Below are 57671 nucleotides of genomic sequence, written 5' to 3'. Positions count from 1 at the left end.
TGCACCTGCTAATTGACGAAAACTATTAATGACCAGTGCAGATGAACCATTATAGGTGCTGTTAAAATCTTCTTTAGAGAGAAAGTCTGTTATTAATTCAAAGTAGGGCTTGTTCGAAACTTCCTTCGTAATTCGTTGTGAGTAAATATCTTCTTTTCCATAACTAAAAAACAACTTAAAGTTATAGTTATGCTTCGTTGAATATTTTTCAATTATATTTAGAATATCTAGATGATTATTATACTTTGATCGGCTATTTCCCACAATAATTCTCGGTTTATTTTGAGCATTTTTTTCCTCATAATTAATAGCTTCAACTTCCTTTGAATAACTTACAGGTGGCGCCTTAATAAAAGCAGGAATCGTTGGCCAAACACTTTTCAGATAACCATACTCTTCTTTGCTAATAACTAAAATAAAATTAATGCGTTCAATCGCTTTAAAGAACAATCTATATGGATTTTCTTTTCTATTAATAAGACTATTAAAGCTTTGAAGAAAACGATATTCTTTCAACTTACTTTTTACCTTTTGTTTGAAAGTATGCCCCTTTAGGAAGCCTTCTTTGCTAATGTAGCTGAGGTATTTTAGACTATACAATTCCGTTCCAAAAAACCTCCAAATAATTTTAATATCAGTTGAAATTTTTAAAGCTATTTTACTTTTGACTACGTCAAGATTGTACAACACAACCACATCAAATTGATTACACAGCTTAACTATTTCGTCTAAATCAAATTTGCTAAAAATCTGAATATTCGGTAACTCTAACGTGTTGTTTTCGCTAATAATTATTGACTTATTGCTAAAGTTATCTCCTTCAAAATTAAGATAAGCACCAACAAATTTTTTATCTGTGTGTATATGTAGAACTTTTAATTTATCCATTAATAACTGATATTGAATTTGCCCTCCATTTAAAGTGCTTTAATTTTACTGGTAAAAGGCTTGGCTGGGTTGCCGTAAACCTTAACATTATCAGGAATCGATTTTATAACATTTGAGGCCATACCCACAAAACAATTGTCCCCAATATTCAGATAATTATTAAACGTAGAATTAAGTCCTAAAAAATTAGCCCTTCCTATATTATTATTGCTACCAATTACATTATGAGCCGCTACGAAATTGTAATTACCCATTTTGGTATCATGACCTATTAATGAATTGGAGTGAATTGTACAATGATTACCAATAACCACATTAGAATTAACAACGCTATTGGCCATTATAGCCACTCCAACACCAATTTTCGCGCTTGGAGAAACCACACATGATGGGTGAATAAATGTATAAAATCTATCCTCAGGTATGTGATAACTTTTTAACAGGTCAATTCTTTCATTCATTAAATCAGGTCTATACAGCTGAAAAATAAACTTGACATCTTCATCATCCTTAAATTTCGAATACACCTCTTTCGTTTTTGCTACAATCGGAAAACCATTAATTTCAGTACCAAAACTTTCATCATCAAAAGCATAACCTAAAAACTCTACATTAGCACCTTTCATTTGAGCATCATAAATCTGTTCTCCAACAACTACAGCCCCTCCTTTTCCTCCTATAACGATTACTTTCGTTTTCATATCATTTGTTTTATAATTTGTAGAATAATCTATTTTTCCTTTGACAATACCCGAGTTCTATGGGATCGAATAAAAGACGTTTCACGCGAAGAAGTCTCTATTGACCTTATCAAACGCCCTTACCTCTGTTTATTAATGATTCTTTAATAAGCGTTTTTTTAGCTGCTTTAATCATTGGAGGACCAATAAATTTTCCGTTTATTATTGCTACTCCTTCACCTTCTTTCTTAGCTTGGTCAGCCATAGAAAGCATAGCTTTAGCATCCTCAACTTCTTGTTTCGTTGGAGAATAATATTGATGAACCAGTGGGATTTCTTTAGGGTTTAAGACCAACATTCCTTCAAAGCCCAAGTTTTTTGAAATTTTTAGATTTTTCTCCAAATCTTCCAAATCATGCACCCTAACGTGAACAGTATCTATAGGAATTACACCAGCCGCTCTTGCACCCATGGCAATCATAGCCCTTGGTGTGAATAAACTTTGGTGTTCTAAATCATGAATCCCTTCTAAATCTGTAACAAAATCCTCTGATCCATATGCAATTGCTATAACTCTTGGAGAAGCCGTACAAATTTCTTGAACATTCATTACAGCCGATGCTGTTTCTATTAATGGAATTATTTTAAAAGTACCTACCGGAATTCCTTTTTCATATTCAATGGTTTCAAGTAGTTTATCGAAGAAATAGATGTCTTCTCCTCGTTTAGCTTTAGGATACATAAACCCGTTGATTCCATCAACCGTCAATTGAAATACATCTTTTAATAATTCTCCACTTTCCCTATCGTTAACCCTAGGAAATATTCTCTTATTCTTAAAAGTATTGGCTTGGATGTATTTTAAAATAGTATCTCTAGCGATTTGTTTATTGTTAAATGGTTGCACAGAATCTTCTACGTCAAGTAGCAAAACATCTGCATTTGACTTAGCAGCGCTATCCATTAATTTTTCATTGTGACTCGGCACAAACATTAAACTTCTCAGTAGTAAATCATTCACCTCCATTATTTCTTAGAAATTAAAACTTTACGTCTAAATGATAAAACATCAACACCATGTTGATTCTTTGCAAATGTCTCTACATAAACCACCCCTCTGTCTCCTTTTGAGGTCTCCCATTTATCCAAAACTTTTGTTCTAACATATAACGTATCATTGATATGTACTGGGTTGAGATGCTGCACAGATTCATATTCTAAATTGGCCACTGCTTTACCACTAATATCCATCACTGTAATTCCAACAGCAACACTAAAGACTAAAGTACCAACTACTAATATTTTTCCGTGTTGTTTTTGTTCTGCATAGTCCGAGTTAAGGTGGACTGGGTGATGATTCATTGTTAACAATGAAAAAAGATTGTTGTCTGACTCAAAGATAGTTTTTGTTTGACTGTGTTGTATAACTTCACCGACAACAAAGTCTTCAAAATAGTTTCCCATTTCATTTGCTTCCATATCATTTATTTTTTTGGGTCTAGCTTAGACATTATTTTTTTGATTCTTAAAAGGTGTGGTTTCTCATACACCTTTCCATTTATTTTATAAACTTCAATGGAATCAGAAGGAATTGATTTTATATGCTCATATACTTCCTTGATCTCCATCATTTCATCCTTTGTAAAATATTCTATTTCTTTAAGTTTATCGAGTTGCATTGGATGGATTAAAAACTTACCCTCCATCCCCATTTCAAAAGCAGAAACACACTCTTTTCTGAATTGAGAGAAATTACTTAAATCCAAATTTACACCGTCTATAAATTTCACATTATATGCTTTGGTGTACAACACAAGATCTCTTTTGTATGTATTGATATTTTCCTCAGTAGGTTTAATTCCTGTTAAGGAACAAAAGTCATGACTCCCAAATGTAACACCGTGTATGTCCGTTGAGAACTGATCAAAAATTTCCTTAATATTAATTAGACACCTCGGTGTTTCAACCAGAATAATCATCTTCAACTTTAAATCAGGCGCTAAAGTTTTTATTCTATAAATCTCATCAACATCATTTACTTTTGGAACTGCAATCCTTCCCTCATAATGGAGGATGAGCTTTTTTAATTCTTCATCTGTATATCTGTTTTCAAAAAATGGAATTCTAATGTAGTAGTTATCTTTAATCGCTACTTTCAAAGCTAACTCCTGCGCCAAACCTTTAGATTTTACAGGTACCGAATCCTCCAAATCGACAACAAGAAAATCAGATGGAATGCTTTCTATTTTATCAATATACTTTTTTTTATCTCCGGGAATAAAGAAATATGAGTCTAACATAAATTATGCACTTGTAATTCTACCTTTTTCTAGACCTAGTAAATCTACGATAAGCAAAAGATCTTTTTCATTATACCTTTGATCTATAGGTATAAAAAGCACGTTCTCTGTAAATTCATATTCTAAAGTTCCTGAAGACGTCCAATCCTTAACATTCTCCCAATATGTAGATGTAAACACTTTATTATTTATTAAAACTTTTTTCAATTCAGATCCGTTTGAAATCCAAAATGGATACACCATGGGAACCGAGGTATTTTCTAGATTAAATGTTAAATTATTAAACTCTTTTAAAATATTATGTATCGTCTTAAAGTTAGTTCGCCGTTTATAAGCTACATCATCATAGTCAATACTTTTTAACATCCTTTTTGTTAACTCGGACATTCTTTTTATAGGCTGATTCTTTAATTTATTGTCATTTTCCTGAAAGAACTTATAATACTCTTCAGCCCCTTTCTCTATCCTCCCTAAAAGATGTTGAACTCTGTGCATGGATATATCTTGTTTGATATTCAGATTTAGCTTCTTATCAGTAAAAAGATAAGCACCATCTGCCAACCCGAAAAATTTTCGAGGAGAGTAAAAAGTATCTATATTTGGTAAAGGGATAGAATAAAACGCTTGTGAATTGTCCACTATTAGATTATCAACCTCTTTACTTAACTTTAAAACTTGTTTATCACAAATTCCGAAATAATTTGTATAGACAAAGACATCTGTTTTTCCTAGCTGAGTAAAATCAAATATTGGTGTAAACTTTTCATTTATAGAATAAAACTCAATTTCTATGTTTAATTTCTCAATTGGTTCTAGCATTACCTCGCATGTATAATACGGTAAATAGACTTTTTTATATTCCTTTGCTCTAAGGATATATTCAAAAGCATTTCGCCCAGAATTAAGACAAATCGCATTACTATGATACTCTTTATTATTTGAAAGTTCTAATTCAAAATATCCACCTATAGCTTTCATTTTACTCGATTAATTAACCACTACTTCAATATAATTTGTATAATCAGAAACTATCGATTCCAATGTAATAGGATTATCAAACTTTAAAACCAAAGTTCCAATAGCCTCGTTTGCACCGGTAAAAGCATTTACGACCTCACCTTTTTTAATCCACAAATCCAATTCAACAACATTCTCCTGTATGCGCTTATCAATAATAACTTCATGAAACAATCCTGCTTTATTACTATACAAAATTATTTCAGCCCAATTACCATTATATTTTGGCTGCTCAATAACCGATATAGGTTCCCCTAAAGCTGCCTGGATCGAACAAGTAATCAAATCTACCCCCGTAGCATACTCTATCATTTCAGCCAATCTATTCCCTCCACCTCTAGGTGAAATTTCCATTATGTAAGCCTTGTTATTTGTGGTCTCTCTAACTTCAACATTATATATAGAAGTCCTCATTTTCAACAAACTTACTAATCGTTGAAGTTCTCTTTTGAGTTCCTCTTGATTTTTAGAAGAAATAGATGAAGGCCAACTATATGCCGAAGGGGTGTATGGGTTTGGCGAATTTTTATCAAACCTTTGGTTTGAAAAAGATATAAACCTAAACTCACCATCTATGGAGAAACAATCAGTATCCGATGAATATGACTTACATTCTAAAAAATCTTCTATTATAAATGTATTAGAAGGTGAGTTTGAAAGCGCATGTTCGATTGCCTCATCCAATTCCTCTTTTCTTTCTACCTTTGAAACACCTTTGCTACCTGCAGAGTCTACTGGTTTGACAATAACAGGCAAATCAAATTCGTCAAATGATACTAATGCTTCATCCTTTATTTTATAACTTCTTGATTTAGGTACGTTAAAGCCATGTTTCTCTAGGAATTCTCTAAACAACCCTTTATTTTGAAGAATCCTTATTGACTCATACGGCCCTGAACTTGGTAAATTCAATTTTTCACAAACGTAGGCTGCAGTAGTTACTCCGGGATCAACAGCAAAAGACAAAATCCCATCAATTTTAAGTGAACTAGCTAATTGCAATACAGCTTCTTTATCTGTAACACTCACGTTATGGTACTCATCCGAGTACTTATGTGCAATATTACTTGGCAAATAGTCACAAGTAATAACATAATACCCTAAGGCTTTCGCTTTTTGTATTACCGGTACTAAATATCTAAGACCTCCTAGTAGTAACAATTTTTTCATTTTCTAAAAAAGATTTTAAAGGAAACCTAACCCTAATTAATCAGTACATTTTAACATTAAACTACATATCATATCTATCTCTGCAATAGTTAAATCTACATACAAAGGAAGACATAAAACTCGTTTAGAAACATCATCGGTAATATTTAGCGACTTATTCGGAAGGTATGGAAGAGAAGTTGCTAGTGAAGGGTAAAAGTATCGCCTAACAAATATTTCTCTTTTTTTGAGAAAATCAGAGCACTTTAAAAGCAAGGCTTCTGATTCTAAAACAATAGGATAATATGCATAATTTTGCAAAGTTTGATGATACCATTGAGGCTTCCTCGACTTAAACTCGGCTAAATTAGCATCATATCTTGCTGATAATTCTCCTCTTTTTTGAATAATACCTTCTATATAAGGCAAATTTGCGAGCCCCATTGCCGCATGAAACTCCGAGTTCTTCCCATTTATACCCAACTCACTGAAAGATTCAGGTCCGGCAAAACCAAAATTTCGCATAGACTTGAGTTTTGAATATAATTTTTGATCTTTGGTGATGATTAATCCACCCTCTGTGGAGTGATAAAGTTTTGTAGCGTGTAGGCTACAAATACTAATATCCCCATATTCAAAAATCGATCTATCATTTATCTCCACCCCAAATGCGTGGGCACCATCATATATCACCTTTAACTTGTGCTTTTTTGCAATTTCTTCAATCGCTACTACATCGCAAGGATTACCATAGACATGGGTTGCTAATATGGCCGTTGTTTTTTCAGTAATGGCTTCTTCTATTTTCTTAGGATCGATGTTTAAAGAATTTTCATCAATATCAACAAAAACAGGAGTACAACCTTCCCAAACAATACTACTGGTGGTAGCTATGAATGAAAATGGTGTAGTAATAATCTCACCACCTAAATTCAAGGCTTTAATCGCCATTTGTAAGGCAATTGTTCCATTGGTTACATAGAGTAAGTTTTCTAACTTTAAAAAATTAGAAAGCTTATCCTCTAGTTGAACAGACAACGGACCCATATTGGTGAGCCATTGTGTATCCCAAACTGTTGAAATATACTCTAGGTATTCCTCTTTCGGAGGTAAAAAGGGCTTAGTAACAGGAATCATTGGTTTCTTGTTTTGTAAAGTGACACAGCTTCATGTAATGGACTTTTTTTATTTACATAGTTGATACAAATATAAAGTAACGCACCGAAGATAGATGCTAAAACAACTTGTAATTCCAGTTGTTCTTTAGGTAAAAGAACTGTTAAGCTATACATCGCTAACGCTGTTAAAATAGTGGTTATAAATATTTGACCAAGATCTTTTAACTGTACGAATACAGGGTAGTTTATTAATCGACTTGAATAAAACATATTAATGCCTAATGAGGCAAATGATGTAAATACACTTGACCACACTAATCCTAAAACTCCAAATTGAAATGCGACTATTATAGAGACTGTTATAATACTTTTTTTGATAATCTCTAATTTTAAAAACAAATCACTTCTACCATAAACTTTCAATATATTAAGGTTAAATGCATGGATGGGATAAAGCATCATCGCTAAACTAAGTATCTGGAAAAACACAACTGCAGGCAACCATTCTTGTCCTAAAACCAATAAAAAGAGTGGCTTAGCAACTGCCGCAGTTCCTAACATTAAAGGCGCAATTACGAAAAATGAAACTCTAATCAGCTTTTTGTAAGAAGTCTCAAGCCGTTTTGAATCATCTTGAATTTTTGAAAGCATAGGATAACTTACTTTACTAAGCACATTCGTCAACGTGGAAGATGGATATTCTCCAAATTGTTTTGCTCGCTCGTAAAACCCCAAAGTTTGGGCAGAGAAATACTTCCCAATTAATATGTTGTAACTATTTTTAAAGATAGTATCTATCAAAGCAGACAGAAGTAATTTGTAACCAAAATTGTAGTGGTAAATAAACTTTTCTTTTGAAAAAAGAAGCTTTGGTTTCCAACTAGAAAATAACCAAAGTAACGCCGCTTTTACAAGTTGAGTACTAAGATACATCCAAACTATACTCCAAACCCCATAACCATTGTATCCCAAATACAGACCAATAGACACACCGATTATTGTACTTGGTGTATTGACCTTGGTTATTGTTTTAAATTCCATATCTCTTGTAAAAATTGCCAATTGAACAGCTGAAAAAGCGAGCACAATAAAAAGTAAGGAATAAACTCTAATAATATCGATAAGAACTTTCTGATCAAAAAAATGTGCAATTCCAGGTGCTGAAAAGTATATAATGGTATAGACTGAGCAACTCATCACAATATTCACATAAAACACCGTTGAATAATCACCTTGATCAGGATCCTTTGTTCTAATTAGAGAGTTAGTTAAACCGCTATCAGTCAATGTAGTTCCAATTGCAATAAAAACTGCGATCATTCCTACTAAACCAAAATCCTTTGGTCCTAACCATCTCGCCAACAAAACCATTGCTAAGAATGTTAATCCACGTACTAGAAACGTATCAACGAAAGTCCAGAATACACCTGAGAATGTTTGTTTTTTTAGCGACATTTATTTAAGCGTAATTTTTTTTATGTAGTCAAAGTAGTCACCCTTCATTCCTTTTAGGTTTTCTTCTACGCTTTCTTTAGTTATCCATTTGTAATTTAATGCTATCTCTTCTAAACAAGCAATTTTTAACCCTGTTCGTTTCTCTACTGCTTTTACAAACTCCGTGGCCTCTGTTAAAGCTTCATGAGTTCCAGTATCCAACCATGCGAATCCTCTACTTAAAATTTGCATTTTTAAATTTTCTTGGTGAAGATAGCTTTGGTTTACAGTCGTAATTTCTAATTCTCCTCGATCTGATGGTTTTACATCTTTTGCTATTTCTATTACAGAGTTTGGATAAAAATACAAACCTACAACAGCGTAGTTTGATTTTGGCTGCTTTGGTTTCTCTTCTAAACTGATTACATTTCTGTTCTCATCAAATTCTGCAACGCCATATCTTTCAGGATCATTTACATAATTACCAAAAACAACTGCTTTTTGTTCTTGTTTTACAGTTTGAACAGAGTCACTAAGTAATTTTTGTAAACCAGCACCATAGAAAATATTGTCACCTAAAACGAGACAAACATCTTCCTGTCCAATAAACTCTTCTCCTAGAATAAAAGCTTGTGCTAAACCATCAGGACTCGGTTGAACTTTGTAACTTAATTGAACCCCAAATTGACTACCATCACCTAATAATTTTTCAAAATTCGGAAGGTCATGTGGTGTCGAAATAATTAATATTTCCCTAATTCCTGCCAACATTAATACTGATAGCGGATAATAGATCATCGGCTTATCATAAATGGGTAAAAGCTGTTTACTTACAGCCATTGTTAAGGGGTGTAGCCTTGTACCTGATCCTCCCGCTAATATAATTCCTTTCATGCTTTTAGGTTTTATAGTTACAACTCAACTTTTCTCTTTCTTAAAGAAGCTAACCAATCCTCATTCTTCATATACCAATCCAAGGTTTTAGCCAAGCCTTCTTCAAAGGTAACTGATGGTTTCCAACCAAAATCCTTATTAATTTTAGAGGCATCAATGGCATAGCGTAAATCATGACCGGGTCTGTCTTTCACAAAAGTGATTAACTTCTCACTCTCACCAGGTGTACGCTCTAAACACTTATCCATTTGCTTGCACAATTCCTTTATAAGATCAATATTCTGCCATTCATTGAACCCACCGATATTATAAGTCTCCCCATTCGTGGCTTTATCAAACAATAATGATATTGCCCTTGCATGATCAATTACATACAACCAATCCCTCGTGTATTTTCCATCACCATAAACAGGCAGAGACTTATTCTCGATGATATTATTGATGAAAAGAGGGATTAACTTTTCTGGATACTGATTAGGTCCATAATTATTAGAGCAATTACTTATAACATAAGGCAAGCCATAAGTCTCACCGTAGGCCCTTACAAAATGATCAGAACTCGCTTTACTTGCAGAATAGGGTGAATTGGGATCATAAGGAGTAGATTCTGTAAACAAACCTGTTTCTCCTAAAGTTCCATACACTTCATCTGTACTAATGTGATAGAATCTTTTTCCTTCCCAATCATTCTTCCATAAATTCTTAAAGGCATTCAAAAGAACCATTGTACCCATAATATTCGTTCGCGCAAAAGCTAATGGTTCTTTTATTGATCGATCAACATGTGACTCTGCCGCCAAATGAACTACACCTGTAAACTGAAATTTGGCAAACAAATTATTTACAAGTTCTTCATCAGCTATATCTCCTTGAACAAAATGATAATTTGGATGATTTATTACATCGGATAAATTTTCCAAATTACCGGCATAAGTGAGTAAATCTAAATTAACAATATTTGCCTCTGGGTAATCTGTTAGAAATTGACGCACAACGTGACTTCCAATAAATCCAGCCCCTCCAGTAATAAGTATATTTTGCATTTTTTTACTTCTTAATTCAATAACAATTCTATTCTCCTGGGCTCCTCTAACATACCCTCATCCATTTTTGTTGGTTATTTCTTAACTCCACAAAAATCAAGAACAACCTTATCTTCAGAGATATCCATTCCTTTAAATTCATCATGTGCCACCAATAAAGCGATGATGTCTGCTTTTTCCACAGCAGTTTTGTAATCCGTTAATTTGAAAACGTTGTGGTCCTCAATATTTGGCTCTACTACAAAGTACTCCTCATCTTGCGCATCTTGCAAAATCTTTTGCGCGATGTATTTTGCAGGAGACTCTCTTAAATCGTCAATATTTGGTTTGAATGCAAGTCCCATAATCGCAACACTTGGGCGTCTTCCATGTTTTAATTGGAATTCTAACTTGGCCGTTTTCACCTTTTCAGCACACCAGAAAGACTTGTAATTATTTACCTCTCTTGCCGTACCAATAATTTTTGATTCTAAAGGATACTCCGCAGTGATAAAATAAGGATCAACTGCAATACAATGTCCCCCAACACCACATCCAGGTTGTAAGATGTTTACTCTTGGGTGCTTATTGGCTAATTCTATTAATTCCCAAACATTGATACCGGCTTTATCGCAAATCAAAGAAAGTTCATTCGCAAATGCAATTTGCACATCACGTGATGAGTTTTCTGTTAGTTTACACATCTCAGCTGTACGCGCATTGGTTGGATGTAACTCCCCTTTCACGAATTGACTGTAAAAAGCAATGGCCTTCTGTGTTGATTTTTCATCCACTCCACCAATTACTCTATCGTTATATACGAGTTCATGCATCACATTCCCTGGCAATACACGTTCTGGACAATAAGCTATGTTTAACTTATTCTTTAATTCTGGTCTTGACGTATAAATCAAGTCCATCATTTTCTCTGTAGTACCGATAGGCGAGGTAGATTCTATGATGTATAAATCATCCTCTTTCAAGAAAGGAAGAATATTCTTGGTCGCAGCTTCTACAAAGGAAATATCAGGTTCGTGATTTCCTTTAAATGGAGTGGGGACTACGATCAAATAGGTATTTGCTTCAACAGGTTTTGTGTCCGCTTTTAAATATCCTTTCTCAACGGCTGAAGCAACTGCCTCATCCAAACTAGGTTCTACTATATGAATTTTTCCGGCATTGATAGTATCCACCACCTTTTGATTGATATCAACACCGTGAACAGAAATTCCATTTTGGGCTATCAATGCAGAGGTCGGAAGACCTATGTATCCTAAACCTATCGTTACAACTTGACTCATTTCTATATTTTTAAAAACCTTTTTACTTATCTTTAAGTATGAACTCAACAATTCTTTTACACGCCTTTCCGTCTCCATAAGGGTTGTGTAGTGCACTCATTGAATTATACTTTTCCTTATTCTGCAGTAATGCCTCTGCTTCACTGACAATTTTATCTGTATTCGTACCAACTAAAATAACCGTTCCTGCTTCAACAGCTTCTGGTCTTTCCGTTGTATCACGCATAACTAAAACAGGCTTTCCTAAACTTGGTGCCTCTTCTTGTACACCTCCGCTATCGGTAATGATCATGTAGGACTTGTTCATCATCCAAACAAAACTGGGGTATGAAAGTGGAGCCACCAAATGTATATTCTTTACCTCTCCTAATAATGCATTAACCGGCTTAAGAACATTGGGATTTAAGTGAACTGGATAAACAATTTCTACATCTTGATTATTTACAGCTATCTCCTTTAAAGCAGCACATATATTGATAAAACCTTGACCATGATTTTCTCTTCTATGTCCCGTAACCAAAATAATTCGCTTAGAAAAATCGACATCCTTTTTTAGTGCTTTTACTTCATCATTCTCTAAGGTTTCCACACGCTTGGAAGATTCAAACAAAGCATCGATTACCGTATTTCCCGTTACCAAAATTTTTGCTTCTGGAACGTTTTCTTGAATCAAATTTGACTTTGACTTATCTGTTGGTGCAAAATGAAAGGTACTTACCCTTCCTGCGACTTGTCGATTCATTTCTTCTGGAAACGGCGACATCATATTGTGCGTTCTCAATCCTGCCTCTACATGACAGACTTTAGCCCCTGAATAAAAGCCAGCTATGCCCGCTGCCATAGTCGTAGTAGTATCTCCATGTACAAAAACATAGTCAGGTTGAAATTCTTCCAAAATGGGTTTCATCCCACCAATAACTTCACCGGTTAAGTTGTACAAGTTTTGGTTAGGTTTCATCAAGCTTAAGTCATAGTCGGGAGTAATTTCAAAAAAAGCTAATACTTGATCCAACATTTCTTTATGTTGACCAGTAACAGCGACCCTAGTTACTATTTCCTTCGATTTTTGAAACTCCTTAACTAAAGGAGCCATTTTTATTGCCTCTGGTCTCGTACCAAATACAATCAGTGCTTTCTTCGTAGTTTTCAATTTATTGTTTCTCACTTTTGATTTTCCTTGTAAAGTTCCTTACCTAATTCTACGCCCCATTGATCAAAGCAATTCACTTGTTGGAATTGGCTTAAAGCGAACACGACATGCTCATAAAACGCCATTAACTGTCCAAGCGTAAAGGGAGTCAATTCTTCCATACTCAACTTAACATTTGGTCTACCTCCATAGAATTGCCTACACAAAGGTTTTCCTTCTTGTAAACGGCCTTCAAACAATGCTTTTCTCTGTGCTGATAAGTTTTTATTTAACACACCTTGCAAGTTATACTTATCTCTTTTTTTATTTTTCACTTCAATGAAAGTGACAGGAATTACTTGCTTACCTTGATGTAACAATTGGAAGTAACTATGTTGATCATTTGTCCCCACACCTCCAAATATAAGTGGACATGTATACTGAAGTATCTGTTCACCTTCTGATGTATATGCCTTACCAAGGCTTTCCATATAGAGCTGTTGCAAATAATCACTCAATTTACTCAATGACGAATCATAAGCAACGATGGCTTCAGCCTTTGAATCGAAAACTTTCAAATTTACATACTGCCTGTAAGCATATTGAAACACCGAGTTTTCTATGGATAAATTTTCAATAACTTCCTTATCCAATTTCGCAGCACCTTTTCTTAATTCAAGATGAGTTTCTGAACCAAAAATTAAATCCAAAGGCATACCTATTGCTGACCAAATACTAAATCGTCCAGAAATAGAATCCCAAAACCTAAATACTCGCTTTTTTTCCAACCCAAAATCTTGTGCTAAACTTTCATTTGCTGTAATCGCAATGAAATTACTTTGCCATGTGCTTTTACTTCCCTTTAATGTAATTAACTCATCCTTAAAAACCCGAGCCATTGTCATGGTTTCAAGTGTTGTAAATGTTTTCGATGAAATCACAAACAGACATTTGGACAAATCGTAGTCTTTCCTTACTTTGTTTACAAAAAAACTATCCACATTATCAACAACCAAGTAGTCAACACTTGTATCAAAATTTACCTCAAGTGCTTGAGCTACCAAACTAATACCTAAAGTACTCCCACCAACTCCTAAAATAATAACAGCTTCGAATAAACCACTATCGACGTCATTATGAAACTGTTTGATAAAGTCACTTTGTTTGACTTCTACAGCTTTAACTTCTTCAGCAATTGAAAACTTATAATTTTCTTCTAAATCTCTTAAAGCAATATGATCCTCTGATCGATTTTCGCTTAAATTCAACTTGTTGTCTCCAAAAAGGGACTTTATTCCTGTAATAAATTTCTCATCTAATAAAAACTCCTCCAAACTTCTGTCTACTTTTCCATCATTCAATTTTGACAAAGAAAAATCTAACTCAATATCAGCTATACTAACATTTCTATGTTCCGATATAATTTCAGATTTATTAGGCATAGATAAATTCATTAAGTAGGAATGTGATTATAATTTAGCATCAGCAACATCTCCCAATACACTTTTCACGTCGTATACAATGGACACTGCCTTTTTATTTATGGTTAAATCTGTGGATAGAAATTTTTTGTGCGATACTCCTAACACCAAAGCATCATACTTACTATCGGGTTGTTCATTGTAAATCTCCAATCCGTATTCCGCCATCACTTCTTCTTTTTCTGCCCATGGATCAAAGATATCCACTGTTATTCCGTAAGATTCTAATGATTTAATGACATCCACAATTTTTGTATTACGAACATCTGGACAGTTCTCCTTAAAAGTTACTCCCATCATTAAAAGGGTAGAATCTAAAATAGAAATCCCCTTTTTAATCATTTGTTTCACAATTTGAGAGGCTACGTATTCTCCCATGCCATCGTTCATTCTACGTCCTGCTAAAATAATTTCTGGATGGTATCCTTTCTCTTGGGCTTTTTGAGCCAAATAGTAAGGGTCTACGCCTATACAATGTCCGCCAACTAATCCTGGCTTGAAGGGCAGGAAGTTCCATTTTGTAGAAGCTGCGTCTAACACTGCTTGGGTATCTATCTCTAACAGATTAAATATTTTCGCCAATTCATTTACAAAAGCAATGTTGATATCTCGTTGTGAGTTTTCTATCACTTTTGAAGCCTCCGCCACTTTAATGGTAGGTGCTAAATGCGTTCCTGCAATTATTACACTTCTATACAAAGCATCTACTCTTTGTCCTATTTCGGGCGTTGATCCAGAAGTCACTTTTAAGATTTTCTCAACGGTATGTTCTTTATCCCCTGGGTTGATACGCTCTGGTGAGTATCCCGCATAAAAATCTTCATTGAACTTCAAGCCACTTACACGCTCTAATACCGGAACACATTCTTCTTCTGTCACACCCGGGTACACGGTAGATTCATAGATCACTATGTCTCCCTTCGTTAACACCTTACCAACTGTTTCCGATGCTCTATACAAAGGTGTTAAGTCTGGTTTATTGTGTCTATCCACGGGAGTAGGTACGGTAACTATATAAATATTTGCATCCGCAATATCTTCCAATGCAGCGGAATTATACAAACCTATCTCGTTGTTCGGAGCTGATTTCAAAACAGCTTTTAACACGTCGTCCTCTACCTCAAGGGTAAAATCATGTCCGCTGTTTAACTCATCAACTCTATCTTTATTAATATCAAATCCGACAACCGGGTATTTCGTAGCTAGTAACCTCGCCAAAGGAAGACCAACATACCCTAAACCTATTATTGCTATCTTATCTTTACTCATTCTATTATTATAATTCTCCAACCAATTCTCTTATACCATCCCTAATTTTCGTCACGGGTTTATATCCTAAAATTTGATATGCTTTTTCTATACTTGCCTGAGAATGTTTAACATCTCCTAAACGCTCTGTCTCAAATTTCAATTCAAGCTTATCAAAGCCAGCATCTTTGGTCAAAAGTTGTTCTTTGATCATCTCAAACAACTCCAAGAGACTCGTGTTTTGCCCACAAGCCGTATTAAAAACCGTATTCAACACCCTTTCATCTTCCGAAAACAGTGCAAGCTCATTCATCAAAAGAACATTACTCACATGTGTAAAGTCCCGTGATTGTGTTCCATCACCATATACCGTCGGAGAAACACCCTTCTTCATCATCTCGATAAATTTCGGTATTACAGCAGCATACGCACCATTCGGATCTTGGTTCTTTCCAAATACATTAAAGTACCGCAAGCCTACGAGTTGCATTCCATAATTTAATGCGAATACATGGGCATACAATTCATTCACATATTTTGAAACCGCGTAAGGAGACAAGGGCATCCCTATTCTGTCTTCCACTTTTGGCATTTCAGCCAAATCTCCATATGTAGATGAACTCGCAGCGTAGACCATACGTTTCACCTTCTCGTCCCTAGCAGCCACTAAAACGTTTAAAAAGCCATTGACATTGTTGTCATTTGTTCGCAAAGGATTGTCAATAGAACGTGGAACAGAACCAATCGCTGCTTGATGTAAAACATAGGCACAACCCTGTACCGCCTTTTTACATGTTCCTATATCTCTAACATCCCCTTCAACAAACAAAAAACCATCCTGACCTCTTTATTCTTCTATATTAGACAAGCGACCTGTTGACAGGTTATCCAAACAAACAACATCAAAACCCTTACTTAGAAAATATTCACAAAGATTCGAGCCTATAAAACCAGCTCCACCAGTAATTAGTATTTTTTCGTGCATTGAGTTGATTGTTTTTCTCTATAAACGTCGCAAAAATAGTATAATAATTGTCAAATCCATGACTTCATATTCGTTAAGCTTGAGTTAATAATTGAATAGCACCTACCTCGGCGGTCATTAATACTCAATCTGGTGTACTTCGACACTTTTCAGGGGGGGGGTCTCTCTTAAACTAGTTAGGGAAAAACCTAAATTTTACAACTACAATAATCGTCGAATTCCGCTCAAACTTCTGGCACCATACTCAATAACCAAACACAATTATCTCACTATTCCCTTAGTAGAGTTGAAATTTATTTTTATTTTGACTGTAACTAATTTGACAATCACGTCGTAACAGCTAACATAACAGCCCATTGGTAACATTAAATTAATTTCTCTTTTTAGAAGCTGATTTATCAGAAAAGTTATCTTTGTGGCGTTTGAAAAACAATAACTATGAAAAAAATTCTAACTTTTGTAAGCATCCTAAGCTTTGGATCCTTATTCGGCCAACAAATTGACATGAACAAGTGGTCTCTCGGTTTAGAGTACGGATCGCACTTTCCTAATGTAATTCAAGAAAGTCATGGAGGACAAATTTTCCATCACATGGGAGGAAATGTTCGTTACATGTTTAACTCTAAAGTAGGTTTAATGGCCAATCTTGCTTTTGAAACTTATGAGAACACCAACTTAATGCACTCAAGCATACAAGGAGTATTTAATTTAACTGATATCCTAAACCTTGAAACTTTTACAAATCACCTTGGTTTAACCTACCATTTTGGTGGAGGTTGGGGAGCTTCATGGGAAAGAGGAAACTTTGGTTTTGATGATAAATTTCCTAACTTTACCATGGGTCTATCCCCGAGAGTGAAGTTAGGTGAAAGAGTGTCTATGTACTTAGATCTTTCTGCAGTAATGTTTATGTCGAAGCAAACAAATTTCGATTTTGAACCAGGTTATGACAGAAATGGATTCGATGGATACTTCTGGACACAGTCTGTAGGATTAAACGTTTACTTAGGTAAAAAAGATTCTCACGCTGATTGGACACCAACTGGAAATAGAAATGCTGAGTACGAAGCTCGTTTGGACGCGATAGAGCAAGGTATGAAGGATGATGACAACGATGGTGTTGCAAACTACTTAGACCAAGACAACAATACTCCAGAAGGAGCTACAGTTAATACTAAAGGTGAAGAAATCGAAGTAATGGTTGACACTGACGGTGATGGTGTTGCTGATGAGTTTGATGCGTGTCCTGAAACTGCAGGTTTATTCTCTGCTAACGGATGTCCTGATGCTGATGGTGATGGTGTTGCTGATGATAAAGACAACTGTCCAAACGAAGCAGGTGTTGCTTCAGAAGGTGGATGTCCATCTAAAGGCGGTGACTTCGGAGGAATCATGCCAAACATGATGGTTAACTTTGACTTAAACAAAGCTATCTTGAAAGAAGGTGATAAATTGATCTTGAAAAACGTTGCGAAAGTGATGAAAGACAACCCATCTTACAAATTAGTAGTTGACGGTCACACAGATAACTCTGGATCTGAAAAATACAATCAAAACTTATCTAAGCAGAGAGCTGCAGCAGTAATGAACTTCTTAACTACACAAGGTGTTGAGTCAAGCAGAATTACTATGAACGAATACGGTGAAACGCAACCAATCGCTTCTAATGCAACTGCTGAAGGTAGAGCTATTAACAGAAGAGCTGAATTCTCTTTTGCGAAATAATTAATAATAACTTTCAAACAAAAAGAGGCTACCTGATTGGGTTAGCCTCTTTTTTTTATTCAAAAATTCAAGTATTTGATGATTTGAAAGATTTGAGGGGTTGATTTAAAAATTTAAGTGCAAACTTTTGGTTTACTATTTAAAGATTTAAGGACAGTGATGAGCGTGAGAAAAAGCAGCATACAGTGTGAGAAAAAACAGCATACAGTGTGAGTATTGAGCAAGAAGTTTAGGCGTGGTTTAAATTACAAATTCTTCAAATCGCTCAAATTGTTGAATCTACCCTGGCCTTGAAAACATTTTTTATTAAAACAAGAATAAGCGACGGGAAGTGAACCCAGCAAAAACAGCAAAGAGTTTGAGTAGTGAGTATAGAAGAAATTGTGTGATAAAACCTGTTAAAATAAATCATCAAATTCCTCAAATCCATCAAATTTAAATCCTTGAATTATTGAATTGTTGAATCTTTGAATCGTCCAAGTTGGTTCGTTTCTTTTCATCGATGGAAAAGAAATGAACAGAACCCTAGCACGTAGTCAAAAGCAAAAAGCCCCGCGGATTAAACGAGGCTTTATTTTTACATTGGTTAGGTTAGATAGGTTTTAGGTCTGGGCTAGGTTAGGTTGATTAGCTTGTTTCAAAGTTAAGTCATGAAGGAACACTTGTCAACTGTGGATTCTCGCAAGTGGGTGCTTTTGTTTGATGGTTTGACTGTTCGATAGTTAGAGGTTGGAAACAAGGAGATTTAAAAATTTAAGTCTTCACTGCGTGAATTTTTTAAAGATTTAAAAAAAGGAAATACAGTATTAGGATGGAGTATTGGGCAGGAAGTATGAACGAAATAATAATGTTCCTACAAAATGAAGCGGTAGTATTCTATGAAAGTCGTCGTATCTTAAGAGATAGTGGTCTGACTTGCGGAGATGCGTTCCGATGTTAATCGGAAAAGAGCACGTAGCGTAGTCTGAGCCACGGTTTTCAACTTTGATAAAAGTTGGAAAATCTCCTAAGATTCGACTAGATTTTTCTTTGGTTCGTTTCTTTTCATCGATGGAAAAGAAATGAACAGAACCCTAGCACGTAGTCAAAAGCAAAAAGCCCCGCGGATTAAACGAGGCTTTACTTTTACATTGGTTAGGTTAGATAGGTTTTTAGGTCGGGGCTAGGTTAGGTTGATTAGCTTGTTTCAAAGATAGGACATGAAGGAACACTTGTCAACTGTGGATTCTCGCAAGTGGGTGCTGTTGTTTGATGGTTTGAGAGTTTGGGATTAGAACCAGGGAGATTTAAAAATTTAAGTCTTCACTGCGTGAATTTTTTAAGGATTTAAAGAATAACAATGAGCAGAGACAGTTCATAGTGTGAGTATAGAGCAAGAAGTTTAGGCGTGGTTTAAATTACAAATTAATCAAATTTGAATCCTTGAATTGTTGAATTGTTGAATTTAAGTAAGGTGATTAAAATTAAATCCCCACTAGGAACAGTGAGGATTTAGGGGTCGAAATTTATAAGCTAATTTACTTACTTGCTTAAAAGTATTGGAATTTTGACAAAATGCAAAATATTTAACACCTATTACATTATGCAATCCTTGTGTTGTTGCTTTAACTTAAAAATTAAAAGCGTATTTAGAGAACGCTTCACTGGTTACAAATTGAGTCACACTCGATCATTCATATTTCAACCTAAACAAAGTTTAATGAATTAAAAGACGCTCTAGATTCTAATCCACCCCAGTAATTCTTTCTTCTTAATTCTTAATTCTCAATTAAGCTTCCTATTTTTGCAGCACTAAATAGAATGAAATGTATAGATCACATACTTGCGGTGAATTAAGAATAGATAACGTTGGTCAAGAAGTAACCTTAAGTGGTTGGGTTCAACGTTCACGAGAATTGGGTGGATTAACATTTATAGATGTTAGAGACCGTTACGGAATTACACAAATCACATTGAACAGTGATGATAATGCAGATTTGGCTACTCAAGCTCGAAAAATAGGACGTGAGTTCGTCATTCAAGTTAAAGGAACCGTTAAGGAAAGATCTAGCAAGAACACAAATATTCCAACTGGAGAGATAGAAATTATCGCTTCTGAAATCAATATTTTAAACGCCTCTAAAACGCCTCCTTTCACTATAGAGGATGATACAGATGGTGGTGAAGAGCTTAGAGCAAAATACCGTTACTTGGATTTACGTAGAAATGTAGTGAAAGAAAAACTTGCATTGCGTAATAAAGTAGCTTTAGAAACGCGTAAGTTCTTAGACTCTGAAGCTTTCATAGATGTTGAAACTCCTTACTTGATTAAATCTACACCTGAAGGTGCACGTGATTTCGTTGTTCCAAGTAGAATGAATGAAGGTGAGTTTTACGCTTTGCCACAATCTCCACAGACTTTCAAACAATTATTGATGGTTTCTGGTTACGACCGTTACTACCAAATTGTGAAGTGTTTTAGAGATGAGGATTTAAGAGCCGACCGTCAGCCAGAGTTTACACAGATAGACTGTGAGATGTCCTTTGTTGAGCAGGAAGACATTTTGAACACTTTCGAAAAAATGGTACAACACCTGTTCAGAACGTGTAGAAATGTGGAATTGGATGAGACTTTCCCACGTATGACCTACGCTGAAGCGATGGAGAAGTATGGTTCTGATAAACCAGACATACGTTTTGGTATGGAGTTCGTCAACTTAAACGATGTTGCTCAAAACAAAGGGTTCAAAGTTTTTGATGATGCAGAAGTTGTATTAGCAATTAATGCTGAGCAATGTTCAGTTTACACCAGAAAACAATTAGACGCTTTAACAAAGTGGGTACAACGTCCGCAAATTGGTGCGAAAGGATTGGTTTACGTGAAGTGTAACGAAGATGGATCTTTCAAATCTTCTGTAGACAAGTTCTACTCACAAGAAGATTTACAAGCGTGGGCTGATAAAGCCAATGCAAAACCAGGTGACTTATTATTGGTATTATCTGGTGATTTAAATACAACACGCAATCAAATGAATGAATTGCGTTTACATATGGGAGATGAATTGGGATTAAGAAATCCAAATGTATTCAAACCGCTATGGGTTGTAGATTTCCCTCTTTTGGAATGGGATGAGGAAAGCGGTCGTTACCACGCAATGCACCACCCTTTCACTTCACCAAAACAAGAGGATATTGCCTTGATACAAACAGAACCAGGTAAGGTAAGAGCAAATGCTTACGATTTGGCCATGAATGGTGTTGAATTAGGTGGAGGATCTATACGTATTCACGATAGAGAATTACAGGCGAAGATGTTCGATTTACTAGGATTCACAAAAGAAGAAGCTGAAGAACAATTTGGTTTCCTAATGAGTGCCTTCGAATACGGAGCGCCCCCACACGGAGGATTGGCTTTCGGATTGGATAGATTGGTCGCTACCATGGGTGGATCTGCTTCTATTAGAGATTACATTGCCTTCCCTAAAAACAACAGCGGTAGAGACGTAATGATAGATGCACCTGCTGCCTTGAACGACGAACAATTAACTGAATTGAGCTTGGCTTTGAACATTCAAAGTGCTGAGTAAGTTTACTTGAATAAATGATTGAAAAGGTCAACTTTAGGGTTGACCTTTTTTTATTTGAGGGATTTGAATGATTCGAAGCATTCGAGGGATTGATTTAAAAATTTAAGTGCAAACTTGCAGTTTGCTATTTAAAGATTTAAAAACAGTACTGAGTGTGAGTAGTGTGTATTGACTAAATATAGAAAGACAAATCTTTCAAATCCCTCAAATTTGAATCGTTTAATCATTGAATCGTTTAATCGTTCAATTACCGATTCCCGAGCTGAGCTTCATGCTGAGCGATAACTGGGAGACGATTTCTTGAATCTTTGAATTCTCAAATCTTTGAATCACGCATCTTCCAAATAATCCATAACTTTGGGGCCATGAGTATACAAGCAATTAAAGCCCTGCACATCATCTTTGTGATTTCTTGGTTTGCCGGACTCTTTTACATCGTCCGTCTCTTTATTTATCATGCTGAAGCGCAATTAAAAGCTTCCCCTGAAAAGGAAATTATTTCAGACCAACTTAAGTTTATGCAGCGTAAACTTTGGTACATCATTACCCTACCTGCAATGCTCTTAACCATTTGTTTCGGAGTTTGGCTTTTTATAGAACAGCCTTTCCTTCTCAAAGCAGGATGGATGCATGTAAAACTTAATTTGTTGGTGCTTTTGGTTGTCTACAATCTTGTTTGTCATCGCATATTTAAAAAATTCCAGAGCGACGAAATCAAATGGAGCTCAACTCAATTGAGGTTTTGGAATGAACTCGCAACTTTATTTATGGTCGCAATTGTATTTGTAGTCATGCAAAAAGACGCTACAAATTGGGTCTTGGCCACGCTCGGGTTCTTTGGTGTTGGCGTTGGACTCATGATCGCCATTAAATTGTATAAAAAATTCAGAAAATCTTAAGATGTACATAGATACACACACCCATTTATTTTCAGAAAAATTCGAAGGAGAATACGACGCTGTTATTCAACGTGCATTAGATGCCGGAGTGCATAAATTACTCCTTCCTAACATAGATCTAGATACGGTCGAAGCGATGAATGCTTTGGAAGAAAAGTACCCTGAGAATTGTTTCAGTATGATGGGACTACATCCTTCTAACGTTAGCGAAGATGTTGACCAGCAATTAGCACAGGTTAGGGCAGAATTGTTTGCTAGACCCTATGTTGCGGTTGGAGAAATAGGGATAGATTTGTACTGGGACAAAACACTTTTAGCACAACAACAAAAAGCCTTTGAACAACAATTGCTTTGGGCCAAAGAGCTAAAACTTCCTATCGTTATACATGCCCGAGAATCTTTTGATGAAATCTTTGAGATTGTTAACCAACACAACGATGAAAACTTAACGGGTGTTTTCCATTGTTTTACAGGAACCGTAGAACAAGCCCAGAAAATCATCAACTATGGAGGGTTTAAAATGGGAATAGGTGGTGTTGTTACCTTTAAAAAGGCAGGACTTGATAAAGTTGTGAAGGAAATTCCTTTAGAACATCTTGTTCTTGAAACAGACTCGCCTTACTTAGCGCCTTCACCCAACAGAGGAAAAAGAAATGAAAGCGCATACATTCCTTTTATTGCCGATAAATTATCCGATATTTATGAGATTCCTGTAGAGGAAATAGCAAGGATTACTACACAAAATGCGGAGGAGCTTTTTCCCAAAATACAAAATGCTTAAACCCAGAATCTAGGAAATGGAAAACGCAAAAGTTTTATTGATATATACAGGTGGAACCATAGGAATGATGAAAGACAACATCACGGGTGAATTACGTGCCTTTGATTTTGAACATCTTAATGCCCAGGTCCCAGAATTGGACAGACTCAACGTAGACTTATCTTCCATCTCTTTTGACGACCCTATAGATTCTTCGGACATGCACCCCAAAGATTGGGCACGTATTGCGCAACAAATTGAATTAAACTACAACGATTACGACGGATTTGTGGTTTTACACGGCTCAGACACCATGGCTTTTACAGCTTCTGGTTTGAGTTTCATGTTGCAAGGATTAAGAAAACCTGTGATATTGACTGGTTCTCAACTTCCCATAGGTACCATAAGAACGGATGGGAAAGAAAATTTAATCACCTCTATAGAGATCGCGGCAAGTAAGGATGAAAAAGGTATGCCTTTAATTCAAGAGGTTGCCATATACTTTGAATATTCCCTGTACAGAGGAAACAGAACTACAAAAGTATCCGCAAAACATTTTGAAGCGTTTCAATCACCCAACTATCAAGAATTAGCCATTGCCGGGGTAGACATAAATTATCACTTCCAAAATCTTTACCGTACTTCTATACAAGACTTAACCTTGTTTACCGACTTTGAAGAAGACATCGCCTTGTTAAAATTATATCCTGGTATCAACATGAAGATGTATGCCGGATTATTTGACATTGCACACACCAAAGCCATCGTTTTGGAAACATTTGGAGCAGGAAATGCACCACACAATAAACAGTTACAAGACTTAATCACAAAATTCACTACCTCGGGCGGAATAATACTTAATATTACACAATGTGCGTCTGGTTCTGTACAACAAGGTTTGTATGAAAGCAGTTCCTTTTTCAATAAAGCAGGTGTAGTAAACGGAAAAGATTTAACAACTGAGTCTGCGCTAGCTAAATTGATGTATGTATTAGGAAGATACAGCTCTAAGGATGAGTGTATTGCCGCACTAAAGCGAGATATAGTAGGGGAAATGCAGCCATAGTGTTAACCTTTTGGTAATCTAGGCACTTAATGCTTGTTGCATTTTTTTTGTACATTAGCGCTCTAATTTTGACAAGAAATTGAGGAGAGGTGCAGGAGTGGCTGAACTGGCTCGCCTGGAAAGCGAGTGTTCCGATTGCATCGGAACCGAGGGTTCGAATCCCTCTCTCTCCGCAGTGAACTGTCAGAATTTTATTAATTTAGGCATAATTATAAACTAGGAATACGATTAAAATTAATCTTTGAGAACATGAAAAAAGTAATAAGTTCTTTGATGATCGCCGGAATGATGACGTTCGGTTTTGTTAACGGAGTATTAGCAGAAGAAGGTGATTCTACAACAACTCAGGCAGTTGAAACAACAGCAATGACTGAAGCAGATTCTTCAGAAACAGCAAGTCCGGTTGCAGAAGCAACTGAAACAGAAACAGCTCCAGCAGAAGCTGCAACAGCTGAAGAAAAAGCACCTTTAAACTTTACAGGTACTTTAAAGCAAAAGTTCATCGAAGGTGATCCATTCTGGATGTCTTTCGTATTGATCTGTTTAGTAATTGGTATGGCTTTATGTATTGAGCGTATCGTTTACTTAAACTTAGCATCAATCAACACAAACAAATTCTTAGAAGATGTTGAAGCAGCCTTAGCGAAAGGTGGAGTTGCTGAAGCTAAAGAATTGTGTAGAAACACAAGAGGACCAATCGCATCTATCTTCTACCAAGGTTTAGATAGAGCTGACGAGGGAATCGAAATGGTTGAGAAATCAGTTGTTTCTTACGGTGGTGTTCAAATGGGACAATTAGAAAAAGGAGTTTCTTGGATTTCTTTATTCATCGCATTGGCACCAATGTTAGGGTTCATGGGTACAGTAATTGGTATGATCTTCGCCTTCGATAAAATCGTTGAGGATGGTCAGGTATCTCCAACTACAGTAGCAGCAGGTATTAAAGTAGCCTTATTGACTACAGTATTCGGTTTGATCGCTGCGATCTTCTTACAAATTTTCTACAACTACATCGTATCTAAAATTGACGGTTTAGTGAATGAAATGGAAAATGCATCTATCTCTTTAGTAGATATGATGTTGAAGTACAAAATTACTTCTAAGTAAGCAGAGCACGAGTTACGAACTTTTAAATCCATACTATAATGGAAAATAAAACAACGAACATAATAGGGATGGCAATTAAGTTGGCCATTATTGTCCCTATATTGATCTTAGGACTATCGGTTATGTTCTCAGGCGTTCACGTTGAGAACAGTGCACCAGAGGTAGTTGAAGAATTTAGAGAAGGAGGTTTATTAACGTCAACAACTATGTTTAGCTTCGTTGCTATCGGGTTATGTGCGTTTTTAGTATTGGCTTTCTTCGTAATCTTATTGATTACACAGCCTAAAAAAGCAATCAAGTCTATCTTGGGAATCATTTTAGTAGGTATCCTTTACGTTATACTTAACGCTATCGGTACTGCTGATACAAATGAAACCTTAAGATTAGCTGAAGATGTACAAGTTGAACAAAGTGTTATCGACTCATCTACAGCTGGAATTTGGACAGCAGCAATCACATTAATTGTTGGTATTGCAGCTATCTTATTAGGGCCAGTTATCAATTTAGTAAGAAAAAATTAAGAATATGTCTAAGCGAGAAATACCGGAAATAAATGCTGGATCGATGGCAGATATCGCGTTCTTGCTTTTGATTTTCTTCTTGGTTACCACTACAATGGATAAAGACGCGGGTTACTTGAGACAGATCCCGAAGAAATTAGACATTGAAATGGAAAAACCACCAAAAGTTGAAGAGAAAAACATCTACGAGATTAAGATTAACGACAGACAAGAAATGTTTGTTCGTGACTCTATCTTACCTGTAGAAGAAATCGACAACTTACACAGACGTATTAAGCACTTCTTCCTTGCTAACAGAGGAAAGTCGGCTGGTGAGCGTAAATTAAATTACCCTTACTACGCAAACATTACGCGTCAAGTGATTGATGGTGGTTTAGCACAAGTGAACGCAGAGATAGAGCGTATTGAAGCAGAAATGGAAAGAGATCCTTCAGATTACTGGGGACAATACTACGAGCTTCAAATGAACAAGCTTTCTGAGTGGGAGAAAAAGCAAAGAGCTTTTGATTTATACAGCGAAAGTGGAGCGACTATCATGCCTGAGATTGCAAGAGAAGCACACATTAGAATTGTACCTCAAATAGCTACAGACTACAGTGCCTTTATTGCGATACAATCAGAAATTCAACGTGCGATTACAGAGATGAGAGATGAGGAAAGTATGAAGCTTTTCAACATCAAATACTCTACAATGGAGAAATTCTACGAGCAGAACAAGAATGAAGACATGCCAACGATTCTTCCTTTATACAAAGAAAGACTTGAATTGTTGAAAATTCTTTTCCCAGAGAAAATCATTGAAGTTGCACCAAAAAATTAAACGATATGTCAAAGTTTAAAAAGAACGAAGGTAAGTCAGCACCAGCAATTAATACTTCATCATTACCTGATATTGTATTTATGTTGTTGTTCTTCTTCATGGTAGCAACCACTACTAAGGATATAGATCCTATGGTACGTATAAACAATGCTACTGGAGTTGGACTTACAGATTTAACACCCTACAAACAAAGAAGTGAAGTTGATTTCGTTTACTTAGGTAAACCTATCGTTGGTGACGCTTCTAAGTTTGACAAAGGAGTTGCTGTACAGTACGATGGTATTTTGGGTAATATTGACAAGATTGACGAATGGAAATCTGACAAATACACGCAAAAGCCAAAAGGATTTGCTACTCCAAAAGAGAAAGTAGTTACTTGTTTTAAAGTAGATGAGCAAGTTCCTGTAGGTATCTTATTTGATGCTAAAAAGGAATTGCAAAATGCAGACTTTAACACAATTGCTTATCACGCAGCAGAAAGAGGAAACAACAAGGGTTATTCTATCGATAACAACTAGTTTACTCTCTAAAATAATTGAAAAGAGGTAGCCTTAAGGTTGCCTCTTTTTTTTGTGAATGAATCAAGGATTCAAAGATTCAATAATTCAAGGATTCAACGATTCAAGGATTGAATGATTCAAAGATTTAAGAAATCGAAAGGGTAAGGTCAACATGACCAAAATGCCTGGACAGAACAATTACTTCAGGGATAGATAAAAACAAGAAGGTGGTTGCATTAGGTGTCCATGACTTATACTTCCGCAAGAACTGTTAGTTCACTTATAAGTTGATTTACTTCAAGCGTAGGGCTTTTCTTTTCAAAAGGATGAGTGAGAGCAGTAATACTAAACCTAAGGCTGAAATGAATACATTTTGCTCATCCATAAACTCCGGAAAAGAATCTGTATACATCCAATAAATATTTACAGTATTATTTAAGGCATGTAATGCCGCGCTAATGACTAAGGAGTTGGTAAACTCATAAATCAAGGCTAATGCTATCCCAAAACTTAAAAGCGGAAGGATTTGTACATAATTAAAATGAAGCACTCCAAAGAACGCAGCGCTCACTAATATTGCCAACCACTTATTTCCTGAATTCTTTGCCAAATGATCGTACACAAAACCTCTAAAAAAGAATTCTTCTGCAGTACCTGTAATTATTCCAATCACCAGAACTGTCATAACAAAAACCATGGGACTTTGATCCATCACCAAATTCTGAATCACGCCATCACTATTTTCCTTTATAGTTAACGCATTTTCATAAGCGCCAAAGGCCTTGAGTAATCCAGCATTGATGTCAGTTAAAAAAGGTAGTAATAACATAACACTGGCAAAAAGTAAAATAGCCCAGATCACATCCTTTCTTCGTGTTTTTGACTTTGTTCTTTCAAAGCTTCTATAGATCAATGCCGGCAATAAAAACATCCCTACTTGAAAAGGTACTTGATTGACCAACAAAAAAGCAATAGGTTGATCCTTTGCCATGGTATACGGATGCTCCAATAAATTCATACTTACAACACCACTGTAAAAACTAACAGCTATAGCTCCAAGTACTACACTAAACACTAATCCTAAGCAAATTAAGATTAGTACTTGTAGAAAAGGACTCCTATCCTCTATTTGCTTCATCCACTTCATCCTTAAAACAATACTTCTTTACGTTGTGCATCTAATTTGAGCAAGATAAAAATCATCACCGTAAAAGAAATCATAGAACTTCCACCATAACTAAAAAAGGGTAAGGGAATACCTATTACCGGTGCAACTCCTAGGTTCATTCCAATATTAATGGCAAAGTGATAAAAGATAATCATAGCCACCGAATAGGCATATACTCGAGAATATGTGCTTCGCTGACGTTCAGCAATCGTAACGATCTTGATCAATAGCGCTGTAAAGAGAATTACTACAATGAAAGATCCTACAAAACCCCATTCTTCGGCAAACACACAGAAGATAAAATCGGTTTCACTTTCCGGTACGTGCCCACTTTCTGGTGAAGCTAAATGTGCGTTTCTATATCCATTTCCTAGGAGTCCGCCAGAACCAACAGCCGCCATACCGCGGTTACGGTTATAATCCTTACCGTCCTTCTCATCTTCAGAATTAATTTTCCCCAACACTAAATCTATACGCGTACGCTGGTGGGACTGAAAGACTTTTAGATATCCTACTGCTATTAAACCATTCAATACTGAAAAACTGATGTAACCGATGATTACAATAAGGGTTAGTCTTTTCTTATTACGTGTTGTTGCAAACCTGCTGATTAAAAATATAGCCAAGAGTGCTCCTATCAATAAAACAATTAATACATAGGCCCAACCAGGTATATTGAGTACAAAAGACCCCAGGGTAAAGGATTGATCAGAATCTGCGAAAATTAATGCAATCACACTAAAGAAAACCACTACGAACAATACAGGAATAAAGTGAACACCTACCCACGTATGTTTCAAACGCAAGCCCAAAATATTGTTTGTAAGTAACAGTACGTAAGGATCAAAGGTTATTCCTTCCCTATACATCACAAACAAAAATGCCGTGAATACCAAAAAAGTTCCGGTATCATTTTGGGCTAAAATTAAGGCCATTGTTACCAATAATACCGCTATGATTCCGGTAACCGTTTTTATGTTTACCACCTTAGATTTGATACCTGAAATTTGATAAGCCAACATCATGGCCATACCCAATTTGGCAAACTCAGAAGGTTGTATACCGAAAGAACCAAAGCCCAACCAAGAACGAGCACCATTAATAGGAGTTGTAAAAAGTACTGCAACTAAAAGAGAAACGGTAAAAAGGTAAATTGGAATGGTAAGTTTTCTAAGATGCCGCGCATCAATTAAACTTATTACAAAGCCAGCAAAACACGCGAAACCAAACCACATGATTTGTTTACCATACAAGGTTTTAAGATTCAATAAAAAGGGTCTATCCTCATTGTAAGCAGCCGAATAGAGATTAATTATACCCATAATAATAATGGCTACAACAATAAAAATTAAGGACCAATCTAAATTTTTGGCGTATGTATTCTTTCTCTCCATTTACTCTAATAAGTTCGCCTCTAGAATTCTTTCTTCCTTATGTGCGTTTGTAATTTCACCACGCAAATATTTTTCTATCATCAAACTCGCAATAGGGGCCGCCCATGTTCCACCAAAACCAGCATTCTCTACGAAAACTGCAATGGCAATTTTTGGATTATCTATGGGTGCAAAAGCAATAAACACAGAGTGGTCTTTACCATGTGGGTTTTGAGCCGTTCCCGTTTTACCCGCCATCGTAATTCCGTCGATAAAGGCTCCACGTGCGGTACCACCTGCTTCTTCAATTACACGACGCATTCCTTCGATTACCGGTTCAAAATGTTTGGCCTCTACCATGGTGTTGTGGCGTTCTAAATACTCTTCTTTCGGACCATCATCACCTATAGACTTAACAAAGTGCGGGGTGTAATAATACCCTCTATTGGCTATTATCGCAGCGAGATTCGCCATTTGTAGAGGGGTTACTTTCACCTCTCCTTGACCAATACTATTCGAACGAATGGTACTAAAAGCCCATCTATACTCTCCATACCAACGGTTGTAAAATGCTCTGTTTGGAATAACTCCGCTGCGTATTCCATAAATATCTGTACCCAGTTTTATCCCTAGACCAAAGCTATTCATGTACTTCTCCCAAAGGTCTAATCCCTGTGCTGCATCCTTAAAAATACTCTTGTCTTTTCCTTGTTGAATAATACGTTTTACTTCGTAATAGAAATAAGGATTACAACTCATTTTAACCGCATCTTGAATGTTCTGTGCATTGGGGTGATTGTGACACCCCACCATAGATTTAGTACACGGAAAACCAGTATGTTCGGTAATTACACCTTCTTGCAAACCAACCAAGGCTTGAACCAACTTAAAAATAGAACCAGGAGGATATTCCGCTTGTAGTGGTCGCGCAAACAAAGGCTTTAAACTATCATTTACAAGCTTCTTATAATTCTCTTTGATCTTTCTTGACCCCACCATGATGTTCGGATCATAACTCGGTGCGGATACCAGACTTAAAATTTCACCCGTAGAAGGTTCTATGGCCACTATACATCCCTTCTTATTCACCATTAATTTTTCTCCGTAAGCCTGTAAGTCTATGTCCAAACCTAAGGTCAACGGCGGACCTTGCTCTGCTGCCGTATCCAAAGCTCCACCGGCATAGGTTTCAACGATACCACCACGAGCCGATTTAATGATGTAATGTACACCTTTCCTACCCCTTAATTCCTTTTCATAATAATTTTCTAAACCTGTTCTTCCTACATAATCTCCTTGGTTATAAAAGACGGGATCTGCCTTTAATTCTTTGTAGCGAATTTCATTTAAGTAACCAAAAATATTTCCTCCATACGGATAGGGATAATTACGCATGGATATAGATTGTTCGTAAAAGCCTTTAAAGCGACTCAAACGTGGAGCTATGCGCGAAATTTCATCTTGGGTTAACTGCGTTAGAAAGGCATAAGAACTATAGCCTCTGTAATCGTTCACAACGGTATCATTACCCGTAATTTTACTGCGGGTTCTTCTGTCTAGTTTACGTCGTATTTCGTTGAAACGATAAGGTATAAAACTATCCGGTACATTTAATAACTGTGCGAAAGCATGCGTATCCAAATCTTCGATGTTGTTTTCAATAAACATCAAGTTATAGAAGGTTTGGTTAGAGACTACTTTCTTGTGATTTCTATCGAAGATAATACCACGGGGTGGCTTAATTTCTAGTTTCTTTTGTGATACTTCAGCGGCTCTTTCTTTCCACTTATCATCTACCACCTGCATATAGAAAAGACGCATAGAATAGATCAATCCTATGGCAACAAAAAGTCCGTAAAAAACCAGTCTTCTAGCTTCTAAATTCATTTCTTTTTCCCCTTCTTAAAGAATAGCACTTGTATGATGATTGCTAAAAATAGGGTTATTGCTGCACTTAAAATAGTTTTTTGAAATACAAAAAGTATTTCTTTGAAACTCAAGTACTCAACAATGAAAAAGTAAAGGTGGTGTACCAGTGTAAAAATACCAAACACAGGAATGAACCAACGCCATCCCATTTGGTAAATATTCCCTTCCTCAAAACCTTCGTAACCATCTCTTGGAGAGAAAAGGGAAAACAATTCTGGTCGTAAGTAGGCAATTAAAACAGCTGAACTCGCATGGAGTCCGAAAGTATTCATAAAGAAATCTATGCTCATTCCGCAGAAAAAAGCAATAATCATCACGCCTATCAACCCCATTTCAAAAGGTAAAAGCAGGATGAACAAAGGATATATCATAGGATGTATACCTAGAGGGAAAGGTATTTGACCTATAATTAATGCCTGTACCAAGACAAACACGATAAAACGTAACGTATGTTTAACTACAGGATTCATCTAATTAATAAATTCATCTATGAAAAGTGACTCTAAAGAATCCTTTTCTAGTTTCATAATATTCTCCACCACAAAAACAGATTGCAGCCTTCTTAAATCGTTACCTAATTTCACGGTAATTTTCCATTCTGGCTTACCTTCTATTTCTTCTATCGCATCTATGGTACCTACGGGGTGATTTTTAGGGAAGAGTCCGGATTGACTATTGGTAACAACTTCCCAACCCAATTCTACAGGAATATCATTAGAAATACCCGTTAAGGTAATGGTTCTTGGATCTTTATCTGTTCCCTCCCACTTCAACAATCCACCAGCGTGTACATTTACAATTTCCGCTGGGATATTGATGTTTTCTGTAAGCACAGATTTAACCACGGCATAGTGACGAGAAACATCGTAAACAATTCCTACTACACCGTTAGAGGATATAACCCCCATATCTCTAGCGATACCCGAAGAAGCACCTTTATTCAGAGTGAAATAATTATTCTTGTAGGTATACGTAGAGTTTACAATAACAGCGGGAATGTAATCGAACTGTAATTCTAAAATGGTATCTGCTATCTTGATTCTATCTTCGGAAAGGGCAATATAATTCTCTAATTGCTTTCCTTTCAACTCCTCAATTTCTGCTTGCAAACGAATATTCTCTTCTTCTAAAGAGAAATGTTTGGTCACATCTTGCTGGGCATCCAACAAAGTTGCTGCAACGCCATTACTGGAATTAAAAAAACGTGTTCTAGGATATTGCACCCAAGAAAAATAAGACGTTAACGCAAGAATTTGCAGGATTAGGAAGACCAGAAAGATTCTAAATCTTCTAAAAAAAGCAATTAAATTACGCATTTCACCCTATCCTTTATTAGTCTCTAATCAAGAATTGGAATCTGTCGATGTTTTTCAAGGCTATACTCGTACCTCTCGCTACTGCTCTAAGCGGATCTTCTGCGATGTGTACAGGTAATTTTGTTTTGATGGCAATACGCTTATCCAAACCTCTCAACATAGATCCTCCACCTGCTAAGTAGATACCTGTTTTGTAGATATCTGCAGAAAGTTCTGGTGGCGTCATCTCCAAGGCACTTAAAATCGCCTCTTCAATTTTAGAGATCGTTTTGTCTAATGCGTGTGCTATTTCTGAGTAAGTAACAACAATCTCCTTTGGAATACCTGTCATCAAATCTCGACCACGAACGGCGAAATCTGCTGGTGGGTTGTCCAATTCAGTCATGGCTGCACCTACTTCAATTTTAATTTGTTCTGCCGTACGTTCACCTACTAAGATGTTGTGTTGACGACGCATGTATTCTTCGATATCTGCTGTGAAATCATCACCCGCAACACGGATAGATTTATCACAAACGATACCACCTAACGCAATAACGGCAATTTCTGAAGTACCTCCACCTATATCGATAATCATGTTACCCATAGGCTCTTCCACGTCTATACCAATACCGATAGCGGCTGCCATAGGTTCGTGGATTAAGTATACTTCTTTGGCATGTGCGTGCTCTGCACTATCACGTACCGCTCTTTTCTCTACTTCTGTAATTCCTGAAGGAATACAAATTACCATACGCAGTGAAGGATTGAACATACTCTTTCCTCCTTTGATCATTTTGATCATCCCACGTATCATGCTTTCCGCACTCTGGAAATCTGCAATTACACCATCTTTTAGGGGCCTGACCGTTTCGATCAACTTGTGGGTTTTCCCATGCATCTGTTGTGCTTTCTTTCCAATGGCAACAATTTTACCAGTTTGGATGTTTTTCGCTACAATAGAAGGTTCGTCAACAACTACCTTGTCATTTTGAATGATAAGCGTATTTGCTGTACCTAGATCGATCGCAATTTCTTGCGTTAAAAAATCAAATAATCCCATGTGATGTGTAGAGCAATCTTTTTAGTCCCCCTAAGTTTAGTAATAATTCACCACTTAGGGGGATAAAAATTCGAAAACTTAGTAATTTTCTATTATTAGTGTTTAAAGTGTCTGTTTCCGGTAAATACCATCGCTACGTTGTTCTCGTTACAGTAGTCGATAGACAATTGATCTTTGATAGATCCACCCGGCTGAATTACAGCTGTAATCCCTGCTTTGTCTGCGATTTCAACACAGTCTGGGAAAGGGAAGAAGGCATCAGATGCCATCACCGCACCTTGTAAATCAAAGTTGAAGGATTGCGCTTTGTGAATTGCTTGTCTTAAAGCATCCACTCTTGATGTTTGTCCAGTTCCACTTGCCAATAACTGTCCGTTTTTCGCCAAGATAATTGTGTTCGATTTTGTGTGCTTTACCAATTTGTTCGCAAACTCTAAATCTTTCAATTCTTGCTCAGAGCAAGTAGCATTCGTTCTTGCTTCGAAGTTTGCAATTTCGTCTGTAATAAAGTCTTTATCTTGTTCCAATACCCCGTTCAAGATCGTTCTAAACTGACGTTTTGGTAATTCTATATCTTTTTGAACTAAGATTACTCTGTTTTTCTTTCCTTTCAAGATCTCCAAAGCCTCAGCATCGTATCCTGGTGCGATAACCACCTCACAGAACAACTTGTGAATCTCTTCCGCTGTAGGTACATCGATTACAGTGTTTGAAATCAAGATTCCACCGAATGCAGAAACTGGATCTCCAGCTAAAGCGTCGTTGTAAGCTTCTAAAATCGTTGCTCTTGTTGCAACTCCACACGCGTTGTTGTGCTTCAAGATAGCGAAAGTAGGTGCATCATTTTTGAATTCACCCATTAAGTTCACTGCTGCATCAACGTCTAACAAGTTGTTGTAAGAAAGTTCTTTACCGTGTAACTTGTCAAACATTGCATCCATATCACCGTGGAAAATCCCTTTTTGGTGAGGGTTTTCTCCGTAACGCAATACTTGCGATTGGTTAATAGATTGTTTGAACACCTCTTTTTCTCCTTGGTTGAAGTAGTTAAAGATGTGTGTATCGTAGTGAGAAGATACTTGGAAAGCATCTCTTGCGAATGATTTTCTTTCTTCTAATGAAGTCTCAGCTCCTCTTGCTTCCAAGATGGCGTTGAACTCCTCATAGTTATCCATAGATGGGATAATTACCACATCTTCGTAGTTTTTCGCTGCCGCTCTGATTAAAGATATACCACCGATGTCAATTTTCTCGATAATATCCTGGTGAGCTGCACCTGAAGCTACTGTATCCTCGAATGGGTATAGGTCAACGATCACTAAATCCAATTCTGGAATTTCAAATTCTGCAATTTGCTCTTGGTCTTTTTCTAAACCACGACGGTTCAAGATACCACCGAACACTTTTGGGTGTAAAGTTTTTACTCTTCCTCCTAAAATAGAAGGGTAAGAAGTTAAATCTTCTACTCTTTCAACATTGATTCCCAATCCTTCAATAAAAGATTGTGTTCCACCTGTTGAATAAATTGTTACTCCGTTCTTATCTAGATTTTTAACGATTTCATCTAGACCGTCTTTGTTAAATACTGAAATTAAAGCACTTTTGATTTTCTTGACACCCATAATTGCGTTGAATTTAAGGGCGCAAAGATACACATTACAATTTAAAATTCAGAATTAATAATGAAGAATGTATATAGGTGTGAAATGGGGTTTTGGAGACGGGACAATTAGAGGATTCAAGAATTCAAAGATTCAACAATTCAAGGATTCAACAATTCGAGGATTTGCCTCTCGGCTCCGCTCGAGAACCTATGAGGTATTTTACTGGTGAATTAAAAATTCTCTTGCTCATTTCTCACACTCGTCACTGTTTTTTGCTCTTACTCCATCCTGTTTTCCTACTTTTGGAAAAAACTTAAAGATGGAAGAACAACCCAATAATCCTTTACATGGCGTTAAGCTGCAGGACATCGTAGAATACTTGGTACAATTCTACGGATGGGAAGAATTGGGTAAACGTATAGACATACGATGTTTTAATTTGAACCCAACTGTGGGGTCAAGCTTAAAGTTTTTAAGAAGAACACCTTGGGCAAGAAACAAGGTGGAGAAACTTTACTTAGACACCCAAAAAAGTGGCAAAGCCATGCCGAACCCGCCTTTTCCGTTGAAAGTTAAAGCTACCCCTCCACCCAAAGCGAAAGAAAAACCTAAGGCGAAGAAGGTGAATAAACCTAAAGGTCCGGTTAAGACGAAGGAGACCAATAGTGGAAGTAAGTATACGTTGAGATAAGGAAGGATTTGAAGGTTTGTCTCTCGACTAGGACTCGAGAACCTTTATTACTCGGTAACATGATATCGCTTATTCACTGGTTTGAATTCAAATTAATTTGAAAATTTGAGGGATTTGAGTACTCAATGCAATTAGCGATTTGGTGCTTCAATAGGATTTGGAGTTCTGACCCTTTGCAAAGGTTTGTTTGCAGGTGACTAGGTTTATCTCGACACTTCAGTGCTTACAATTCAGTGAAACACCTATAATCACTGACAATGAAAAGCTTAGTCGCCACCCATTTGTCGCGCTAAAACAAGAGGCTAAAAAATTCTTTATTCTGCATTCTAAAATCTCAATTTATTCCCTATTTTAGTAGTGACAGATTATTTATTAACGTAAAATGAGATGCACTCTCAGCTTGCAAGATTCATCCCTTCATTCGCAAAGTGAAGGGATTTTTTTTGGAGACACCAAGACTTTTAGACACTTAGACATTTAGAGGATTGTGTTATTTCAGATAAGTGTTTACGTATGAAGTAGAGTGCATAAGCATTTCAACATTAATTACTACTTTCAAGGCCGTAAACCATAGATATTTCTGATCCATGCAAAATAATCAGCGTTCGACCTTTGCGATATTGGTCTCTGTATTTTTCTTTTGGGGTTTTGTTGCGGCGAGTAACGACATCCTTATTCCCGTATTTAAAGGAGCTTTTGATTTAGAAAACTGGCAATCGCAGTTGATTAATTTAGCCTTTTACGGGGCTTATTTTTTCGGATCTATTCTCTACAACCTCATCGCACATTTTAAAGGAAAGGATTTGATTACCATTTTTGGTTATCAGAAATCTATCTCTCTGGGATTAGTACTATCCGCATTAGGAACCTTACTTTTTATACCCGCTGCCAGTTTAAACTCGTACGCACTTATGTTGAGCGGATTGTTTGTGGTTGGACTCGGATTTTCACTTCAACAAACAGCAGCTAATCCTTTTGCCATACAATTGGGTGATCCTGCCAAAGGTTCACAACGTTTGAGTTTAGCGGGAGGTATCAACAATGTAGGTACTACGGTTGCGCCTCTATTAATCTCTATGGCCATTTTTGGTACTTTGGACACGGACAATGCCGTTACCAAAACCATAGAAGACGTAAAAATTCCCTACCTCCTACTCGGGTTGGCCTTCATCTTTGCAGCTGCCGTTTTTTGGTTTACAGCTCCACGAAAATCTTTACACGACGATTTGGTAGATACAGCTTCCTTTAAAGAGGAAGAAGAAACACTCAAGCTTACTACGAATCCTGAAAAAAAATCTGCCTTGAATTACCTTCAACTCCTTTTGGGTATGGGTGCCATCTTCTTTTATGTAGGTGTTGAAGTTGCAACAGCCGGAAATTTGGGGGAATATTTAAAACAAGAATTTAGTTATACAGACAGTACCATTGGTCCTTTCGTAGCCCTTTACTGGGGATCTTTGATGATAGGTCGTTGGGCGAGCTCTGCAGGAGCGTTTACAGATAAACAAAACACACGCATACTTCTCAAAATAATTTTGCCCTACTTGGCATTTGGTGTTTTCTTATTTACCAGCTATTTGTTCGGGAAGGATGTGAGTCCGTTCTACAATTACGTCTTTGTAATTCCAGTTTTGATTATAGCTGACTTTGTTACTAAAGAAAAACCTTATTCTCAATTGGCTGTTTTCTCTGTTTTGGGAATTATTTCACTACTCATAGGAATTTTTGGAGAAGGCATGACAGCCATTTATGGATTGATGAGTGTTGGCTTGTTCTGTTCAACTTTATGGCCGTGTATTTTCACCTTAGCGATTTCTGGTTTGGGTAAACACAGCGCACAAGGATCGAGTTACTTGGTAATGATGATAATAGGAGGGGCAATTATTTCTACCTTACAAGGAGCGCTTATGGACGGATGGGACGTACGCTTCTCATTTTTCATTGATGTATTGTGCTTTGTGTATTTGTTTGTCTTTGCCTTAATAACAGGACCTATACACAAAAGAAACTTAGCAGAAGCAGCGAAAGTAAAATCATGAATAAGCTAAAGTGGTGGTACATCTTGATTGCGGTGATCACCATCACCACGTGCACACTTGTACACCAAAAAAAAGGCTACTTCAATTGGCAAAGTGAAATCTGGACAGATCAAGCCGGGTATTACGCCTACAATCCTTACTTTTTCATTTATGACTTAGACGCCTCAGCTTTTCCTGAGCGAATAGACGAGCGAACAGGTATAGGTTTTCGTGTTGTAGAGGGAAAAATGAAAACCAAATACACTTCTGGTGTAGCGGCTTTACAGTTACCCTTCTTTATACTCGTAGATATTTACGTTCAACTTTCAGGTGGTGTTAGAGATGGTTTTTCAGGAGCCTATCACAAGGTCATTAATTTCTCCGCTCTCTTTTATTTCTTAGCAGCACTTTACCTCTTGATTCCTGTATTACGACATTACTTTACCGAAAGAAACAGCATCATTTACCTTGTTCTTCTCACCTTTGGCACCAACGTCTTTTACTACACGGTGGCACAAAATGGGATGTCGCACATTTACTCTTTTTTCCTCTTCATCGCCTTTTGGAGAATCGTACACGAGCTTTTCATTTTTAAGCACAAGAAAAACTATCTCTTTTTTCTCTTGGCCCTAACGTTCGGACTCATCATCCTAATACGTCCCATTAATCTTTTGATACTATTGTTGCTCTTCTGGAATATAAGTTCTAAGGCAGATTTACTGGCGCGTCTGAAGTATTGTTTAGCACCCAAAAGGATAATTCCTGCTGTCCTTATCATAGGTCTAACGCTTCTTCCTCAATTCTTATACTGGCATTCCATTTCTGGAGAATGGATTAACTATTCTTATGGCGAGGAAGGATTTATCTACAAATACAACCCGCAGTTACTCGCCTTTTGGTTCGCGCCTAAAAATGGTATGTTTCCTTATACTCCACTACTGCTATTGGCCGTAATCTTCTTGATTTACTACAGCGTGAAAGGAAGGATAAACGCTATTATAGGATTGGTATTCTTTCTACTCATTAGTTATATTTCAGCCTCATGGCACCAATATTACTTTGGATGTGGTTTTGGCGCTAGAAACATGGTAGAGTACGCTCCTTTTTTAGTGTTCCCACTTGTACAGTTTATCCATCATGTAAAACCAAAAATATTGAGATTTACTTACCCTTTATTAGGACTCTTTACTCTTGCATGTTTAACCACCATGTACAATTACAATTATTGTTTTGGCGGTGATCGATGGGATTGGAAGTATTATTTGAGTTATTATCAACTGCGTTCTCAACACGAAGCAATAACCTTTGAGGAACCTGTAGAAATTTTACCTGGAGCATTCAGCAAAGCTCTTGAATTAAAGGGCAGAAACAACTCCTTGGTAGATGATCAAATTTGTTCGATTTGGGCTGAAATCAAAAGTAAACATGCGCTTACAGAAAGCACCTTAGTCTTTAGTTCTAGCAACGATAGTGGTAAGGTCGTAATGTGGTCTGGCTTTCCTTTAAAAGATCAATTCTCTACGCCAAACACTTACCAAAACTACTATATAAACATTGGTAAAAGCAACGAAGAGCTTAACGGACAGCATCTGCAGTGCTACCTTTGGAATCAGGGTTCAGACACCCTTTATCTGAAAAGCTTACGTTTAAAAATCGATTAGTCCCACGAAAGATAATCTTCCAAATCTCTTCTGTCTTTTTTAGAAGGTTTTCCTGTACCGTAATTCCTGTAAGTTTTCTGAGCTTCCTGGTAGGTCTTGAATTTTTCTAATTCAACTGGAGAAGTTATGTCTTGAATATGGTTTTCTACCAATTTGGCCCCCACTCTTTTGTCGAGCAACTCTTTAACCCTGTACTTAAAAACAGCATTGTGTTTGGTAATACTAATCACATCACCACCTTTGATATCTTTCGAAGGTTTGATTCCCTCATCGTTTACACGAACTTTTCCTTTCTTCACCATTTCCGTGGCAATGGATCTCGTTTTGGCTAAACGTACACACCACACAAACTTATCTACACGTACTCCCATGTTACTCTAAGGTCTTTTGTATTTTCTTTGGCAGTTTTTGCACCACCAATTCGTAAGAATGATCTATTAATTCAAAGAACAAAGCATCGGGTACATCACTATTAATTTTCACCGTGTTCCAATGAACTTTGCTCATGTGGTAACCCGGTAAAACACCTTCGTATCTGTCGCGCAATTCAAGGGCTCTTTCAGGATCACATTTGAGGTTAACCCCATCTCCTTTTTCCAAAGCCATTAACGCAAACATTTTACCGGCCACTTTGAACACCAAAGTTTCCGCGTCGAAAGGAAAACTTTCTTCCACGCTTTTCTTCTGTAAACAGTAAGTTCTTATTTCTTCGATGTTCATTAACGCGAAATTACAAAACGCTTTGTGCTTTGTCCAATTTTAAGAAAATAAACTCCACTGGATAAGTTCTGAAGACCAATTTCTCCCTCTCCTTTAAGTTCACCCTTACGTATTTGCTCTCCCAGGGTATTTAGAATTAGATAAGATTCATTTTCAACGCCAGAAACATGTAACTTGTCTGTAGCTGGGTTTGGATAAAGTATGAATTCTGCGGTCATTTCTTGTTCAACAGCCAATGGTGGGGTTACTAAGTTTAAGAAGGAAATATCGTAGGTGTACATAGACCTTCCAAAGGTGGCAGCAATCAACTTTTGACTCGCATAGTCTATCTCTAGATCTGTCACCGCAATTATAGGCATGTCCATGCCTAAATACGTCCAATTAGTTCCTGCATTTTGGGTGATAAACACTCCGGCGTCAGTTCCTATAAACAGCACACTATCTGTTGTACCATTCGCTATGCATATACTGTTCACACCTATAGGGGGAAGATCTCCAGAAATATCAACCCACGTATTACTATTTGCTGTTTTTCGAAATAAAAAAGAGGTGCTATCACTGTTGAAATATCCGTTAAAACTTGCATATACCACATTGAGATTTTCGTAACTCAACTTGATATCTGTAACATATTTTTGAGTCAAAAAAGAACCTGATGTAAGATCTACAAATGAAGCCGGACCATTTTGAAAATTGCTTGATTCGAATATTTTTCCATCCGTGCTTCCGGTGTAAACAACATTGGTGTTCTGCAAACCGACTTCTATCTCTGTGAGGGTGTGGAATTCACTTTGCAACCCTTGGTTATTGGTTAAATCATTTGAAAGGATGGAATAGAACGCATTGGGCAAATTGCTCACTTCATTTAACCTATCTGACCCAAACAACAATTGTCCGGAAATATTAAAATAATGTACCGCTGGATTTGTATGAAAGGGCAAGTTATCAGGGAATTCAAAAAGGTCTGAAGTTTTTGACTTTAAGCTAAGCGCTGTACTGTACACATAATTGTTCGTATCATTGGCAAAAACGCTGTAAGCGCTATTTTCAGGGTAATAGTGTTCTCTTTTCCACGCTTGATTGTTCTGTTCACTTCCGTATACAAGACCTATATCCTTCGCGGCACCCATGTAAAAGTCAGGATAGCTACTAAGAGAGATGACATCATAATATTGTGTTATGGGCAAATATCCGAGTGGATGCCATTCTAAGCCACTATTTTCAAAAACACCGTGTATAGAAGCCACTTTATAGGTAGAATTATCATCGAACAATACATCATGAATGCAAGAAGTTGAATTTATCCTGAACCATTCGGATACTTTATCCCAAGACAACCCTGCATTCGTTGAACTCCAAATATCCATTCCCGGCATTACAATATGTTCTTCATCCAAGGGGTCGACGTAGATTCTTGTAAATTCCCATGGTTTATTGAGATAAGGATGATAGTCGAAAATATCCTCATAACTAGGATCATCTTTTAAAATTTGCCAGCTTACTCCTCCATCTGTAGACCCAAGTACCAACAAACCTTTCCCATTGTTTTGCGCAACAATTACGTACACATAATCTTCATTCGATGGGGCAATCTCAACTCCCATTCTTCCGTTTATAGTATAAGGTAGATTCAAATTAACCAGTTGCCACGTATCTCCTCCATCTATACTTTTGTACAATTTAGTATCTGGACCTGTATGCACTCTTTTCCCAACTTGAAGCATACGGTTGTAGTTTGCCGCATAGAGCACATTGGGGTTTTGTTTACTTCTGCTAATATCCACCACACCACTCGAATCACTCACAAAAAGGGTCTGTTGCCAGGTGAGTCCACCATCTATAGATTTATATACACCTCTATTGTTATTCTTCTCAAAAGGGCTCCCTAAACAAGCGGCGATGATTTCATTTTCATTGCTTGGGTTAACCGACAGTTCTGCAACAACACCCATCGCATTCAATCCTATATTGGTCCAAGTATTCCCGTAGTCGGTTGACTTATATACCCCATCACCCACGTAGGAAGGATCTGAAAAGTTGATATCTCCTGTACCTACTAACAAAACACTATCATTAGAAGGAAGGGACAGAATGCTTGAAACACTCAAAAAAACCTGATCATCAAACAAGGGCTGCCAGTTTAAACCACCATCTTCAGTTCTAAACACCCCTCCATTTGCCGCTCCAGCATAAATGGTATCACCACCAAGACGAGGTGCAAACAGTTCGGTTACAGATCCACCAAGGTTCAAACCTCCAACTAAGTTCCAACTCTGGTCTAAATCCGATTTTTGCAAGGCCTGGTTTTCTTTAAGCACCTTTACTTGCTGCATAGCTGATTTATACCCTTGGACATTAAAAGACTGACTTGGAGAAATGCGAGAACTGTTGACAGATTTTTCTGTTTGTCCGTGAAGGCAAATAGAAAAACCCATACTCAAAGCGATTAGTGATAATGTTTTCATAGCGTGAGGTTTTCCCTGCAAGATACAGGTTATGAAATATTTAAACATAAAAAAAGCCCAAACTTTCGTTTGAGCTTTACTAGTCTATTTCTTTTTCCTACAAGTGGAAATCTCTTTCAAATTCATCTTGAGTACCCAAGGCTTTCAACATTTGTCCGTGAACTTTCAATGCTTTGAAGAAAGTCTTTTGAGAGTTGTAAGGCAAATTGTATTCTTCTGCCGTTTTACGAACAATGTGAGAAAGGTTAGTATAGTGTACGTGACAGATATTTGGGAACAAGTGGTGTTCTACTTGGTGATTCAATCCACCTACGAACCATGTAAACCATTTGCTTTTCTGTGCAAAGTTCGCTGTGTTGAACAACTGATTAACTGCCCAGTCTGCCTTGATATTTCCAGAATCATCTGGCATAGGGTAATCAGAAGATGGAACAACGTGTGCTGGTTGGAAAATACAACCCAAAGTTAAACCTGCGATGAAGTGCAACATGATGAAACATAAAACTGTTCCCCACCAAACCATAGGAGATAAAATCAATGGCAATACCAAAGTAACTCCGTAGTACATGATTTTAGAGATAATCGTTACCGTCATCATGTGGTTGTAGCTTTTCTGCTGTGTTTTGGTTAACCCTAATTTCTTGTAACGCGCCAATTGTTTGAAGTCTTTTGCCGTAATCCAAGAGATAGTCATTAAACCGTAGAAGAACCACGCATAAATGTGTTGGAAACGGTGTGCTTTGTAACGTTTAGCATGTGGAGAAAAACGCATTAGTTTTCCAGGATCAATGTCCTCATCCATACCTGTTACATTCGTGTAAGTGTGGTGCAATACGTTGTGTTGGATCCTCCATGTAACATCAGAACCACCTAAACAATTTAAAGTAAATCCTAAAACAGAGTTAACCCATGCTCTTTTTGAGTAAGCACCGTGACAAGCATCGTGCATTACAGAAAGACCAATACCGGCCATTCCAAGTCCCATCAACATCCACATGAATACGATGGCCAAGTTGTTTTCTAAAGTTGTAAGGATCAATACCAAAGGAACGATGTATAGCGAAAGCATGAAAATTGTTTTGATCTTCATGTTCCAGTTACCATATCTATCGATATTGTTTTCCTTAAAGTAATCTCTTACTCTTTTTTGCAAAGTTTTGTAAAATTCAACATTGTGCTCTTTGTCGAATCTAATTTGTGATATATTCATTCAATAAGTTTTATAGCAAGTTCTTGCACAACTTGAAGGGGCAAATTTAAGACATTAAACGCAGATAATCTATTTTAATTGGATAGCCCCTTGTTTTCCACTGCTTAATGTCTCCTAAACACTGTCTAACAACAATTAACAAATCACTGTTCTACAATAGGTTGCACAAGGTACAACACAAAGTTCAATTCTGAAAGTTTGATAATTATCAATGCTTGGAAGGCTAGGGGGGGTTGATTCAATAATTCAAGGATTCAATGATTCAATGATTTGAAAATTTGACACTCACTAAAGTTTGTTATTTGAAGGATTTCAGGAATTCATCTCTCGTTTTCGCTCGAGAACCTGTTATCGTTTATCTGCCGGATTTTCGACAATTCAAACATTTCAAACCAAACCTTTATAGGTGTCTAGAAATCTAGACATCTAGCTTCTAACAAATTAATTCTGCGGTCTTAATTCTTAAATCTCAATTAAGCTTCCTATTTTTGCACCCACAATAAAAAAGTAAATATGGCTTCTATTGAAACTTACGATTTTCAAAACAAAAAAGCACTTGTACGTGTAGACTTTAATGTTCCTTTAGATAAGGAGACTTTTGAGATAACTGATGACACGAGAATGCGTGCAGCGTTACCTACAATTAACCACATCTTAAACAATGGTGGTGCAGTGGTATTGATGTCGCACTTGGGTAGACCAAATGGTCCGGAAGAGAAGTTCTCTTTAAAACACATCGTTGCGCATTTGTCTACTTTATTAAACAAGGAAGTGAAATTTGTAAGTGACTGTATAGGAGCTGAAGCTGAGGCAGTAACTGCAAACTTGCAAGCTGGAGAAGTTGCGTTGTTAGAAAACTTACGTTTTTACAAGCACGAAACTACAGGAACTGAAAGCTTTGCTGAGCAATTGGCTGCGCACGGAGATGTATACGTAAACGATGCTTTCGGAACGGCTCACAGAGCACACGCAAGTACGGCTATTATTGCCAAGTTCTTCCCGAATGATAAAATGTTTGGTTTCTTATTAGCAGGAGAAATTGAAAGCGTTGAGAAAGTATTGAACTCAACTGAAAAACCATTAACTGCAATTGTTGGTGGAGCGAAGGTTAGTTCTAAAATCACCATTATTGAGCGTTTGCTGGATAAAGTAGACAACTTGATTATTGGTGGAGGAATGGCCTACACATTTGTAAAAGCTCAAGGTGGTGAAGTAGGTAACTCTTTAATAGAAGATGATTATTTAGATACAGCTCGCAACATTATTTCTGAAGCAAAAAACAAAGGGGTTAACATTTGTATTCCTACAGATACGATTATTGCTGATGCGTTTGACAACAATGCAAACACACAAGATGTGGATATCAATGCAATTCCTGCAGGATGGATGGGATTAGATATCGCTAAAAACTCTATGGAAGAATTCGCGAAAGTGATCGAAGCTTCTAAGTTGATTTTATGGAACGGACCTATGGGTGTTTTCGAAATGGAAAACTTCCAAGCAGGTACGGTTGCTGTTGCTAATGCTATTGTTAAAGCGACTGAAAACGGAGCTTTCTCTTTAGTAGGTGGTGGAGATTCTGTTGCTGCAGTGAACAAGTTTAACTTGGCAGATAAAGTTTCTTACGTTTCTACAGGTGGTGGAGCTATGTTGGAATACTTGGAAGGAAAAGTGTTGCCAGGAATTGCAGCCATTAACAACTAAGCACTTTCGTTTAAAATTCAGCGGGATGAAGTAGACTTCAAAAGCTTGTGTTTTAAACTTTGTATATAGAATTGAAAGAAGTCGTGTCTATTTTTAGGCGCGACTTTTTTTATGGGTGAGAAAACTAAACCACTTACTTGTACGTTATTAGCAAAAACCACGCAAGATGATACTCGACTCTACATACACAACCAAAGACGAAGAAAAGTTAATTCGCGCTAAAGTGGGAAAGCCTATTTCTATTTTAAAGCGTTTACAACTTGGTGGTATAGGATCTTACAAAATGACGGTGGTTTCTTTCTCCAACGGCTTTAAGATTTTGCGTAAAAACAACGATTCTTTAACGGCCAACATAGAACTACGTCCCAAAGGTATACTCGTACACCTCAACCAAAGAGGTACACGCTATACTTGGGTAATTGCCTATCATCACTTGGCTATTTTTAGTTCAGAAACCTACAACATACATGCAGCGGGTGAATTTCTAAAATTTGAAAAAAACAAAGCCTTTGGCATCAACGAAAAGTTTTTAAACCGCATGTTACAAGAGAAGCAGAAGCAATTGTCGTACTAATTGACATGGTACTGCTCTACGACCACTTTAAAGTTTTGTAATTTGAAGGTAGATTGTCCTTTGTTCCAGATGTAAATCTTGATGCTTTTCACCTCTCCCAACAAATCTATCATCTCTCGTGAAACTTCAATGTGCTTTTGGCCATTTCTCCCCTCTTTGTAGTATTCATAGAAAGGTAGTGCCACATAATTTATCGTTTCCTCGTTCTCATCCCTCCCGTCGAACACCAACAGTACGTCATTCCAATCTGCATTTTCAGCAAGGGTTTTATCCGCCGTACATCGAATAAAAAATCTGTCGTAAGATCTATCTTCAGGATACACAAACAAGGCCCCTCCACCATACGTTCTTTCAGGTGTAAAAGTCAATTCTCTACCTCCTTCTATGGGCAAATCTGTAGTTGCTATGCAGGTACCGAAAGGTTTACAACTTCTCGGGAAATAGTACTTTTTCACACCTTCTGTATGCTCCACATTAAAAAGGGTGCGCACATACAACTCAGGGGTCAACCTACTGGGTGCAAGATCGTGTCTAACTTGGTAGAGACGAAAGCAAAACATCACTGCCATTAGAGAAAGAACTCCTATCACTAGTTTTCTGCGTTTGACGTTTTGCAAGAGAAAAACCATAGGTGGAGCAAAAAATACCATCTGCTCGGTAAACACCCTATGCCCCCAACTTCCGCCGTAATCCCAGCACCACCAAGAGGCTGTTAAATACACCAAAATAAAGAAGTAAAAAACCCAAGCCAAAGGCATCCAAGTATATCCCTTTTTATAGGCAAAATATAATCCCATCAAGCTAAACAAGGTCATGGGAATATGCACAAACAAGCCCGTTCTAAAACTAAACAGCGTGTTGATGATTTCTGGCGACCCAAAATTGAAACCTTCTCCTTGGTAAGACCAATTAAAAATTGCGCCGGTTTGCAAATAATTTAAGGTGAATAGAATTAAAATGCATGCGGTAAATCCAAGTGTGGCCAGTAATAAATGAAGGTTCTTTAAGGTGAAAATACCCATGAAAAACTGTAGGATATTTTCTTTCTGTATCATCAGTAAGGGCAAGGCAAAAACAATCAAAACATTCGTCGGACGAATCAAGAAAATCATCCCTAATGTCAAGCCCAAAAGCAAGGCATTTTTAGGTGTTTGTTTTTCTACATACACCCTTGCCAACAAGGCAAATAAACTCATCATCGTAAAGGAGTACTGATGTGAAAAACTGGGGTGAAAAACGATTTGGTAAAACACATTGGTTCCAAAGAAAATGAGCAAACTGCTTAAAATCACGTAGCGCTTGTTTTCGAAACTCTTCAACAAGAAACGCTTTAAGAAAATAAAGCCCAAAAAACCGTAAAAAATGGAACCCAAATGGAAAAAGAAAATGGGAAGTATCCCGTAACTATTACCTTCAGCGATGAGGCTTTCTAAGGCGTAACCCAGGGTGTAAAAGGGCAGCTGTAATACCGCCACTCCCGGGTAATATTTATCAAACAGCACCCCTTCCGCATTCTGATGTAAGTAGTGTCTCCCATTGAACTCTGGTAAACTCGCTTCATCCTGCGTCGATTTCTCCCAGGTCAAATCTTGGTGGGCAACTATGGCGGGTAAATACGCAAAATAACCTTGACCATCAGAACGAACCACAGCACTTCTGTAATAACCGTCTTTCGGATTAAAAGAAACCAGCATCAACAGAAGTAATACGAATAGTACCAGGAATTCCGACCAAAATCTTTTCAAAGTGTTCATCGATTGGGTTTAAGTGCTTAAATATAGAAAATCATTCTAGTTATTATTTCATTCACACTCTATACTCACACTGAGCACTGTCCTTGCTGTCCTTGTTTGATTTTCGTTCTAGCACAACTTTCGTAAAAAAACATACTCCTGGCGCTTTTAGAAATCCTTCAAATTGTTATTTTCGTTTCCCTTGTTGACCGCCCAAAAGCACACAACATAGTAAAGGCAAAGCGCAAAAGGTTTAGAAATCGGTTGCGAATAGGCCCACGTGATAAAATTCGGGACAGGCGTTTCACTACAAAAGCTATCGGCCCTCCCGACTAAAGTACGGGACGAGTTGAAGCTTCCCGACTAAAGTGCGGGACAGGCATTTCGCCACAGGCCTACAAAAAGGCCCTGTAGCTTCCCGACTAAAGTGCGGGACAGGCGTTTCGCCGGGCCCAGAAAAAGGCCCTGTAGCTCAATTGAATAGAGCATTGGATTTCGGCTCCAACGGTTGGGGGTTTGAATCCCTCCAGGGTCACAAAACAGTTTGGAGTGTGAGTATGGAGTCTTGAGACGACATACTTGCACGAAAAAGTGTTTTGTCCCTCTAGACTCACACTCTGACTCACACCAAAATTTCCTTTTGGATAAGATGGATAGATTTGGTTCCTATTATTTTAAAATCAGTTCCCCTTGTGTACTAAAAAACTGAACCTTATATGAACTCATTCTTTAAGAGAATTACAATGTAATATGTTGTCTTCAAAATGGAGCGTATTATTCTTCTTAGATTTATTTATCGCAATCAACTATTTACTAACAAATTTCAAACTTTCAATTCTTGTAAAATTAAAATTTTGATCCTCACTACTAGCAGGATATTCATTTCTATTGCAATTATTAGATATAAATTCAAAGAAAAATTTTTCTAATTGCTCTCCTCCCTTCTTTAACAATCCCGATTGTAGAAAAAAGAGTAATACAATTCTTTCCAACAATAAAACAGCTCCCTTTTCAGAGTCACCATCATAATTTTCGTTTGATATAAGATAATTGTATTTGAAAAATTTCTCAACCCTACTTTTTTCAACCGGAATAACACCGATATACTCTCGTTTATCCTTACAAAAATACAGTGATATATAGTATGTATAACCCTTTGCAAATACCTTAGGATTATTCATCAATACAAAATCGTTCAACTCAGCTTCAAAAGCATTAATTAATTTCCTATTTACTTTAATTCTGTTCGAAAAATCGTCGCTTAATAATCTTATTTCTATCACTTATTTACTTTTTAAATTTTCGAAAATTTCGCCTCTTGGGTTGTTACCAACTTATATTCGATCAAATCTGACAATTCATAGAATACTCTTAAAACCAAGTTCACAGTACTACATCCGGTATTTCCGGCCACAAGGGTGAAAAGAAATAAGTGTTTGGTTTTAAAACACCTCAAATAGCTCGGGTGAAACAAAACAAACAAGCTAAAAAACATTAGAGTTATAAGTAAGGCGAGAAGGAGTTGAATTAAAATCACCCCCTAAAAATACAAATTAAGATGTACGCTTAACTCCCTCTCCATCTCACCCAGTTTTTCCTTATTTTTAAGCTATGAAACTGAGAATGGAAAGTTTAAATACGGGCTTTGGATCGAATACCAACAATGAAGGAACGCGACTTCTGAATAAAGATGGCTCGTTTAATACGGAGAAGGCGGGTTTGAGCTTTTTTCAACGCTTTAGTCTCTTTCATTATTTAATCAATACTTCTTGGTTGACTTTCTTTAGTATTATGTTGTTGGGATACATCCTGGTCAACATTGTATTTGCGCTTGTTTATATGTTCTTGGGCACTGAAGGAATTTCTGGCACCTATGAAAATGGTGGATGGAATGAATTTTTAGACGCCTTCTTTTTTAGTTCACAAACCTTAACAACCGTGGGTTATGGCGCTATGAGTCCGGAAACTAAAAGCATAGCTTTGGTCTCTTCTTTTGAATCTTTCCTAGGCTTATCGGGCTTTGCCTTAGCAACGGGACTCCTCTACGGAAGATTCTCCAAACCCAAGGCTAAATTGATGTTTAGTGAAAATGCCTTGATTGCACCTTATAAGGAAGGCTACGGTTTGATGATACGCGTGGCCAATCAGCGAGACAGTCAACTTATCAATTTAAAGGCAAAACTGGCTTTTTCCATGGTCCATAAGGAGAAAAGAGAATTCTACTTCTTACCCTTGGAAATGGATATGATTAATCTCTTGGCCTCGAGTTGGACCATTGTTCATCCTATAGACGATAACAGTCCGCTGAAAAACATGAGTCCGAACGACATGCAAAACATAGACATGGAAGTCCTACTATTTCTAGAAGGCTACGACGAAACCTATGCCCAAAGCATACATTCGCGCACCTCATTCAAGGGATCAGAAATCCTTTTCAACAAGAAATTCAAACGCATTTTGGGCAAGAGTAAAAATGGTAAAGCCAGGGTGGAGTTGGATCAGTTGAGCAGTGTGGAGGAGGTTGTTTGAGGAAGATTTAGGAATTTATATAGCAACTGTTGATGTGAATTTGACAATCATGTTCGCTCTGCAGAATTCACTTAATCTTATTAATAATGGGAACTCCACCTTTTTTAAACCTCACTTTTATAACATGTCCAGATTCTACTCATTCCCAGCCCCAAATCGTTCTTCTTGTTCGGACATTTGTTCCACGGGTCAGCATAGCCAATTTAACTTTCTTACTCTTTTTTAAGCTCCCATAGTAAGCTTTAGAAACCTCCAACAATAAAGAGCTCAATATTTGAACTTTTCCTCCTTTTGCTACTAAAACCAAGCCTGAATCATATTTGTTGAACGCACCAAAATCAAAGAAATGAGTGCCTAAATAGATTTTATCCAAGGTCTCCGAATTTAGAACACTATCTTCATAACCATAAGGTCCAACACCAAATTCTCCCAACCCACGAAATTAATACAACTCACCGCCCAATGTGTCTTTCACATAATTAACTTGTACAAAAAGTTTCACACTCAAAAGAGTATCAGACAACACTTTGATTTCATTTGAGTCTATAAAAACATCATCGGGAGCATTAATAGCCGTTTTGGCGTTTCTTCCTTTCTCGATATATGCTGCATTGAGGTAGCTTTCTATTTTCTTTTGGGAGACTTGAGCCGCTCCTATAAAATTGAAAGCAAGAGCGATAGATAGTAAATTTATTCTCATATGTTTTGATTTAGCTGTGTTCGAAAATTATGGGCTATTTCTTTTGGGCTATTTAAAAGAAATCAAAGCTAGTCACTTTCTTAGGAAAAGAAATTATTTCTGTTATCCGTTCTATTTTTGTTTATTCCTTTGGTTTTCAGACAGGGGTTTCTCCCCTTTTCCGGGGTGGAATAAGCACTTATTTTCGAAAGCAATAGGAAGGGTTAAATTTTTAGTTGAAAAGAGTGTCTATTTGACGCGAAGGAAAAAAGCCCCAATTGGCAACTTCATTCTTTCCCCTTTCTAAATTTGGGGACAACAGTAACTCCCTTTATTTTTTGAAATCGACAAAAACTCAACCCAACTTTTTTAGTTTATTTCTTAGTAAAACGTAACCTAAAAGGAGCTTTCAACGAAAAAGATGATAAGGCCAATTTATTTCTCAAAATACGAGCATTTTAATTTGTTTGAGAAAAATAGAGTCAATTTAAAACTGCATTCCTAGTTAATGAAAAAATCACACCCTACCACATCGTTATTTTCTTCGTTGATTTTCGCTTAAAATATCATTTTAAACCCTCGATTTAAAAAAAGTTGATATTTTTTTTCACATTTTTATGTTAATAAATCTTTAACTCAAAATTTCATTTTTGTTAAATAAAACACCAATGTTTACTAAGAACATATCAACTAAAAAAATAATTACACCCCTCTTTTCCAACTAATTACATCGTTGGTGACGACCCTAAATCTGTTGTGTAATTAAAAAACTTGACTTACCTTCATATCAACTTTTACAATTGGATTATACACAAACGGCACTTGGTGTTTGAATTTTTGACCCTACCAAAAAATAAAATTCACCTACCATCTTCATACCGTGATCAACACGCACTTTTTGTTTGTATGTAAGACAATAAAACTTACTTGCTATGAAACGAACGAAACCTTTTACAGGTTCCGTTGCTAAACCTCGTCTCCTCTATTTTTTGGGGATGTTAACAGCAATGCTGAACCTAAACGTAATGGCCCAGTCATTACCCGAATGTGACGCAACCGTACCCCACTTCACGGTTGATCTCTCCGAATACCCCGACAGTACCTATGTTTCTCCTCTAGTGACTAGAGATGGACAATGTTGTGGAGAAGCGTCTAATATCAATTTCATCTCTTTCTATGCCACGTTACACCCAAATGTAGCCGCGGTGGAAATAGGAATTGCGGACGGAGCCAACCCCTCTGGTTCAGGAGTTTATCACTTCATCAACGGGGGTGACACAACAATATTGGGAACCTGTGATACCACAGCACCTGCGGGTCAAGCCGTGTGTATCCCACCCTACATTCCAGGGCCGAATTATAAAATTGCCTTTGGTAAACCGGGAAATAACTCTAACACTTTTTTCCTAAGACAAGTGTTAAAACCAACTTTCCCCAATGACGATTCAACTCGTGTTGGTTGTATCTTACCGGTCAACATTTTCGGTTTAGAAAACATTACTATTTCCGCAATCAACTCATCGGATGGAAATACAAACCTTGCTCTCTACGATTCTTACTTGAGTTGTTTGGATTGTAGCTCACCAGAGTTTGCACCCCTTGCCGGAGCACCTGATTGGATAGATTATGTAATTGCAGGAAGTCAGCAGGTTTCAACAGATTGTGGAACGTATCAAACCATGGATACCGTAAGACTGTATACATTCGATGCCTTAACAGCGTCTTACGCGCCCAATCCAGCAGAAATTTGTGCAGGAGGAAGTGTTGAAGTTACAGCTTCGGCTTCTGGAGGTTTCGGATCTTTTACCATAGATTGGGTAGATGATCAAAACGACACGTTAGCGACTGCCCCTTCATACATATTCGATACGCAAGGTTCTTACACGGCAAAAATTAGTGATGCTTTATTCACATCTACTTGTCCTTCCTTTAATTTACCTGTTTCCATTATCGAGAGTCAACCTCCCACAGTTGATGCAGGTGAGAACCAAATCTTATGTGCAACAAGTCCGAGTGCTTTCCTAGAAGGAAATTCCACCAATACAACTTCCATTTTGTGGTCGGGTGGTTCAGGAACTTTTGACCCTAACAATACCACCATTACAACCACCTACACACCTACTGCAGCGGAAATAAATGCAGGAAGTGTTAAACTCTACTTAGAATCTACAGGAGCCGGAGGAGGATGTATCAACACAATGGATTCTGTAGTAATTCGTTTTTCTGATACCCTTAAGGCAAATCCAAACTATGCACCCATAGCCTGTATTGATGGAACAACCACTTTACATGCAGGTGCTTCTGGAGGAATACTTCCTTACACCTATGCCTGGTCAACAGGAACTGCTGCTGCTTCGATTATTGCTTCTGGAGGAACCTATAGTGTGATTGTTACCGACTCTATTGGTTGTTCGGTAGAGAGCGCTATACAAGTAATAGAACCCACGGCATTACAACTCTCGCTTTCAAGTACAAACACCAGTACAGATGCTACTTGTGATGGTACAGCTTCCGTTGTGATTACAGGTGGAACAGCACCCTACACACAAGTTTGGTCAAACGGAGATTTAACCTTAACGGCAGACTCTCTTTGTTATGGAATTGCTACGGTTACTGTTACCGACGCAAACGGATGTACTTCAACTGGAAGTGTTGTAGTTAACAACCCCACTTGTTCAGGATTACAAGTAACGGCAAGTAATACGCACTTAGAGTGTTTTGGAGATGCGGATGCAGAGGCAACAGCCTTTGTTACAGGAGGTACACCTCCTTATCTTTATTCATGGAACACCTCTCCAGTACAAACCACCCCAAGCGTAACCAATTTAAGCTCTGGAACTTACACCGTTACAGTGGCTGATGACAACGGCTGTATTGACATCGCTAGCGTTGATGTATTTCAACCAAGTCAGATAACCAATACAATTACACATACAGATCCATCGTCTATAGGTGGAACAGACGGGGATGCAACTGCAAACCCAGCCGGTGGTACCCCTGGATATACGTACACGTGGACCCCATCTGGACAAACTACACAAACCGCAACAAACCTTGGAGCTGATATTTACTATGTAGAGATATTAGATGCCAACTCTTGTGTGAAAGAAGATAGTGTTCAGATCAACGAGCCTCCTTGTCAAAATTTCAAAATAAGCGTACTTACACAAAATATCACGTGTTACGGATTAACAAATGGAGGTGCAACTTTAATCGTTTCTCAAGGTACTGCTCCCTACTCCATTGCTTGGTCAAGCGGTGAAATAGACGTAACCAACGTAAGTGGTTTAGCTGCGGGTGATTATGATGTGACCATCACAGATGCACAAGGTTGTACAACCTTTAAGACCTTTAACATTGCCCAACCTGAACAGCTTTCTATCGCACTCGTTCCTACCAATTCAGTATGTTTTGGCGATGACAACGCAACGATAGATTTAACCGTTCAGGGTGGAGTTTTCCCTTACACATACAACTGGACTACCGGTGGTTCACCAGTAGCGCAAACGCAGGATTTGGTTTTATTATCGCCAAACACTTACGTTATCGAAGTAACTGATGCTAACGGTTGTACACTAGAAGACAGCACAGGCGTTGAGGAACCAGAGAAGTTAGTATCCACTTTTGATTTTGGAAACATTACGTGTAGAGATAGTGATGATGGATTTATAGACGTTACTACGACTGGAGGAATTTTGCCTTACGGTTATTCTTGGACAGGTCCAAATGGATTTACAAGTAACCAAGAAGATGTATCTTCTCTTGATATCGGTTTATATGAAGTAGAAATTACAGACGGAAATGGTTGTACACTTGGAACCAAATTACAAAGTTTCATCAATGAACCAGACAGCGTAATTATCGAAACGATCATCATTGATTGTCCGGTACCCGGTGAAGCAACAACATTAGTAACCATAGATTCTATCTCAGGTGGAGCTCTTGGCAGCTACCGTGTTTCCTTTGACAATGGTAATACTTATCAAGCTTATGGTGATTACTCAGCCCAACTTGGCGTTGACGCTTCTTATAACTTATACGCCTTAGACAGCAATGGATGTACTACTCCATTACCTACCCCAATTGATATTGATAGCAACGTCGCTATTCAAGATGTAAGTTTTGACCCTTGTGTTCCTGAAGGAACTACTCATATCAATGTTACCGTTACGCCAACAGGTGGTGACGGAGGACCGTATGAGGTGTCTTCAGATGGAGGAACTACTTACAACCCTGCTGGAAATTACGTGATTTCATTAGCAGTTGACAATACCTACAACATAGTAATAAGAGACCAGAACGGATGTGAATCAACCGCTTGGCCTATTACCATCGCCCCTCCTTTTATAGCTAAACCCACATTAACAGGAGAGGTAAGTTGTCCGGATGAAAGTGACGGAGTCGTTGATCTTGCCATAAGTGGCGGAACAACGCCTTACGTCATTTCTTGGACAGGTCCAAACGGATTTACAAGTGCTATGGAAGACCTAACAGGACTAGTTGCAGGAATGTACTACGTAACAGTTACAGACGATAGTAATTGTGTGGTAATGGATTCTGTACTTGTTACAACAACGCCAGATGTTACTCCTCCTACGATTACTTACTGTCCAGCTAACTTAAACATTAGTACCAACAACGATTGTTACTACATGAATTCAGGAACTGGATTAGATGCAACAGCAACAGATAATTGTTTGGTTGCTTCCATTGTTTATACTTTAAGCGGTGCAACAACTGGTTCAGGAACAACTTTAGATGGAGTAAACTTCAACCTAGACACTACCCTTGTAACATGGGTAATTACAGATGGTTCTGGTAATACCGATACATGTTATGTGGAGGTAATCATTACAGATGACACAAAACCTTCAATCGTAAATTGTGGACTTGGAGATCAAAATGTATTTACACCGAACAATGATTGTATTTACACTGTTGGCGATGATTCATGGGATGCTGAGGCTATCGACAATTGTACGGTAAGTTCTATATCTTACATATTAACAGGCGCTACAACTGGAACTGGAGTTTCTTTAAGCGGTGTTGATTTTAACCTCGGAACAACTTTTGTGAAATGGATAGCTGTTGATACGGTTGGAAATTTAGATTCTTGTACCTACGAGGTGTCTGTATTCGACAATATAGATCCTACTATCACTTGTTTAACTTCCAACCCCGCCGTGGTTGTAGACGCGGGTGAGTGTAATTACACACACACCAATAACTTATGGGATGCAAAAGCCTTCGATAATTGTACGGTAGTATCGCTTACTTACGAGCTTAGTGGTGCAACCATTGGATCCGGCGATACTTTGAATGGCCAAGAGTTCAACTTAGGTACTACTACAGTGACTTGGACGGCAGTTGATACTGCAGGAAATGAAGTAAGCTGTAACTACGATGTAATTGTTACCGATGATCAAGATCCAGAAATCACTTGTTTAACAACTAATCCTGAGGTGGTAGCTGACGCGGGAGTGTGTACTTTCGAGCAAACTACGGACGCTTGGGATGCAAATGCAGATGATAACTGTTCGGTAGTTAGTTTAACTTTCGAATTAACTGGTGCTACACTTGGTTCAGGTACGACTTTACTGGGTCAAGAGTTCAACTTAGGTACTACTACAGTGACTTGGACGGCA

45 protein-coding genes, 2 tRNA genes and 2 pseudogenes (1 of these 49 running past the window's edge) are annotated in these 57671 nt (G+C 37.3%); 18 read left to right on the top strand and 31 right to left on the bottom strand.

Features of this window, described 5'->3' with window-relative positions; translation table 11 throughout:
• The 16 genes and pseudogenes from BM327_RS07055 to BM327_RS06980 form a co-directional block, all read right to left on the bottom strand.
• A protein-coding gene (locus tag BM327_RS07055; protein WP_090247669.1) for a hypothetical protein crosses the window boundary here: on the bottom strand, positions 1 to 888 show its 5' portion. It extends 243 nt beyond the left edge of the window; the window shows 888 of its 1131 coding nt (coding positions 1–888); its start codon is at positions 886 to 888; its stop codon lies off the left edge, out of view.
• A 29-nt stretch (positions 889 to 917) separates the two neighbouring features.
• On the bottom strand, positions 918 to 1589 hold the full coding sequence (locus tag BM327_RS07050) for an acetyltransferase (protein WP_090247668.1): 672 nt from the start codon (positions 1587 to 1589) through the stop codon (positions 918 to 920).
• Between the two features lie 109 nt (positions 1590 to 1698).
• Positions 1699 to 2589, bottom strand: a complete 891-nt coding sequence (locus BM327_RS07045; RefSeq protein ID WP_090248895.1) for an HpcH/HpaI aldolase/citrate lyase family protein — start codon at positions 2587 to 2589, stop codon at positions 1699 to 1701.
• Between the two features lie 5 nt (positions 2590 to 2594).
• Positions 2595 to 3047, bottom strand: a complete 453-nt coding sequence (locus tag BM327_RS07040; protein ID WP_090247667.1) for a MaoC family dehydratase — start codon at positions 3045 to 3047, stop codon at positions 2595 to 2597.
• Between the two features lie 5 nt (positions 3048 to 3052).
• Complete coding sequence (locus BM327_RS07035; protein WP_090247666.1) at positions 3053 to 3868, bottom strand: HpcH/HpaI aldolase/citrate lyase family protein; 816 nt, start codon at positions 3866 to 3868, stop codon at positions 3053 to 3055.
• A 3-nt stretch (positions 3869 to 3871) separates the two neighbouring features.
• Complete coding sequence (locus BM327_RS07030) at positions 3872 to 4846, bottom strand: hypothetical protein (protein WP_090247665.1); 975 nt, start codon at positions 4844 to 4846, stop codon at positions 3872 to 3874.
• A 9-nt stretch (positions 4847 to 4855) separates the two neighbouring features.
• The gene (locus BM327_RS07025; RefSeq protein ID WP_090247664.1) at positions 4856 to 6055 is read right to left on the bottom strand and encodes an ATP-grasp domain-containing protein; all 1200 of its coding nucleotides are present in this window, start codon (positions 6053 to 6055) and stop codon (positions 4856 to 4858) included.
• Positions 6056 to 6091: 36 nt separating this feature from the next.
• Positions 6092 to 7171, bottom strand: coding sequence for a DegT/DnrJ/EryC1/StrS family aminotransferase (locus BM327_RS07020; protein ID WP_090247663.1), 1080 nt, complete (start codon positions 7169 to 7171; stop codon positions 6092 to 6094).
• Positions 7168 to 8607 (bottom strand): lipopolysaccharide biosynthesis protein, encoded by a 1440-nt coding sequence (locus tag BM327_RS07015; protein ID WP_090247662.1) that lies wholly within the window; start codon positions 8605 to 8607, stop codon positions 7168 to 7170. The genes BM327_RS07020 and BM327_RS07015 overlap by 4 nt, the downstream gene beginning before the upstream one ends.
• A complete protein-coding gene (rfbA, locus tag BM327_RS07010; protein WP_090247661.1) occupies positions 8608 to 9480 on the bottom strand; it encodes a glucose-1-phosphate thymidylyltransferase RfbA in 873 nt (290 codons plus the stop codon).
• Positions 9481 to 9497: 17 nt separating this feature from the next.
• The gene (gene rfbB, locus BM327_RS07005; protein WP_090247660.1) at positions 9498 to 10523 is read right to left on the bottom strand and encodes a dTDP-glucose 4,6-dehydratase; all 1026 of its coding nucleotides are present in this window, start codon (positions 10521 to 10523) and stop codon (positions 9498 to 9500) included.
• A 74-nt stretch (positions 10524 to 10597) separates the two neighbouring features.
• Entirely contained in the window at positions 10598 to 11803 is a 1206-nt protein-coding gene (gene wecC, locus BM327_RS07000) for a UDP-N-acetyl-D-mannosamine dehydrogenase (protein ID WP_090247659.1), read from the bottom strand.
• Between the two features lie 22 nt (positions 11804 to 11825).
• A complete protein-coding gene (wecB, locus tag BM327_RS06995; protein ID WP_090248893.1) occupies positions 11826 to 12953 on the bottom strand; it encodes a non-hydrolyzing UDP-N-acetylglucosamine 2-epimerase in 1128 nt (375 codons plus the stop codon).
• Between the two features lie 11 nt (positions 12954 to 12964).
• Positions 12965 to 14386: a hypothetical protein gene (locus tag BM327_RS06990; protein WP_090247658.1), complete on the bottom strand. Its 1422-nt coding sequence runs from the start codon at positions 14384 to 14386 to the stop codon at positions 12965 to 12967.
• A gap of 15 nt (positions 14387 to 14401) precedes the next feature.
• Entirely contained in the window at positions 14402 to 15682 is a 1281-nt protein-coding gene (locus BM327_RS06985; protein ID WP_090247657.1) for a nucleotide sugar dehydrogenase, read from the bottom strand.
• Positions 15683 to 15689: 7 nt separating this feature from the next.
• Positions 15690 to 16646 (bottom strand): annotated as a pseudogene (locus BM327_RS06980) (SDR family oxidoreductase).
• A 438-nt stretch (positions 16647 to 17084) separates the two neighbouring features.
• Here BM327_RS06980 and BM327_RS06975 point away from each other — a divergent pair.
• The 10 genes from BM327_RS06975 to BM327_RS06930 all read left to right on the top strand — a co-directional run bounded on the left by BM327_RS06975 (position 17085) and on the right by BM327_RS06930 (position 27628).
• Positions 17085 to 18371 carry an OmpA family protein gene (locus BM327_RS06975; protein WP_090247656.1) on the top strand — a complete coding sequence of 429 codons (1287 nt, stop codon included), beginning with the start codon at positions 17085 to 17087 and terminating at the stop codon, positions 18369 to 18371.
• Between the two features lie 1805 nt (positions 18372 to 20176).
• Positions 20177 to 21937 (top strand): aspartate--tRNA ligase, encoded by a 1761-nt coding sequence (gene aspS / locus BM327_RS06970; protein ID WP_090247655.1) that lies wholly within the window; start codon positions 20177 to 20179, stop codon positions 21935 to 21937.
• A 365-nt stretch (positions 21938 to 22302) separates the two neighbouring features.
• A complete protein-coding gene (locus BM327_RS06965) occupies positions 22303 to 22836 on the top strand; it encodes a CopD family protein (protein ID WP_090247654.1) in 534 nt (177 codons plus the stop codon).
• A 1-nt stretch (position 22837) separates the two neighbouring features.
• Positions 22838 to 23617, top strand: a complete 780-nt coding sequence (locus tag BM327_RS06960; protein WP_090247653.1) for a TatD family hydrolase — start codon at positions 22838 to 22840, stop codon at positions 23615 to 23617.
• A 16-nt stretch (positions 23618 to 23633) separates the two neighbouring features.
• Positions 23634 to 24662, top strand: a complete 1029-nt coding sequence (locus BM327_RS06955) for an asparaginase (RefSeq protein WP_090247652.1) — start codon at positions 23634 to 23636, stop codon at positions 24660 to 24662.
• 83 nt (positions 24663 to 24745) lie between these two features.
• Positions 24746 to 24835: transfer RNA gene (locus BM327_RS06950), tRNA-Ser, on the top strand.
• A gap of 76 nt (positions 24836 to 24911) precedes the next feature.
• A complete protein-coding gene (locus tag BM327_RS06945) occupies positions 24912 to 25769 on the top strand; it encodes a MotA/TolQ/ExbB proton channel family protein (protein WP_090247651.1) in 858 nt (285 codons plus the stop codon).
• Positions 25770 to 25807: 38 nt separating this feature from the next.
• A complete protein-coding gene (locus tag BM327_RS06940; protein WP_090247650.1) occupies positions 25808 to 26290 on the top strand; it encodes a hypothetical protein in 483 nt (160 codons plus the stop codon).
• Between the two features lie 4 nt (positions 26291 to 26294).
• The gene (locus BM327_RS06935; protein ID WP_090247649.1) at positions 26295 to 27110 is read left to right on the top strand and encodes an ExbD/TolR family protein; all 816 of its coding nucleotides are present in this window, start codon (positions 26295 to 26297) and stop codon (positions 27108 to 27110) included.
• Between the two features lie 5 nt (positions 27111 to 27115).
• Positions 27116 to 27628, top strand: coding sequence for an ExbD/TolR family protein (locus tag BM327_RS06930; RefSeq protein ID WP_090247648.1), 513 nt, complete (start codon positions 27116 to 27118; stop codon positions 27626 to 27628).
• A gap of 274 nt (positions 27629 to 27902) precedes the next feature.
• Here BM327_RS06930 and BM327_RS06925 read toward each other — a convergent pair whose 3' ends face one another.
• From BM327_RS06925 to purH, 7 genes are all read right to left on the bottom strand, one after another.
• Positions 27903 to 28748 (bottom strand): CPBP family intramembrane glutamic endopeptidase, encoded by an 846-nt coding sequence (locus BM327_RS06925; RefSeq protein WP_170853703.1) that lies wholly within the window; start codon positions 28746 to 28748, stop codon positions 27903 to 27905.
• An 11-nt stretch (positions 28749 to 28759) separates the two neighbouring features.
• Positions 28760 to 30172 (bottom strand): rod shape-determining protein RodA, encoded by a 1413-nt coding sequence (gene rodA / locus BM327_RS06920; protein WP_090247646.1) that lies wholly within the window; start codon positions 30170 to 30172, stop codon positions 28760 to 28762.
• Positions 30173 to 32038 (bottom strand): penicillin-binding transpeptidase domain-containing protein, encoded by a 1866-nt coding sequence (locus tag BM327_RS06915; RefSeq protein WP_090247645.1) that lies wholly within the window; start codon positions 32036 to 32038, stop codon positions 30173 to 30175. It abuts the gene before it with no gap.
• Positions 32035 to 32550 carry a hypothetical protein gene (locus BM327_RS06910; protein ID WP_090247644.1) on the bottom strand — a complete coding sequence of 172 codons (516 nt, stop codon included), beginning with the start codon at positions 32548 to 32550 and terminating at the stop codon, positions 32035 to 32037. Before BM327_RS06910 ends, BM327_RS06915 begins: the two co-directional genes overlap by 4 nt.
• Entirely contained in the window at positions 32551 to 33303 is a 753-nt protein-coding gene (gene mreC, locus BM327_RS06905; protein WP_170853702.1) for a rod shape-determining protein MreC, read from the bottom strand.
• Positions 33304 to 33412: 109 nt separating this feature from the next.
• Positions 33413 to 34438, bottom strand: coding sequence for a rod shape-determining protein (locus BM327_RS06900; RefSeq protein ID WP_090247642.1), 1026 nt, complete (start codon positions 34436 to 34438; stop codon positions 33413 to 33415).
• A 95-nt stretch (positions 34439 to 34533) separates the two neighbouring features.
• On the bottom strand, positions 34534 to 36060 hold the full coding sequence (gene purH / locus BM327_RS06895; protein ID WP_396442387.1) for a bifunctional phosphoribosylaminoimidazolecarboxamide formyltransferase/IMP cyclohydrolase: 1527 nt from the start codon (positions 36058 to 36060) through the stop codon (positions 34534 to 34536).
• A gap of 301 nt (positions 36061 to 36361) precedes the next feature.
• Here purH and BM327_RS15925 point away from each other — a divergent pair.
• The 3 genes and pseudogenes from BM327_RS15925 to BM327_RS06880 all read left to right on the top strand — a co-directional run.
• Positions 36362 to 36568, top strand: a pseudogene (locus BM327_RS15925) (VF530 family protein); the annotation flags it as partial.
• Between the two features lie 752 nt (positions 36569 to 37320).
• The gene (locus BM327_RS06885; protein WP_090247640.1) at positions 37321 to 38772 is read left to right on the top strand and encodes an MFS transporter; all 1452 of its coding nucleotides are present in this window, start codon (positions 37321 to 37323) and stop codon (positions 38770 to 38772) included.
• Positions 38769 to 40412: a hypothetical protein gene (locus BM327_RS06880; protein ID WP_090247639.1), complete on the top strand. Its 1644-nt coding sequence runs from the start codon at positions 38769 to 38771 to the stop codon at positions 40410 to 40412. Before BM327_RS06885 ends, BM327_RS06880 begins: the two co-directional genes overlap by 4 nt.
• Here the strand turns inward: BM327_RS06880 and BM327_RS06875 are convergent.
• The 4 genes from BM327_RS06875 to BM327_RS06860 form a co-directional block, all read right to left on the bottom strand.
• Positions 40409 to 40783: an RNA-binding S4 domain-containing protein gene (locus BM327_RS06875; protein WP_090247638.1), complete on the bottom strand. Its 375-nt coding sequence runs from the start codon at positions 40781 to 40783 to the stop codon at positions 40409 to 40411. The two genes, BM327_RS06880 and BM327_RS06875, sit on opposite strands and share 4 nt — an antisense overlap.
• Position 40784: 1 nt before the next feature.
• The gene (locus tag BM327_RS06870) at positions 40785 to 41132 is read right to left on the bottom strand and encodes an MmcQ/YjbR family DNA-binding protein (protein WP_090247637.1); all 348 of its coding nucleotides are present in this window, start codon (positions 41130 to 41132) and stop codon (positions 40785 to 40787) included.
• Positions 41132 to 43597: a T9SS type A sorting domain-containing protein gene (locus BM327_RS06865; protein ID WP_170853701.1), complete on the bottom strand. Its 2466-nt coding sequence runs from the start codon at positions 43595 to 43597 to the stop codon at positions 41132 to 41134. Before BM327_RS06865 ends, BM327_RS06870 begins: the two co-directional genes overlap by 1 nt.
• Before the next feature lie 97 nt (positions 43598 to 43694).
• Complete coding sequence (locus BM327_RS06860) at positions 43695 to 44807, bottom strand: fatty acid desaturase family protein (protein WP_090247635.1); 1113 nt, start codon at positions 44805 to 44807, stop codon at positions 43695 to 43697.
• 513 nt (positions 44808 to 45320) lie between these two features.
• Between BM327_RS06860 and BM327_RS06855 the strand changes: the two genes are divergently transcribed.
• Together BM327_RS06855 and BM327_RS06850 are read left to right on the top strand one after the other, a co-directional pair.
• Positions 45321 to 46511: a phosphoglycerate kinase gene (locus BM327_RS06855; protein WP_090247634.1), complete on the top strand. Its 1191-nt coding sequence runs from the start codon at positions 45321 to 45323 to the stop codon at positions 46509 to 46511.
• A gap of 166 nt (positions 46512 to 46677) precedes the next feature.
• Positions 46678 to 47085, top strand: coding sequence for a hypothetical protein (locus BM327_RS06850; protein ID WP_090247633.1), 408 nt, complete (start codon positions 46678 to 46680; stop codon positions 47083 to 47085).
• Here the strand turns inward: BM327_RS06850 and BM327_RS06845 are convergent.
• Positions 47082 to 48839: a glycosyltransferase family protein gene (locus BM327_RS06845; RefSeq protein WP_090247632.1), complete on the bottom strand. Its 1758-nt coding sequence runs from the start codon at positions 48837 to 48839 to the stop codon at positions 47082 to 47084. The genes BM327_RS06850 and BM327_RS06845 overlap by 4 nt on opposite strands.
• Positions 48840 to 49279: 440 nt before the next feature.
• Between BM327_RS06845 and BM327_RS06840 the strand changes: the two genes are divergently transcribed.
• A tRNA-Arg gene (locus BM327_RS06840) sits at positions 49280 to 49353 on the top strand.
• A 271-nt stretch (positions 49354 to 49624) separates the two neighbouring features.
• Here BM327_RS06840 and BM327_RS06835 read toward each other — a convergent pair.
• The gene (locus BM327_RS06835) at positions 49625 to 50101 is read right to left on the bottom strand and encodes a hypothetical protein (protein ID WP_090247631.1); all 477 of its coding nucleotides are present in this window, start codon (positions 50099 to 50101) and stop codon (positions 49625 to 49627) included.
• Between the two features lie 328 nt (positions 50102 to 50429).
• Here BM327_RS06835 and BM327_RS06825 point away from each other — a divergent pair, with 328 nt between their 5' ends.
• Positions 50430 to 51347 (top strand): ion channel, encoded by a 918-nt coding sequence (locus tag BM327_RS06825; protein ID WP_090247629.1) that lies wholly within the window; start codon positions 50430 to 50432, stop codon positions 51345 to 51347.
• A gap of 139 nt (positions 51348 to 51486) precedes the next feature.
• Here the strand turns inward: BM327_RS06825 and BM327_RS06820 are convergent, their stop codons facing one another.
• Positions 51487 to 51780, bottom strand: a complete 294-nt coding sequence (locus BM327_RS06820) for a hypothetical protein (RefSeq protein WP_090247628.1) — start codon at positions 51778 to 51780, stop codon at positions 51487 to 51489.
• Between the two features lie 9 nt (positions 51781 to 51789).
• Complete coding sequence (locus tag BM327_RS06815) at positions 51790 to 52047, bottom strand: hypothetical protein (RefSeq protein ID WP_090247627.1); 258 nt, start codon at positions 52045 to 52047, stop codon at positions 51790 to 51792.
• 911 nt (positions 52048 to 52958) lie between these two features.
• On the opposite strand from BM327_RS06815, the gene BM327_RS06810 reads away from it, so the two are divergent.
• Positions 52959 to 57671: SprB repeat-containing protein (locus tag BM327_RS06810; RefSeq protein WP_139230286.1), on the top strand; the 4713-nt coding region annotated here is incomplete at its 3' end.

Origin of the sequence: Lishizhenia tianjinensis, assembly GCF_900116425.1 — a bacterium.
In the GTDB taxonomy this organism is placed as follows: Bacteria; Bacteroidota; Bacteroidia; order Flavobacteriales_D; family Crocinitomicaceae; genus Lishizhenia; species Lishizhenia tianjinensis.
Note: the sequence above shows the minus strand (reverse complement) of the source record. Positions and strands in the feature narration are given on the sequence as shown.

Bases quoted from the DNA above. Each gene is read 5' to 3' on its own strand.
- aspS (WP_090247655.1), top strand. From the start codon at position 20,177: ATGTATAGATCACATACTTGCGGTGAATTAAGAATAGATAACGTTGGT.
- BM327_RS06850 (WP_090247633.1), top strand. From the start codon at position 46,678: ATGATACTCGACTCTACATACACAACCAAAGACGAAGAAAAGTTAATT.
- BM327_RS06935 (WP_090247649.1), top strand. From the start codon at position 26,295: ATGTCTAAGCGAGAAATACCGGAAATAAATGCTGGATCGATGGCAGAT.
- BM327_RS07035 (WP_090247666.1), bottom strand. From the start codon at position 3,868: ATGTTAGACTCATATTTCTTTATTCCCGGAGATAAAAAAAAGTATATT.
- BM327_RS06975 (WP_090247656.1), top strand. From the start codon at position 17,085: ATGAAAAAAATTCTAACTTTTGTAAGCATCCTAAGCTTTGGATCCTTA.
- BM327_RS06940 (WP_090247650.1), top strand. From the start codon at position 25,808: ATGGAAAATAAAACAACGAACATAATAGGGATGGCAATTAAGTTGGCC.
- BM327_RS06915 (WP_090247645.1), bottom strand. From the start codon at position 32,038: ATGAATTTAGAAGCTAGAAGACTGGTTTTTTACGGACTTTTTGTTGCC.
- BM327_RS06960 (WP_090247653.1), top strand. From the start codon at position 22,838: ATGTACATAGATACACACACCCATTTATTTTCAGAAAAATTCGAAGGA.
- BM327_RS07025 (WP_090247664.1), bottom strand. From the start codon at position 6,055: ATGAAAAAATTGTTACTACTAGGAGGTCTTAGATATTTAGTACCGGTA.
- BM327_RS06910 (WP_090247644.1), bottom strand. From the start codon at position 32,550: ATGAATCCTGTAGTTAAACATACGTTACGTTTTATCGTGTTTGTCTTG.
- BM327_RS06865 (WP_170853701.1), bottom strand. From the start codon at position 43,597: ATGAAAACATTATCACTAATCGCTTTGAGTATGGGTTTTTCTATTTGC.
- BM327_RS06965 (WP_090247654.1), top strand. From the start codon at position 22,303: ATGAGTATACAAGCAATTAAAGCCCTGCACATCATCTTTGTGATTTCT.
- BM327_RS06860 (WP_090247635.1), bottom strand. From the start codon at position 44,807: ATGAATATATCACAAATTAGATTCGACAAAGAGCACAATGTTGAATTT.
- BM327_RS06885 (WP_090247640.1), top strand. From the start codon at position 37,321: ATGCAAAATAATCAGCGTTCGACCTTTGCGATATTGGTCTCTGTATTT.
- rfbB (WP_090247660.1), bottom strand. From the start codon at position 10,523: ATGCAAAATATACTTATTACTGGAGGGGCTGGATTTATTGGAAGTCAC.
- BM327_RS07030 (WP_090247665.1), bottom strand. From the start codon at position 4,846: ATGAAAGCTATAGGTGGATATTTTGAATTAGAACTTTCAAATAATAAA.
- BM327_RS06990 (WP_090247658.1), bottom strand. From the start codon at position 14,386: ATGAATTTATCTATGCCTAATAAATCTGAAATTATATCGGAACATAGA.
- BM327_RS07020 (WP_090247663.1), bottom strand. From the start codon at position 7,171: ATGATTCCTGTTACTAAGCCCTTTTTACCTCCGAAAGAGGAATACCTA.
- BM327_RS06945 (WP_090247651.1), top strand. From the start codon at position 24,912: ATGAAAAAAGTAATAAGTTCTTTGATGATCGCCGGAATGATGACGTTC.
- BM327_RS06985 (WP_090247657.1), bottom strand. From the start codon at position 15,682: ATGAGTAAAGATAAGATAGCAATAATAGGTTTAGGGTATGTTGGTCTT.
- BM327_RS07040 (WP_090247667.1), bottom strand. From the start codon at position 3,047: ATGGAAGCAAATGAAATGGGAAACTATTTTGAAGACTTTGTTGTCGGT.
- BM327_RS07050 (WP_090247668.1), bottom strand. From the start codon at position 1,589: ATGAAAACGAAAGTAATCGTTATAGGAGGAAAAGGAGGGGCTGTAGTT.
- purH (WP_396442387.1), bottom strand. From the start codon at position 36,060: ATGGGTGTCAAGAAAATCAAAAGTGCTTTAATTTCAGTATTTAACAAA.
- BM327_RS06845 (WP_090247632.1), bottom strand. From the start codon at position 48,839: ATGAACACTTTGAAAAGATTTTGGTCGGAATTCCTGGTACTATTCGTA.
- BM327_RS06875 (WP_090247638.1), bottom strand. From the start codon at position 40,783: ATGGGAGTACGTGTAGATAAGTTTGTGTGGTGTGTACGTTTAGCCAAA.
- rfbA (WP_090247661.1), bottom strand. From the start codon at position 9,480: ATGAAAGGAATTATATTAGCGGGAGGATCAGGTACAAGGCTACACCCC.
- BM327_RS06880 (WP_090247639.1), top strand. From the start codon at position 38,769: ATGAATAAGCTAAAGTGGTGGTACATCTTGATTGCGGTGATCACCATC.
- BM327_RS06870 (WP_090247637.1), bottom strand. From the start codon at position 41,132: ATGAACATCGAAGAAATAAGAACTTACTGTTTACAGAAGAAAAGCGTG.
- wecC (WP_090247659.1), bottom strand. From the start codon at position 11,803: ATGAGTCAAGTTGTAACGATAGGTTTAGGATACATAGGTCTTCCGACC.
- BM327_RS06825 (WP_090247629.1), top strand. From the start codon at position 50,430: ATGAAACTGAGAATGGAAAGTTTAAATACGGGCTTTGGATCGAATACC.
- rodA (WP_090247646.1), bottom strand. From the start codon at position 30,172: ATGGAGAGAAAGAATACATACGCCAAAAATTTAGATTGGTCCTTAATT.
- BM327_RS06930 (WP_090247648.1), top strand. From the start codon at position 27,116: ATGTCAAAGTTTAAAAAGAACGAAGGTAAGTCAGCACCAGCAATTAAT.
- BM327_RS07015 (WP_090247662.1), bottom strand. From the start codon at position 8,607: ATGTCGCTAAAAAAACAAACATTCTCAGGTGTATTCTGGACTTTCGTT.
- BM327_RS06925 (WP_170853703.1), bottom strand. From the start codon at position 28,748: ATGAAGCAAATAGAGGATAGGAGTCCTTTTCTACAAGTACTAATCTTA.
- BM327_RS06855 (WP_090247634.1), top strand. From the start codon at position 45,321: ATGGCTTCTATTGAAACTTACGATTTTCAAAACAAAAAAGCACTTGTA.
- BM327_RS06815 (WP_090247627.1), bottom strand. From the start codon at position 52,047: ATGAGAATAAATTTACTATCTATCGCTCTTGCTTTCAATTTTATAGGA.
- BM327_RS06955 (WP_090247652.1), top strand. From the start codon at position 23,634: ATGGAAAACGCAAAAGTTTTATTGATATATACAGGTGGAACCATAGGA.
- BM327_RS06900 (WP_090247642.1), bottom strand. From the start codon at position 34,438: ATGGGATTATTTGATTTTTTAACGCAAGAAATTGCGATCGATCTAGGT.